This is a genomic window from Mucilaginibacter sp. SG564, assembly GCF_013149275.1.
Lineage (GTDB): Bacteria > Bacteroidota > Bacteroidia > Sphingobacteriales > Sphingobacteriaceae > Mucilaginibacter.
This window is the reverse complement of sequence record NZ_JABGNA010000012.1, coordinates 57,672-115,342: the sequence shown is the minus strand read 5'-3', so window position 1 is coordinate 115,342 and position 57,671 is coordinate 57,672. Positions and strand designations below refer to the sequence as shown.

Here is a 57,671-nt window from a genome sequence, read left to right as displayed (position 1 = left end):
CAGCTTCGCGATAGCGCCATCAATAATGCTGTTGATATCTTCGGATAGCTTCAAAAAGTAAACGGCCGGCAGATAAAGCGCAGTGATAAATGCGGTGCGCACCATGGTATCAACATAATAATTACCGACGTGAAGCGGAAGTATCCAAACCGATAAATAATAAGCCAGTATGCCGGTTGCCAGCGCCAGTACGCACTGAATAGTGAATGGCTGCATACCAAATTTGATCCAGATAAATATATACCTGAACAGGTTAAAAACAAAATAAGTTATGGCCGAAGCTATGGCCGATCCGGTAATACCATAACGTGGGATCAGCAGCAGGTTGGCCACAATAATAAGTACCACCAATAGGAGGTTAAACAGCGCCTCATATCTGAAATATTTTGATGTGGCCATAATCACCCCATTGATACCTGTTGATGCCTCTATCAAAAAACCCATACTTACAAAAAATATGGCGTATTTTCCTGCACTGTATATGTGCGGTGAAATCCCCAAAATATTATCGATACTGGCCCACATCAGTATAAACAGGAATAAGGAGGCGATAAGTTGTGTTACACAGCTTTTTTCATACACGGTACGGATATTTTTAAGATCGTTGCTTTTCCATGATTCAGATACAATGGTATAAGCAATGCTGTACAGTGAACGTGTAGGTAAGGAGATAATGAGGCCAAAGTTAAAGGCCAGTGAATATATAGCAGTTGAGCTGAGGCCGAGTTTTTTAAAAATGAGGTAATTGTCTACATTCTGAATAATAACAGGGGCCATTCCTGTTAGTATGGTAAAAAAGCAAATGCCGATGAGCTTATTAACCATATCGCGGGTTAAAAATGCCATGTCTGGCTTAAGCGAAAATTGGCCATCGCGTATGATCCGGGCTACGATAAAAAAGGTGGGTATCAGGTTGGCCACCAGCCACAGCCACATAAAATTCTCAAAACTGATAAGCCTAAAATAGATGAGTATAATAGGTACCAGTATAAATACCCTTTTGGTAAACTCACGCAGTATAAGACCTGTAGTCATGTTATAAAGCATGCGGGCGTACAGGTCAAACACATTAAAAAATAACGTAAAAACAGTAAGCGGCACCAGGTACCAGTAATATACACTAAAGAGGGGCGATGATTTGGCCGAACTGCCATCTGTACTATGGCTCACGATCTGGTCTTTAAACAACCAGGCTATCAGTACAAATAAAATGGTACCCACTAATGACACCATAGAGGCCAGGAACAGGTAGCCGTGATGTTTTTTTTCATCACTGCGGAAGTAAGGAAAATACCGGGCAGTACCGTTAAATCCCAGTATGGAGAATTGCGCAAACACCAAAGGGGCCGATGTCAACATGGCTATCAAACCATATTCGGCCGGACTTAAGGAATGGGGCATCAGGTAATTGATAGATAGAAAACCGATAAGCACCCCCAAATAGGAATATATGGTGCCTTTAATGGTTTGTTTTTTTATGATGCCCATTCAGTTAGTTGGCCGTGTTACGGGTTAAAATGATAATTTTGAAATGCAAATGGCAAATATAAAATATAAAGTGTGTGTGTTAACGCTTACCTACGCAAATAGGTGGCAATTTTTGGAGCAGGTACTAAAACGCGTGCTGTCATTTGCCCCGGTAACACAGGTAGTGGTAGTGAATAATGCCGCGCTTTATAATGTAGAAGAATGTGCCGACGGATTGAACGATAACCGTGTAAAGGTTTTAAACAATGCCGAAAACCTGGGCTCAGCAGGCGGTTATAAACAAGCTTTGGAATACGCTTACCAGCAAACAGATGCCGATATGGTTTGGCTGCTGGATGATGATAATCTGCCGGGTGAAAACTCGCTGGATATTCTGCTCCAAAACTGGGAACAAACAGCAGAAGCCAACGATAAAAAGGCCTTATATTGCCTGCGCGAAGACAGGCCACCCCATGTAAAAATAGCACGCGGCGAGGACCCGGGCAGATATTACCTGGTGCCTGATAATTTTATGGGCTTCAGCATATTCAACATCTTTAAAAATCGTTTATCTAAAGCACGTGATAAGTTTTCGGGCGTATCGGCGTATTTGTCAAAGGCTGCCATGCCTTATGTGCCTTACGGCGGCTTGTTGATGCACCGTGCCATGATCGGACTGATCGGTTTTCCCTACGAACAGTTTTATCTGTATGTAGATGATTCGGAGTATACCTACCGCATCACCAAAAACGGCGGAACCATATGGCTGATCCCGGAATGTAAAGTGTTGGATATCGACCAGTCGCAAGGCTTAACCTATCAGCCCAAAGCCTTCCATTCGCATTTGCTCGATCAGTGGAGTTTCCGCACCTATTACGCCGTCAGGAATCGGATGTATTTCTACGCGCGTAACGCGGTGGATTCGGCTTTGATTTTTTCGATTAACAAAAACTTGTACCTGTTTTATCTGTGGATCATCAGTATCCTGAGTTCCAAACAGCAGGAGTACCGGAAATTCTTAACCGCCGTGAATGATGGGCTGAAGGGAAAAATGGGTAAGGCCGGGCCTGGGAAATGGTGATTTTGAGAAGAGGGGAGTTGAAAATCAAGCTTCAGTGAGAAATCGCATGAAGCATAAACGACTCACCCGGTCTACGCTTCGCTATACCACCCTCTCTCCGGCTTTGCCGTAAAGAGGATAAGGAAAAGATTTGTCATGCTGAACGTAGTGAAGCATCTATTATTGAACTTTTCCATTATAAAATAGATCCTTCGTTCCTCAGGATGACAAAAACTAAGAGAAGAGTCCCTCTATGCGCAAAGCGGAGAGAGGGGTGACGAGCGCAGCGATGTCGGGGTGAGTTGAAAAATTTTACCTGCTTAAAAACATAAACATTAAAGTGATAGTTTTACATTCGTAAACTCATGCAGGAATCAATTATTGGCGGAAACTATAAAACCGCGTACGATCAGTTTTATCAAAAGCACGACGAGGCCTGGCGTATGCTCAGCGCCAAATACAAGGCGCAGCATATCATCGATGTTTGCCGCGGACTCAATTTTACCAAAGTGCTGGAAGTAGGTGCGGGCGATGGCAGTATCCTCAAAATACTGTCGGATAATAACTTCGCGGCGGAGTACCATGCTGTCGAAATATCGGGTAGCGGGGTAGAGTATATTCAGTCGCGCGGTATTAAAGGCCTGGCATCGGCACAGGTATTTGATGGTTATAAGCTGCCTTTTGATGATGATAGCTTTGACCTGATCATCCTGTCGCACGTACTGGAACATGTGGAGCACGAGCGCCTGTTGCTGAGCGAGTTAAAACGGGTAGGCAAACAATGTGTTATTGAAGTGCCGCGCGATTATAAAACCGGGGTGGATGCCCGCATTAAACATTTTTTGGCTTATGGCCACATCAATGTGTATACGCCAACATCGCTGCGCTACCTGCTGCGCACCGAAGGTTTTGAGATCGAGAAGGATCTGACATCGATGATCGAGCCCGAAGTAACCCGCTTTAACGCTTACGTAAATCAGAAAAAAGCGAAAAGCTTTGTGAAAAATCTGAAAATAGCCGCTGAGTTTACCGTAAAACAAAGCCTTGGAAAAATTTTCGGAAAAAAAATAACCGAACAATTTGCCAACGCTTATACCGTTTTGTGTAAGAAAGCCAGCGATCAACCAGAATTGTTTTAATAGTATCAAGTTTTAGTATCAAGTAATTAGTATCAAGTATCAAGACTTTTTAAAACCATGAGCTCCGTTTTGCGAAGCTGTCTTGATACTTGATACTCGCTACTTGATACCCAGCGAATACCCAACCCAAAAATAACTATGCAACAGCTTGCCCCTATAGCGCTATTTGTATACAACCGGCCCGATCATACACGCCGTACCCTGATCCATTTGCAAAAAAATGTACTGGCAGAGGAATCGAGGTTATACATTTTTTGTGATGCCGCCAAAACCGATGCCGACCGCGATAAGGTGGAGCAGGTAAGGCAAATAGCCCGCGAAACTACCGGCTTTAAATCGGTAAGGGTTATTGAGCGCGATCATAACCTGGGTTTGGCCGAATCCATTATCAGCGGGGTAACGCAGTTAGTGTATGAGTATGGCAAGGTAATTGTTTTTGAGGACGACTTGCTGTCATCGCCCTATACATTGGAATATTTTAACGAGGCCTTAACCTATTATGCCAGCCAGGAAAAGGTGATGCATATCGGTGCCTACATGTACAACCTCAAGGATAAGGATCTGCCCGAGTCATTTTTTTATCGGGCGGCCAGCAGCTGGGGCTGGGCAACCTGGGCACGCGCCTGGAATCATTTTGAACCGGATATTGATAAGCTGATAGCCCAGTTTGATACGCTCAGCATCATCCGTTTTTCGATAGAAGGTAAGATGAACTTCTGGCGGCAGATACAGGAATTTAAAGCCGGTAAAAACAATTCCTGGGCCATTCGCTGGTATGCCTCTATCTTTTTAAAAGGTGGTCTTACGCTTAACCCGGCGCGCTCACTCATCAACAACATCGGGCACGATGGCACCGGCGTACACTCTAACCGCGAGAACATGTACGATGTGCACATCTCGCAGCAGCCCGTTAAAAAATTCCCCGATGTAATTGAGGAAAACGAAAAAGCCTACCAGGCCATCAAACATTTCCTTGCCCACCGCAAAGGCAACCTGTTTAAACGCATGGTAAGGTTTGTGAAACAAAAGGTAGGGTAGATAACAATACAAATTTGTCATCTCGAACGAGGTACGAGGAGAGATCTTATACGCAGAATAAGCTAATTGCAAAAGATTTCTCCTCGTGCCTCGTTCGAAATGACATAAAGGAATTGCCTCTCCCCAATTTTTACCCCATCAAAAAAATCAGTATATTTGTATATACCACGGCCCGGTTATCCGATCAAAAAGGATAACCGGGCTGTTTTGTTAAAGGAAAAATAGCGTTAAAAATCGACTGTTTTTTGCATGGTTATTTGACAATCAATAAATTAATACTTTTTAAAGTTTTAAAAACACGTTAAAACTGCTTTGAGATTTGTTAAAAAGTGTTAAAATGAGGGTTTTAAATAAATTTTTGGCTGTTTTTACCCCGTTTTTGAGCAAAAAAGTGTTAAAATTTGAGGTTTAAAAAGTTTTTACGAGAGTGATCAGGACAAAAATGTTAAAATGTCATCACGCAAAAATTGGGTAAAAACAAAACGAGTTTTTAGCACCAGCCGGTATTTGGGTTCGGCCCGAATAAATGTATTTTTGGAACATGTTAAAAGTAGTGCATCTGAATACCTATGATGGCAATGGCGGTGCGGGCCGGGCCTGTATGCGGCTAAACCGGGCACTGCTCAGTCAAAACGTCGATTCAAAGGTCATCGTGCACTATAAGTTTGGGAAAAATCCGCAGATAGGCACTTTTAACAAAAATCCGGTACAGAAAGCCTATGCCGCAGCTACTATTATCCTGGAGCGAATTCTGGCCAAAAGGTATCTGAAACCATTATCGCGCACCCCATTTTCATTTACCTGGTTTGGGCGGTCGGTTATCCGCTACTCTGAGGTGAAAAACGCCGATATTATACACTTGCATTGGATAAATCACGGTTTCCTGGATCCGAAGCACATAGCCCAGATAGCCAAACTAAATAAGCCTGTGGTGTGGACCTTTCATGACAGTAATGCCTTTACCGGCGGCTGTCATGTACGCTATGCCTGTGATCATTATATGCGGGAATGCGGTAATTGTCCGCTGCTGATCCATGAAGGCGAAAACGACATTTCGCACAAAATATGGCAGCAAAAACGCAAAGCTTATGATGTGCTCGATTTTGCCGTAGCCGCTCCAAGTACCTGGATGCAGGCATCGGTAAAAAACAGCAGCCTGATGCTGGAGAAGGCGGTAAATCATATCCCCAATACCCTCGAAACCGATATTTTTAAACCCGCAGATAAAAGGCGGGCCAAACAGAAAGTGGGATTGTCCACAGATAAATTTATTTTCCTGAGTGGTTTTATGCCATCGCGAAAGGATCTGCACAAAGGTACCCAATACCTGCTGGATAGCCTGGAACTACTGAAACAGCATTTAGGCGCAAATGCCGACCAGGTAGAACTGGTGATATTTGGCAATCGGGGAACAGAAGGCGTGCCCGATTTTCCGTTCAAGACCAGCTTTTTGGGTACGATCAATAACGATGAAATGCTTGCCCAATGTTATGTCGCGGCAGACGCTTTCCTGATACCATCGTTGGAAGATAATTTGCCCTACACGGTAATGGAGAGCCTGGCCTGCGGAACGCCCGTTATAGCCTTTACAACCGGTGGCATATCAGATATGGTGCAGCACGAATATAACGGCTACCTGGCTACTTATAAATCGGCAGAGAGCTTTACGGATGGCATGGAGTGGATCATCAAACATCCTGACCATGAACTGCTACAGCAGCAGGCAAGGCAAACTATTATGGATAAGTTTTCGGAGGAAGTTATCGCCCAAAAGCATATCCGCCTTTACCAAAGCTTGTTGCAAAAGGAGGATGCTGATGTTTGAACCTAAGCTGAGCGTAATTACCATTGTGTATAATAATGTGCGAGATATTGAGCGCACGATGCTTTCGGTTATAAGCCAAACTTATACCAATATCGAATATATTATTGTGGATGGCTTGTCAACCGATGGCACGCTGGATATGATCAGTAAATACCACGACCGTATCAGTAAACTCATCAGCGAAAAAGACAAAGGTATTTATGATGCTATGAACAAGGGCCTGGCCATGGCTACTGGCGATTACGTTATTTTCATGAACTCAGGCGACGAGTTTTATGACCCTGATACCGTAACCGCCGTATTCGCATCAGCTGAAGATGCCGACATTTACTATGGCGAAACAGAAATGATGGACGATAGCGGGCAAAGTTTGGGGCAGCGCAGGCATCAGGCCCCTGCGGTTTTTACCTGGCGTAGTTTTAAATATGGCATGAGCATTAGTCACCAGGCTATTTATATCAGGCGTAGTTTAGCCGATCCCTATGATAACCGCTATAAGCTCAGTGCCGATATAGACTGGATCATCCGCGCAGCCAAAAAGGCTAAAAAAATAGTGAACGTGAACAGGTATGTAGCCAAATACCTGGTAGGGGGGATGTCCAAAAAGAAGCATCGCCAAAGTCTAAAGGAGCGTTTTGACATTATGAAACGGTATTACGGATTGATCCCTACCGTTTTCAATCATTTTGTAATAGCCTTTAATCTGGGCTGGTATTGGCTCAAAAACAAGCGTACAAATGACTAACCCGCTTTTTTAATGCATAAAAAAAGCGATGGATATTAAACCCATCGCCCTTCATTAATATAGTTAAGCCTTATGCTTTTTTGGCGGCAGGCTTAACTGCAGGTTTCTTTTTGGCTTCGGTGTAAATAGCACCACCAAGAGCCAATACCAACAAAATAGATCCAGCTAAAGAGATATTTTCGCCGGCATAGTAAGATGTTGGGTGGAATATGAATTCGATCTTGTGGTTACCAACTGGTATCTGCGCGGCACGTAAAAGATAGTCAGCACGGAAGTATGGTTTTTCAACACCATCAATCAGCATTTTCCAGCCTTTGTCATAATATATTTCAGAGAAAACTGCTATTTGTGAGGCAGTTGAACCACTTTCGTATATTAAATGCTCTGGTTTATAGCTTACCAGTTTAATAGTTGCCGAAGGAACATTTCCTAATGATTTTTCGTCTATTAAGCTTTTGTATTGTTTATCAACAATAGCTTCGTCTTTAGGGGAAAAGCTACTAATTGCCTGCATTTCCTGGTCTGCATTTTCAGCGTATTTGATGCTCTTAACGAACCATGCATTGCCACATGCGGTTTGGTTAGCCTGCATGGTTGCATTACCTGTTTTAGGATCAGTATTAATAATGTATTTGGTGTTTAGCATATCCAAAACATCCTGATTTACGCTTTTGGTAAATTGATTTTGAATCAGCTCATCAAAACGTCTTAATCTGGCTGAATGGAATCCCCCTACTGTTTTATAAAAATAAGAGGAATGCGAATCATGGAAAGGATCTCCATAGCTCATATCAAATACCCTGAAATTGGGATCAGGATCTTTCATGATAAATTGGTCAACTTCACGAGGTGTATATTGCTGTTCCAGATCAGATTTTGCTACAAAATTACTGTCTTTTAAGTAACGCTTATCAACACCCCACATATCAAACAATACAATAGCGGCCAAGGCCAAAGCAGCCATATTTGTTTTTATTTTTTGTTTGATCAGCAGCCATATCAGGCCGGCAGTTAATAGTACAAAGATCAGTGAGCGTATAGCATCGGCACGCTCCAAGCTTGTCCTGTCATCAACAAAATCACTTGCAATGGAATTAGCTAATGAGGTATTGCCTTTAAATATCTGGGTTAGATTATTAACAAAAGCTAAATGATCGTCTGCCTTAAAGCTTAATATGACATCGGGTATGGCTATCATAATCAGTAGTAGCCCTCCGGTTATATATAAAGCTATCTTGCCACGTTTCAAAATAAAAGCTTTATCAGTATTAGTTATAACCTCGTTGATGGCCAGTAACGCGAGTATTGGGAAACAAAGTGATGCTATAACCAAAGTAGACTCAACTGCCCTGAACTTGTTGTACATCGGCACATAGTTGAAGAAAAAGTCAGAAATGAAAGGAAGATTCTTACCAAATGACAAAAACATGCTTAGCAAAACAGCACTTAGCAGCCACCATTTTATCCTGTTTTTAACGATCAGTAAGCCTAAGATAAACAAGAAACACACAGCGGCGCCAAAATACCAGGGGCCAAATGTGCTTGGTTTATTGCCATAGTATAACTGTTGTGAGGCAAAACCACGGGCTTGTTCAGGATCAACTCCGTTGTCGGTAAGCGCTTTCACTACCTTGGAGTCATCAGCCGCAACAGTACTGCTACCACCACCATAGGCATTGGGTATTAAAAAGGTAAGGCATTCGCCTACACTTTGACTCCAGGTATACGCATAGTCTTTATCCAGACCGTGATTTGGCCCGGTTGTTCCTTTCTGCGTTAAATTGGCTTTACCTCTTATGGTATACTGACTATATTCATAAGTAGTCCATAAAGTGCTCGCATTTACAGCAATTGCCAGTACGATGCCAATCACTAAATAACCAATAGATTTTAAAAATGGCTGGAGTTTTTTATCTTTTATAGCATGATAAAGCTCAATGCCCAACAATATAGCAATGGTTAAGAGCAGGTAATACGTCATCTGAACGTGATTGCTCCTGATTTCCATCGCAAGAAAAAATGCTGTAATGGAAGCTCCTAACAAGTGTTTTCCTCTTAATGTTAAAATTATACCAGCAAGTATGGGTGCGAAAAAGGCAATAGCATAAGCCTGATTGGAATGCCCGGCAGTAATATAAATGAAGTTATAAGACGAAAAAGCAAAAGCGATAGCACCTGCCGCTGCCAACCATGGTGAAAGCCGTAAAACACTGAATAACAGATAAGCCCCTAAAAGATATAGCAAAACAGTATCAACAGGGTTAGGAAAAACGGCCTTTAAAACATCGATCACATGCGATGTGATGTTGAATGGGAAGGATGCCCATATCTGGTAAGCTGGCATACCGCCAAACATTTGATTTGTCCATAATGGGGCATGTCCGGTTGCTGCCTTAACATCATTGATCTCTTTTTGCATAGATTGCGCCTGAGATACATCGCTCTGAAACAATACTTTGCCCTGTATTATAGGACTAAAGAAATAAGCATAGGAGATTACTAAAAGAATTGCTACAATAATGAAGTGAACACTATTACGCTTAAACCAGTTGTTCATTTAAGTTTTTTGAAATGGATAATATATATTCCTCAAAAATAGAAATTTGAATGACAATTGAGTTACATAATTCGGAATTCGAATATTCGATTTCGGATTTGGGAAAATTTGATGATTTTGGATATTAAAAAGCAGGGTTTGATACTATTTCAAACTAAATTCGAGCATCCGAATGGCAAAGCCCTCTTGAACGCCTTGTAAAAGCAAATCAAAGTGAAAAATTCCGGAAACAGGAATTAGCAATTAAGCTCCCGACTGCGAAGCAGGAAAAATAGTAACACCATGCCTGCAAGGCTTACCACATAAGCAATCACCTGGGCTTTGCTGTAGTCTTCGCGGTTTTTGCGTATGCTGAAAAAGTTATAGAGGGCAAGCGCTCCTAACACCACCCAAAAAAATGTGCCAATCTTAGCACAGGCGGCAAAAAGCTGCAAAGCAACTGTAAACACAATATAATTGGCCACAATAAGTATAACAGCTTCGGGGGTGTTGTTATGGTTTGGGCGTCTTTTGTATACTTCTTCTGGCAGCATATTGATTATTTCACTTCTTCGTAATCAATAAACTCGCCTTCAGAATCGGGCACAGTACTCTTTTTTCCTTGTGGAATATAATCAACCCTAATGGCTCCATCCGGGCGTTTTGATGATTGACGTTGTTGCTGCTGAGCCTGTTGTTGGGCCTTATTCACCACGCTTTCAAAAAGCACAGGAAGCAGGTATCGTACTAAACTGCGTATGATATATAGTATACAAATTGATATGAGTAGAAAACGAATTAAAAGCATCACATTAATTTTTAGCTTACAAATATAAGTTATATAACGTAAAAAATGTTTTAATATGATGTTGGATAGATGTGCAAATGTGCGGCTTACAAATGTGCAGATGAAAAATCTACATCCTCATGATATTCATTTGCACATCCGCACATCTGAAATCTGCACATCTAAAACTTCTCTTCCATCATTTTTTCCAGGGCAAACATCTCATCGCGTAACTTTGCGGCCAGTAAAAAGTCCATATCCTTGGCGGCGGCGAGCATATCTTTTTTAGTGTTGTCGATCGATTTTTTCAGATCGGCTTTGGTCATGTATTGAACTATCGGATCGGCAGCCAGTGATATGGCATCGGCTTCTACATAGGCTTTTTGCACACCTCCCTGGAAGTCGACCACTGAAGTTTGTTCCATGATCTCCTCGCGCGATTTGCCGACTGTTGTTGGTGTTATGCCACGTTCGGTATTATAGGCGATCTGAATGTCCCGACGGCGATTAGTCTCGTCCATGGTAATCTGCATGGAGTCAGTGATCTTATCGGCATACATGATCACCCGGCCACGGTCGTTACGCGCAGCGCGGCCAATAGTTTGTATCAGTGAGCGCTCCGAGCGCAGGAAACCTTCCTTATCAGCATCCAAAATAGCTACCAGCGATACCTCAGGCAAGTCCAGCCCCTCACGCAGCAGGTTGATGCCGATCAATACATCAAATTCGCCCAGTCGCAAACCCCTTAATATCTCTACCCTTTGCAAGGTTTTTACTTCGGAATGGATGTAGCGGCATTTGATACCCAGTCGGTCCATATATTTTGCCAGTTCCTCGGCCATACGTTTGGTAAGGGTAGTCACCAGCACACGGTCGCCTGCTTTGATGGTTTTATCCACTTCGTCCAGCAGGTCATCTACCTGGTTAATTACCGGGCGAACATCGATAACAGGGTCAAGCAAACCGGTAGGGCGTATCACCTGCTCCACCACTACACCGCCCGATTTTTCCAGTTCAAAATCGCCGGGAGTAGCGCTCACATAAATGGTTTGCGGAGCCAGTTTTTCAAACTCCTGGAAGTTGAGCGGACGGTTATCCAAAGCAGCCGGCAACCTGAAGCCATAATCGACCAATGATATTTTGCGCGACCTGTCGCCGCCATACATGGCCCTGATCTGCGGAACGGTTACGTGGCTCTCGTCAATCACCATCAGGTAATCGTCGGGGAAATAATCCAGCAGACAGAAGGGGCGTGCGCCGGGTTGCCGGCCATCAAAAAAGCGCGAGTAATTTTCGATACCCGAGCAGTAGCCCAACTCGCGTATCATTTCCAGATCGTAATTTACCCTTTCTTCCAGACGTTTGGCTTCCAGGAAACGACCATCATCGATAAACTGCTTTTTGCGGGTTTCCAGTTCTTCCTGTATGGCCCAGATGGATTGGGTAAAACGCTCGCGCGGGGCAACGTACAGGTTAGCCGGGTACACGATCATGTGGGTCATTTTTTCGACGGTTTTCCCGGTGGTCACATCAAATGTACTTAGCTCCTCGATGTCATCGCCAAAAAAAGAAATGCGGTATGCATAATCCAGGTAAGCAGGGAAAATATCAACCGTATCGCCCTTTACCCGGAAAGTACCACGTTTAAAATCGGCGGTAGTGCGGGCGTAAAGTATCTCGACCAGCCTGTGCAAAAAGGCGTTACGGCTAATGCGTGTACCTACCGCGAACTTGAAAACCGAGTCGGCAAAGTCGTCAGGATTACCCATACCGTAGATGCAGGATATGGATGATACCACGATTACATCCCTGCGGCCCGACATTAAGGCCGAAGTGGTACGCAAACGCAATTTTTCGATCTCTTCGTTTATTTGCAGGTCTTTTTCAATATAGGTGTTGGTAGTAGGTATGAATGCCTCGGGCTGATAATAGTCATAGTACGACACAAAATAGTTCACCGCGTTTTCCGGGAAAAACTGTTTAAACTCGCCGTACAGCTGTGCGGCCAGCGTTTTATTGTGGCTCAGGATCAGCGTAGGCTTTTGTGTTTGCTGTATCACATTGGCGATAGAGAACGTTTTGCCCGATCCGGTAACACCCAGCAGGGTTTGGAACGGATCGCCATTGTTTACCCCTTCAACCAGTTGCCTGATGGCCTCGGGCTGGTCGCCGGTGGGGAAGTATTGTGAGGTTAAATTAAAATCCATGTTGTTATGTAAAAATACAAATATTCCTGCAATAGGTTTTGCAATTCAAAATAAGTACGGGATAATGACAACCTTATGTCAGTAGTTTTTGGCGCGTCAAAAAAAATCGCGATGGTCCGGATCAATTTTTCTTTTTTCTGTGTTGCTGGCGAAAACGAAACTTACAAAATTCAAACTGCCTATTCTGCCCGGGGACTTTTTAAACCCCTTATTTTAACAATTTTCTGCTCAAAATGATAGTGAAATGGGTCTAAAATGCTTGAAAATTTATTCAAAACCATCGATTTTAACACTTTTTAACAAATTTTTGATGGGTTTTGAAAAGTTTAAAAAGTATTAATTTTCTGATTGTCAAATAACTGTAGTAAAAACGAGCGATTTTTAGAGCGTTTTATCTCTTTAACCAAACAGCCCTGCTTACAATTTTCAAAGTAAGCAGGGCTGGCCTGTAGTATTATTAAAGATACGAAAAATATGGCAATAAAAAAAGGTGTCATTGCGAGGAACGAAGCAGAAGCCCCCTCTAAACGGCGGAGCCCTCATGTAATAATCTCCCCCAAAAGGGGAGACTTCAAAAAAGTATTTTAAAGCCCTCTCCTTTGGAGAGGGTTGGGTGAGGCTTCTGCTTAGTGCCTCGCAATAACGCCAGTAGATATTTTATTCAAATTAATTCGTCAACCTACCAATCCGCTTTGCCCGTTCAAACATGCTCAGGCGTTTCATTTGCTCTTCCACTTCGGCTATGGCCAGCAGCAGGTTGTTTTGCGTGGCGGTGAGCTCTGTTAAGGCGGCTATCATTACATCCCAAACGGGTTTCATTTGCTCGATCAGTTCCTGGCCTTTGGGAGTGAGCTGGATGAGGCGTTTCCTTTCATCGGTCTTGTCTTTTTTGGAACGGATCAGTTTTACTTTTTCCAGTTCCTTCAACAAGCTAATGGTAGAAGGGTGGGTGTAGCCAATTTCGTTGGCGATTTCCACCACGCTTAAAACCGATCGCAGGTGCAGGGTATAGATCACCGGGAACCATTTGGGTTCAAAATCAATCCCGTTGGCTTTATATATCAGCACCCCATCCTTCCGCAATTGGTCGCTAAGGCGCTGCAGTCTTGTTGCAATGGCTAAAATGCCCGATTCATCTATCACATTCATGTATAAACCTGTGCTTAGTTTGTCAAATGTAACTGATAAAAAACAGTATCGGCGCTCATTACCGGAAATGCTTTAGGCAGATCTGTTTTGGGCAGCCTGGTAAAACCATTGCGTTCATAAAAGCGGTGAGCTGCTTTGAGTACCTCAACAGTACCCAGGTAAATATCATTGATCTGGTTTTGGCGGCAATAATCAATCAGGGTATCCAGTAACGATTGGGCTAAACCCAGTTCCTTGCCCCGGTATTCTTTACGTACAAACATTTTACGGATGGCGCCTGCATGCTTGTCGAACGCGATGAGCCCGATAGTACCTACCAGTTGCTCCTGGTGTTTGGCTCCCCAGAAACCGCCGCCGGTTTGATGATAGTTTTTTTCGATATCCAACAGGTCGGGCTGATCATTCAGCGTAACGGGTACGTTAAATTCAATTTGCTGTATAGGCAGGATAATATCAATGATCTGTTCGCAATGATCATTATTTAATGGGGTAATGGTGCTAAGTGTATTCATAACAATAAATTTATATGTAAAACTACGTAGTTAACTACATATATTCATAATCGAATTGTAAATTTTTAGTATCAAGTAGTTAGTATCGAGTATCACGACATCTAAAACTTAAAACTTATATTTACGTTATTAAAAAAATCTTGATTCTTGGCTCTTGATTCCTGACTCTAATATAAAAGCATGATCTTTATCCTCAATAAAACCAACACCATTGCCAACCAATTTTTGGCCGAACTGCGTGATGCCGGCATACAGCAGGATAAAGCGCGCTTTAGGTATAACCAGGAAAAACTGGGCCAGATACTGGCATATGAGCTCAGTAAAACACTCTCTTATGAAGCTAAGGAAGTGCAGACCTCATTGGGGACGGCCACGGTGGGCGTACCTGTTGATCAGCCGGTGCTGGGGACTATTCTGCGTGCCGGTTTGCCCTTTCACCAGGGTTTTATAAATTATTTTGATCAATCGGCGTCGGCTTTTATTACAGCGTATCGCAAGGTAAAACGTACCGGCGATTTTGTGATCCAGGTTGATCATATCTCCACCCCAAACCTCGATGGTAAAATATTTATCCTCTGCGATACCATGCTGGCCACCGGACAAAGCATCGTGGTGGTATGCAAGGAACTGATGGCCCAGTATAAAATAAAAGAGCTGCATATAGCCGCAGTGATTGCCAGCACCGAAGGCGTAGCGCATGTAAGGGCCAACCTGCCCAAAGCCAAATTATGGTTATGCGCCGTTGATGATGAAATGACCAGCAAAGCCTACATCGTCCCCGGCCTGGGCGATGCCGGGGATTTGGCTTTTGGGGAGAAAGCATAATTGATTTCGGATTTGAGATGTTCGATTTTTAACTATCGTTTGTTTTTAAATGTGTTAAAGAAGGCTCCGCCGTTTCGGATTTAGGAAGGGAATAGTTTAATTTTGTCACCAACATATAAAAGCGCGTCATTGCCACGCTGCGCTCGCAATGACGTGAGGGGCAAAACATCCAAATGAACAAATACAAACACATCTTCTTTGACCTCGACCATACCATCTGGGATTTTGATAAAAACGCCGAAGAAACCCTGAATGAACTTTTTATACTGCATCGTTTACAGGAGATAGGCTTATCATCGGCCGATCTGTTCATCGAAACGTATACCCGTAATAACCACGAGCTTTGGGCGCAATACCACGTAGGTGCCATCACCAGGGATGAGCTGCGCGAAGCCCGGTTTAAAAGAACATTCATCCAGCTTGGCCTGCACCCCGACCTGATCCCCGCCGATTTTGAAGACGCGTATGTACGGCTTTGTCCTACCAAAACCAACCTGTTCCCGCACGCGCATGAAACGTTGCGGTATCTGCAGGGTAAATACACGCTGCACCTCATCTCCAATGGATTTAAAGAATCGCAAAAGCTAAAGATAGCCGGTACCAACCTGGGGCAATATTTTCAACATATCATTGTATCCGAAGATGTGGGTGTTAATAAACCCGATAAGGCCATATTTGAATACGCCGTTAACCTGGCGGGTACCAACAGGCAGGAGAGCGTGATGATAGGCGACAGTTTGGAAGCCGATGTTTACGGGGCTTTGAATTATGGCATGGATGCCATCTTCTTTAATCCTTTCAGCGCTCCCAAACCCGATGATGTGCCTGTGCAAATTACTCATTTAAAAGAACTGATTACTCTTTTATAAAATAGTTATAAATGGTGTCATTTCGACGAATATGAGCGGCAGGGGGTAGAAAGGCATGAGGAGAAATAACGGCATACCGCAGAAGATTTCTCCTCGCCCCATTGCTCAATCCACCCTCTGCTCGTCGAAATGACACGTGGTTTTTGTTTTGAGTGGACAGCTTTCTGCATTATTTATTATTTAAAAGAGCTAACTTTATTGTTATGAGCATTGCCAAGGAGCTTAGAACCATTGAAACTGCGCTGGATAATTACCGCGAACGGCTGGATACCATCCCCGATGAATTGTTTGCCGAAACGCCGGCAGGTGGTGGCTGGTCCTCGGCCGAGGTGTACAGCCACGTAATGCAGTCAACCCTTCGCTCATCAATAGCTATTGAACGTTGCGCCCACAGTAATTGCCCGCCTACTAAAAAAGGCCTGAGTTTACAGGGGCATTTTGTGTTGCTTTTTGGATGTTTTCCACCCGTAAAGATCAAAATGCTGGATATTATGAACGTAGAAAAGATCAGCAAAGAGGATGCCCGCAACCTGATCATCAAATGCCGAAAACGGATAGAGGATATTGCCCCCATCATTGCAAAAGCCTCGCCCGATGTACGTTACGGGCATCCGCGTTTAGGCATGCTCAACGCCAAACAATGGATCAAATTTACCCGGATACATTTACTGCACCATTTAAAACAGTTGGATCAGATCAAAAGGAAAGTGGCTAGCCTCACCTAATAACAGGTGTAAAACCATGTTGAAGAGCCGGCTCACCCGGTCTACGCTTCGCTGGACCACCCTCTCTTCGCCTGCGGCGGAAAGAGGGTCAAGAAAAAAGAAACGAAAAATCCCTCTATGCGCGAAGCGGAGAGAGGGGTGACGAGCGCAGCGATGTCGGGGTGAGTTTATACACGGATGAGGCCCCAAAAAATAAATTTCACCCTCACGTGAAACCTTTTACATTTAACAGAGTCTTAACAGTAAGATAATTTGGTTTACCGACATTTGCTAAAATCATTATATGATGAATTTTGAGTATGCGTATCTGGTTGTTATAAGCTTATTGCTCCTGGTGGGGGCCTTTTATATCAGCCCTTATGAACTGAATGTTAATGAAGACGAAGACGACGAGTAATCGTTTGTTAATCAATTCAATTATAAATATTAACCGGCAGCACCTGCCGGATGAGCAATTAACCCCTCTATTTTAATGTCAAAACGCGAAGTTGATATCGTAGTAATATCTGACGTGCATCTGGGTACATACGGTTGTCATGCCAAAGAATTACTAAAGTATTTAAAAAGCATCAAGCCTAAAATGCTTATCCTTAACGGCGATATTATTGATATATGGCAGTTTAGCAAATCGTACTGGCCCGAGGCCCACATGAAAGTGGTACGCCGCATACTCAAGTTTGTTACCGATGGCATCCCCGTTCATTACCTTACCGGTAATCACGACGAAATGCTGCGTAAATTCACCGATTTTAACCTGGGATCGTTCCAACTGCTGAACAAGATCGTACTCAATATCGATGGTAAAAAAGCCTGGATATTTCATGGCGATATATTCGACGTAACCATGCAGCACTCCAAATGGCTGGCCAAACTGGGTGCAGTAGGGTATGATAGTCTTATCCTGATCAATAGCTTTGTGAATTGGTTTTTAACCGCTTTGGGGCGTCAAAAAATGAGCTTTTCGCAAAAAGTAAAGGCTAGTTTTAAAGAGGCTGTAAAATTTATCAACCAGTTTGAACAAACCGCGGCCGACCTGGCTGTGGATAAAAACTACCAATATGTTATTTGCGGGCATATTCACCATGCCGAGATCAGGACTATTGAAAATACTGATAAAACTGGTTCGGTACTTTACCTCAACTCGGGCGATTGGGTAGAGAGCCTGACCTCGCTGGAGTATTATAACGGCGATTGGAAAATATTTAAGTATAACCCCGACGACTTTAAAACCGAGGTGGAAGATGATGATAAAACCGATGCCGAAGACCTTGACGCCAAACTGGATGTAAAAAGCTTACTGGAACGTTTTAAACAGGAACCGCACTGAGGTTTTAGATTTTAGTATCAAGTAGTTAGTATCAAGTATCAAGACCTTGCTTTTAAACCCATGATAAGCTTTATTATCAATGTTAAACATACGATCTTGATATTTGACATTAAAAATTGCTAAATCTTGATACTTGATACTCACTACTTGATACTAATCACTAAATTACCCCCCGTTATAAAAATATGATGTTTGAAGCTGTAACAGAAATGGAGTATTTGCCATCTCAGTTAAGGTTAAAACGCGCTTACTACAAATGAAGATACTTTTTGGCATACAGGGAACCGGTAACGGGCATATTAGCCGGGCCCGCGAAATTGTGCCTTTACTACAGCAATATGGCGAGGTTGACCTGCTTATAAGCGGTACCGAAGCCGAGGTTTCCTTATCGCAGCCCCTTAAATATCGTTTTCACGGTTTTAGCTTTGTATTTGGAAAAAAAGGAGGTGTTGATAATTGGGCGACCTTTAAGATCATGAACCTGCCACAGCTTTGGCGCGATATGCACAGCTTGCCACTGGATCAGTACGATTTGATCATAAATGATTTTGAACCCGTGAGTGCCTGGGCATGCCGCCTGCAAAAAGTGCCGTCGGTGTCATTAAGTCACCAGTGTTCCTTTGTTTCGCCCAAAACACCCCGGCCCAAAAAATGGAATTATGCCGAGTGGTTGTTTAAATATTATTCGCCCACCACGCACCATGTAGGCTTTCACTTTGAACGATATGATGATTTTATCCATACCCCGGTGATCAGGAGCGAGATCCGCGAAATGGAAACCGCCAACCTGCGGCACTATACCGTTTACCTGCCAGCTTATGATGATAAAACCCTGCTGAAATATCTGAGCCAGACCGAAGCTCAATGGCAGATATTTTCGAAACGGCAAAAAACGCCCTACCGCTCTGGCAATGTGGAGATCTTCCCGGTAAATAACGAAGCCTTTAATAAAAGCCTGGCCAATTGCGAAGGTCTGCTTACCGGCGGAGGTTTTGAGGGTCCGGCCGAGGCGCTGTTCCTGAAAAAGAAAGTGTTGATGATACCGATGAAAGGGCAGTACGAGCAGCAATGCAATGCCCTGTCGGCATCAAAACTGGGTGTGCCGGTGGTTAGCGAGATCAATGAGAACTTTACTGGTCATCTGAATAACTGGATCCGGGACGATAAAAAAATTATCGTCGATTTCCCGAATGAGACCGCCCAGATTGTCGATGACCTGGTGAAGCGATACGCGAGGAAATAGATTTGTGGACTATAGGACTTTTGGACTATGGGATTTGGGAGCAAGGAAGAAAGATATTTGAAAAGGACAAAAATCCCATAGTCTCATAATCCCCAAATCTTAAAGTCTAAAAATTCTGATGTAGAATTAGAATTTAGCGTTTAGAATTTAGAATTTAGCGCTTTGAATTTCACCCCATATGATCAATCTTTTCAGAACCTTTAATCCGTTCAACGCCTTATGGCTGGTTATCATATTGTTTTTAACGCGGGTGGGTTATTTATTTCATGTTCCGGATAAGCTGGAGTTTATTTTTGTAGAACCCTTTGCGCGCCTTTTGGTACCGGTAGCGTATGAATACGCGCTGTCGCCGGTGTTAAATATTTTTTTGGCGGCGGTACTGGTTTTTATGCAGGCACTGCTATTAAATTACCTCATCAACTTCCATAATTTACTGGGCAAGCCTACATTTTTGCCCGCATTAATGTATGTTACCCTTTCGGGCCTGTTTGCCCCTTTCCTGATACTGAGCGCCCCGCTGATCTGTAATTTTCTGCTGATTTGGATGCTGTTTAAGCTATTCAGCCTGTACAAAGGCGAGGATGCCAAGTCTACCGTGTATGATCTGGGGATGATTGTAGCCTTGGGATCGCTCATCTATTTCCCGTTCATTTACTTGTTTTTATCTATCTGGATAGCGCTGGTATTATTTAAACCCTTCAATTGGCGCGAGTGGGTAGCTGGGATATTAGGCTACGCAACGGTATTTTTCTTTCTGGCTGTTTTTTATTATCTGAATGATCGTATTAAAAAGTTTGGCAATATCTGGCTGCCTCTGGGTTCCAAGTTTCCCGATCATATCAGCATTAACTCCTATAATTACTTGTTGCTCATCCCGGTGATCCTGATCCTGGTGCTTTGCTTTTTTAAATTGCGGCAAAATTTCTTTAAAAGTTACGTGCAAACGCGTAGGTCTTTTCAGTTGTTATTCATTATTTTTCTGATTACTGCCTTTTCTTTTTATGTAAACGCGGCTTTCCATTTGAATCACTTTTTATTGTGTGTGGCTCCTGTTGCTGTGTTTTTTGCCTACTATTTCTTGTATTCCACACGCAGGTGGTTTTATGAAAGCCTGTTCTTATTGCTGTTAATCAGCCTCATCTGGTTTCAATTTGATCATCATTTGGGCTTAGTTTAACAAATTTTAACTTTTACATTCGTTCAAATTTCAACGGTTATATTAGTTTTGTACCATGAAGTTTGGAGTAGTTATATTTCCCGGGTCTAATTGTGATGAAGACATCATATATGTATTAGAAAAAATAATGGGTCAGCAGGTGGTTAGGTTGTGGCATAAAGACCATGATCTGCAAGGTGTTGACTTTGTTGTTTTACCAGGCGGTTTTTCTTTTGGCGATTATCTTCGTTCCGGCGCGATATCCCGTTTTTCACCTATCATGCAGGAGGTTATACAGTTTGCTGCAAAAGGTGGCTATGTAATGGGTATTTGCAACGGTTTCCAGATATTGACCGAAGCCGGCCTGCTTGATGGCGCTTTATTACACAATGAAAACCGCAAGTTTATTTGCCGTAACATCTATTTAAAACCGCAAACAACCCAGTCATTGCTTACCGCGCAGCTGGTACAGGATCAGGCTTATAAAATACCTATCGCTCATGGCGAGGGTAATTATTTTGCCAGTGCCGATGTAGTGAAAGCGCTGAATGATAACGATCAGGTATTGTTTAGGTATTGCGATGAGGCCGGTAACATTGTGCCCGATGCCAATCCTAACGGATCATTGGAAAACATCGCCGGTATTTGCAACGCCAACAGGAATGTATTTGGATTAATGCCACACCCTGAACGTGCTGCCGACAGTTTGCTGGCCAACGAAGATGGACTGGCTATTTTTGAATCTATATTATCGTTAATTAAGGCCTGATGACCAATTTGGTTATCGATATTGGTAATACATATACAAAGATCGCGGTTTTTAAGCTGAATGAGCTGTTAGCAGTAATGCAGTTTGAAACGGTTGATCCTGCTACGCTGGATAACTTTTTGAATAATTACCAGATACACAGGGCTATAGTATCATCTGTAAAAAAACACGTTGAGCCATGGCAAACCGGTTTAGAGGCAAAAATGCCGGTAACCTATTTCAACGCGTTAATAAACAGCGGTATACAGAACCATTATTTAACCCCTGAAACGCTTGGTACCGATCGTTTAGCAGCTGTTATAGGAGCAAGCCATACCTATCCGGCCCTCAACAGCTTGGTAATTACCGGCGGAACCGCTATAACCTATGATTATGTAGATGCTGCCGGAAATTATTTTGGTGGCAGTATATCGCCGGGGCTAAATATGCGTTATAAGGCTTTAAATTATTATACAGCCGGTTTGCCATTGATCAGTACCGATGCCGCTTTTAATGCAACTTATGGCGGCAGCACCGAAACAGCAATACGCTCAGGTGTGCAAAACGGGATAAAATATGAGCTATTGGGATTTATTGAAAGCTATAAGGCCAATAACCCCCAACTAAATATTGTGCTAAGTGGGGGCGACAGTATTTTTTTTGATACTCTATTGAAAAATAGCATCTTTGCCCCCTATATTAAAATTGAACCTTATTTGGTTTTAAAAGGATTAAACGCAGCTATACAAAAGCATAATGATTAAATATACCAGGTTTTTTATAACACTTTTATTAGCTGTTAGTTCATTTGCAGCATTTGCACAATCAACGGCTACCACCAGCTCTCCATACTCCAGGTATGGTATAGGCGATATCGATCCGCAGTTAATGCCCCAGAATATAGGCATGGGCGGTATTGGTGTGGCTACTAACAGGATAAGTATGTTTAACAATATCAATATAGTAAACCCGGCTTCGTATGGCGCCATAAACCTTACTACTATTGATATAGGTATATACAGCAACTTTTTAACTTTAAGCCAAACAGGATCGGCCAGTCAAAAAAATAGTAATTTCAGATTAAGTCACGTGGCTTTTGCTATACCGGTAACCAAACGCTCGGCTCTGAGCTTTGGTTTGGTGCCCTACAGCGAGCGCGGTTATAACTATAAAACTACCGTTAAAGGAAACGGCGCTATACCTGCCGATACTAACCTCACCAATTATACCTACAGTGGCGATGGCGGTTTATCCAAAGCATATTTGGGTTATGGCTTTGGCATAGGTAAGCACTTATTGATCGGTGCCAACGTATCGTACATTTTTGGTACCTTGAAAGATATCAGCACTACAGAAATAAATTCCAACATTAACGGAACAATAGTACCGCTTCCGGGTACAATAAATTCAAAAATTGAATCGAGTAATTCCATAGCCGGGTTAAATTATGATTATGGTGTTCAATACTCCGTTGACTTTTCTGATAGCAAGCACCTTACGTTCGGATATTCTGGCTCATTAAACTCCAAGCTCAATTCTACCAGTAGCTTTATTGTAAGCCAGTATTTTAACGATGCCAGTGGTAACGAAGATATTCCGCTGGATAGCGTGATCAACAAGCAGAGTTCTAAAACAAAAATAAAATTGCCGCTAACTAACCGTTTCGGTATATCGTTTCAAAGCGATGGCAAGTTCCTTGTAGGAGCCGATTACACCATGAGCAAATGGTCTCAACTTTCCATAGGCGGTGTAAATCAGGGCTTACAGGATAGCCGTACGTTTAACATCGGTGGCCAGTATACGCCAAACATAGCCACCATACGTAACTATCTGGCTTCAGTTGATTACCGTTTAGGTGCCATATATGATGAAACCTATATGGTGGTTAACAATACCAGGATCAAAAGATACGCCCTAACTGCGGGTATAGGTATGCCTCTGCGACCAAACAACGGTAGCTTTTACAAGATCAACCTTTCTGCCGAAGTGGGCAGAAGAGGTTCATTGGTAAATGGCCTGGTGCGTGAAAACTATGTCAATATCCATTTGGGCTTTACCCTGAATGATAAATGGTTCCAGAAATATAAATTTGATTAATCTTAGTAATAAGTTTGTGTCAAGTAGCTAGTATCAAGTATCATGACTTTTAAAAAGCGCATTTTTAGTTCACAAAGAATCTTGATACCTGATACTGGTTACTTGATACTAAAAAAAAGCTATTTGATACTCATTGCACTTTTCCTGTCGTCCTGTGTAAATGACCTTAACAAGGTTAAAGAGATTGCATCAAACGAGGTTGGCACTATTGTGGAACCTACTACGGGTGTCGATCTTATCATGAGCGACTCGGCTAAAGTGACCATACACCTCACTGCTCCTTTAATATTACAATACAATCCCGAAACTCCCAAAACAGCTTATAAAGTAGCACCTAAGGGGATCAAGATCATTCATTATGATAAGCTGACCCAAAAGGAGGATGGTACCATTATTGCCGATACCGGCATATTACACGCGGGCGATAAGCTGTATGAGTTCCGGAAAAATGTAGTGGCTACCAATGCTCAGGGCGATGTTTACAAATCGGATGAGCTGTTTTGGAATTCGGCCACTAAAAAAGTATACTCCCACAAAATTGTGCAGGTTTACATGAAAAGCGGCAATGTGATGAACGGGGATAACTTTGAAAGCGATGACACCTTTTTACATCCGGTACTTAGCCACAGCAAGGGTGTGTTTCATGTAGACGAAAACGCGGCGCAGTAGCAGAATAATTCAAAAGTCAAAAGTCAAAAAACTTCCCAAAACAAAGCTTTTTAGGTTTGAATTTTAACTTTTTACTTTTGAATTATTTTGTGTTATAGAATTTTACTAAAAATTGTATCTTGCGCCCTCTTTTGAGCAATAGAAACCGTTATGAGTTGGCCTTGTGGAAAATAGATTAACGTATGATAGTTTCATTTTGTTTAAAGAATAAATTATTATAAAGAAATAATTATAAAAAGTATATGGGTATAATGGGTTATTTGCGCGACCGGATGGGGAAAATTGTTGCCATCCTTATTGGTCTAGCGCTCCTTGCTTTTATTGTAAGCGAGGTGGTAAGGTCAGGCGGCTCTTTTTTCAGAGACGATAATAACGAATTAGCTGTGGTGAACGGCGAAAAAGTGCCTTACGATGAATTTAATAAAAAACTGGAGCAAAATACCGCTCAGTTTAAACAGGCTGGGCAAGCTATCTCTCCGCAGATTACCAGCTATATACAGGAAACTACCTGGAATCAGTACCTGAGCCAGATACTGATGAACAAAGAAGTTGAAAAATTGGGCATTGTAGTAGGTTCCGACGAAAGTACATCTATGGTTAATGGCAATACGCCCGATCAGCAGATAGCGCGTCAGTTCTCTGATCCGCAAACCGGCCAGTTTGACCGTAATAAGTTAAACCAGTTCCTGAGCTACCTGCAATCGGCTAAAGCCGATCCAAACCAAAAACAAGCCTGGGCAGATTTCTTGACCCAATTGATCGAAGCTAAGAAAGCTACCAAATACATGGCTTTGGTTACTAATGGCCTGTATGTAAACTCGCTGGATGCTAAAGACGATTATGAAGCTAAAAACAAACTGGTAAACTTTAAGTATGCCACATTGGATTATGCCTCTATCCCAGATGCTAAAGTTACTTTAACAGACGACGACTATAACACCTACTATAACGCGCATAAAGGTGAATTCAAAAACCAACAAGATGTACGTTCATTTGAATATGTAAGCTTTAACGCGTCACCTTCAAAAGAAGATAGTGCTGCTGTAAAGGCGCAGGTTGATAAATTGGCCGATGCTTTTAAGACCAGCACCAACGATTCGCTTTTTGTACAGATCAACTCTGAAACAAAAACGCCTGTGAGCTTCCAGAAAAAAGGTGGCTTAGAGCCTAAACTGGATACCGTGATGTTTAACGCGGCCAAAGGTTTTGTATATGGTCCTTACATATCAAACGGCAGCTACAAACTGGCTAAGTTAACCGACGAGAAAACAACTTTTGATTCAGTAAGAACCCGTCATATATTAATTAACCCTGCTGCCGAAGGGGGTGTTGAAAAGGCTATCGCTAAAGCAGATTCTATCAAGAAACTGATCCAGGGTGGTAAATCATTCACAGAACTGGCTTCAACTTTTTCAACTGATAAAGGCAGCGCAGTAAAAGGCGGCGAGATACCGGCATTTGATGTTAATGGTAATATGGGCGGCGGTGGCCAGATCACTCCGGAGTATACCAATGCCGCGTTTAAAGCAGGCAAAGGCGATCTGGTTGTGGTTACCTCACAATTTGGTGTTCACCTGATCCAGATTGAAGATCAGAAAGGATCTGTAAAAGTGGTAAAAGTAGCCATTGTTGATAAACCAATAACCGCAAGCAGCAAAACGCAAACAGTAGCCTATAGCCACGCGCAACAATTTTTAGGTAACCTTACCAAAGACAACTTTGATGCTGAAGTGAAAAAAGAGGGCTTAAAGAAAAGCGTAGCTGAAGACTTTACAGGTGTTGCCGCAAGCTTACCAGGCCTGGATAATGCACGTGAAGTAGTAAGATGGGCATACAAAGCCGAAAAAGGCGATATCACTGATAAGGTGTTTACTATAGGTGATCAGTACATCGTTACCCGCCTAACCGAAATTAAACCTAAGGGTATCCTATCTTTAGAGGCTGTTAAGAAGCAAATAGAACCAGCCGTACGTAATGAAGTAAAAGCTAAAGAACTGGCTGCTAAATTCCAGGGCGCTACCACCATCGACCAGGCTGCTCAAAAAGCAGGTGTTAAGGTTGTGCCTGTTCAAAACGTAGTTTTTGCAAACCCAATCATCCCGGGCGCGTCATTAGAGTATAAAGTGATCGGTTCTATTTTTGGTTCAAAATTAAACACGCTCTCTAAACCAATTAACGGACAGCAAGGTGTTTACGTATACGTTGTAGATAGTTTCACCAACCCTCCGGCACTTACCAATAATGTAAGAGAAAAACAACAAGTAGCCCAGGCGCTAATGCAACGTGCGGCAGGCCAGGTACTGGATGCACTAAAAGATAATGCAATTGTAAAAGATAACAGGGCTAAACTGTTATAATAGAATTTTAAAGTAATTTTGTATCCGGGATCAGCCACAGTGCTGTTCCCGGATTTTTTTTGCTTGGTTCACTTGTTCATCGGTTCATTAGTCTTAGCAAAGTGCTTTTGCAAGCTTATCCATCCTGTACCAATGAACTAATGAACCAGTGAACAAATGAACAAAAATCACTAATCAATAATTGCATCATGGATATACAGGAAAATATAGTGAATAAAGTAGCGCAGAGTGGCCTGGTTACTTTGGATCCCGCTGCTTTTTATCCCGACGGCGAGCGTGTTATTTATGATATTAAAGATAACCTGTTCCACGGTTTGATGCTGCGCGAAAAAGATTTCAGGGAATTTATCAAAGAGCACGACTGGACACAATATACCGGCAAAAATGTGGGTATCACCTGTACTGCCGATGCCATTGTACCTGCATGGGCATATATGCTGTTAGCTAACCGCATGGCCCCGTACGCAAGGGAGATCGTTTTTGGCGACGCGGCTGTTCTGGAAACCGTATTGTTTGAAAAAGAAATAGCCAAAGCCGATTTTGAGCAGTATCGTGATCAGCGTATTGTATTAAAAGGCTGCGGCGATACCGAAGTGCCGGTTTCTGCCTATGTGGAACTAACTAAAAAATTAACTCCCATAGTAAAAAGCCTCATGTTTGGCGAGCCCTGCTCAACTGTACCTATTTATAAGCGAAAAGATTAAATTTTTAGTTTCAAGTAGTTAGTATCAAGTATCAAGATTTTTTGAGGTCAGTAAAAAACCTTTTTTTAAGTCTTGATACTTGATACTAGCTACTTGATACTTTTCCTCCAGCACAATAAAAAAGCGATTAAACCATTAATAGTAAAGCTTTGTCATATCTTCGGTCCGCTATTTGTCGTGGATGATATAAAAAGCAATTAGTGCTAATGAAGAAATCCCTTTTTTATACCTGCTTACTCCTTTTGTTGAGTAGCCATGTTTTTTCTCAAGAACTGACAAAAATCAGCGAACCGGTTTTTAAGGTAGGCGAAAAGCTGAGCTATAAGATGAAGTACGGCGTATTTACCGCTGCCGAAGCCGATATCAGGGTAGAGGCCAGTGATAAAAAGCTTGATGGCCCTGCCTTTCATTTAATTGCTGAGGGTAAAACAGCGGGCTCTTTTGACTTTTTTTACAAGGTTCGTAATAAGTACGAGTCATATGTTGATCAAAATACCCTGATGCCTTATTTTTATACCGAGAACCGGCGTGAGGGCAAATGGAAACATACCGATAATGTAACCTTTGATCATAAAGATAATAAGGTAACGGCCGATAAAGGGGTATTTGCGTTTAAAGGACAAACATTTGATTTTGTATCGGCCTATTATTTTGCCCGCACTATTGATGTTTCCAAAATGAAAGTGGGGGAGAAGTTTGAGCTGCAGTATTTTCTGGAAGATGGTTTTCACTCCATGGGTATCACCTATGTGGGTACCGAGGTGGTGAGTTGTTCGATGGGAAAGTTTAACTGTCTTAAATTTAATCCGACAATCATTCCTGGCCGTATTTTCAGAAAGGATAGTAAGTTGTACCTTTGGATAACAAATGATGGCAACAGGATACCCGTAAAAGCGCATGTGGAAGTTATACTGGGCAGTGTAACCATGGATTTGCAGGCGGCAAGTGGTTTAAAGTATCCGTTAAACCCTATAAAAAGTAAATAGAAGAATATGATTGAGGTTGGTAATGTATTGGTACATGAGGACGTGGTGAAGGAGAATTTTGTTTGTAACCTTAACAAATGCAAAGGCGCCTGTTGCCTTGAAGGTGATTCGGGAGCGCCGTTAAATGCCGATGAGCTTGATATTTTAAAAGAGATATATCCTAAAGTAAAACCCTACCTTACCGAAAAGGGGATCAGAACTATTGAAAAGGTAGGCACTTATGTAAAAGATTTTGAAGGCGACTATACCACACCTTGTGTTGATGTAAATAGAGAATGCGCATATGTAATATGGGAAAATGGCATCACCAAATGTGGTATCGAGAAAGCTTATGAAGAAGGTGCCGTTAGCTGGAAAAAACCTATCTCGTGTCATTTATATCCTATCCGCATTACAGCATATCCCGAATTTGATGTACTGAATTATGATCGCTGGAACATTTGCAGCCCTGCATGTTCATTCGGCGATGAACTTAAAGTACGTGTACACGAATTCTTGAAAGATCCCCTGATCCGTAAATACGGAAAAGAATGGTACCAGGAACTGGAAAATGAAGTATCGGGTATATAAGAGTCAGGATTATTAGAATCAAGAATCAGAACAGACTTTTGGTTTAATAATTAAAGATAAAATCAAAAGTAATTATTCGTCTCAACTCTTGGCTCTTGGTTCTCGATTCTTTTTCTCTTAATTCTCATTGTTTTTGGATAATATTGTAACTTATAAATCTATATCCAATAAACACCAAATGAAAACAGCTTTAATAACGGGAATAACCGGGCAGGACGGAGCGTACCTGGCTGAATTCTTATTGAAAAAGGGCTATACTGTACATGGTGTTAAACGGCGGTCGTCATTATTTAATACCGACCGTATTGATCATCTTTATCATGACCCGCACGAGCCCAATGTGAAGTTTAAACTCCATTACGGCGACCTGACCGACTCCACCAACCTCATCAGGCTGGTACAGGAAGTGCAGCCCGATGAAATATATAATCTGGCCGCTCAGAGCCATGTAAAGGTAAGTTTTGATACGCCTGAATACACTGCTAACGCCGATGGTATTGGTACCCTGCGTATCCTGGAAGCCGTACGGCTATTGGGGCTTACACAAAAAACACGGATATACCAGGCGTCCACGTCTGAGCTTTATGGATTGGTACAGGCGGTTCCTCAAAGTGAAACTACGCCATTTTACCCGCGGTCGCCATATGCGGTCGCCAAGCTATACGGTTACTGGATCATCGTAAATTATCGTGAAGCCTATAACATGTATGCCTGTAACGGCATCCTGTTTAATCATGAAAGCCCTATCCGGGGCGAAACTTTTGTTACCCGTAAAATTACCCGTGCCGCGGCAAAAATTGCCTTGGGCCTGCAGGATTGCCTGTATGTGGGTAACCTTTCGGCCCAGCGCGACTGGGGCCACGCTAAAGATTATATCGAAGCCATGTGGCTGATGCTGCAACAGGAAAAGGCCGAGGATTTTGTAATAGCAACCGGCGTTACAACCACTGTGCGTGATTTTATAAAAATGGCTTTCAATGAATTAGGCATCGAGGTGGAATTTAGCGGCAAGGATGAACATGAGCGTGGCGTGATTATTGATATTGATGAGCAAAAAATAACAGAACTGGGTTTAAATAAGGATGTCCTGAAGTTTGGGCAAACCATAGTGAAAGTTGATGCCAAATATTTTAGACCAACGGAGGTTGAACTGTTAATAGGTGATGCCACCAAGGCTTTTGAAAAATTGGGTTGGAAACCTAAATATGATCTTCAGGCCCTGGTTACAGACATGGTATTATCAGACCTGCACCTGGTTAAAAAGGACGACTATCTGAAAAAAGGCGGATTTAAAACGCTTAATTATTTTGAATAAAATTTATCAATTCTGCATGAAGAAAATATTTACCGGCATTATACTATTATTTTTAATAAGCGGGATTGTAAAGGCACAATCTGTATATCAGCCCTACTCGTATCAGTTTTATCAGAAACTGGATGCGGATGTTTATTCTACTAAAACCCGTGTACATAGTTCCATAAAGCCATTTTTTGTTGATGACTCATTGATCAGGTATCATTATGATTCTTTGATGAATTTGAACGGGCTTAAAGGGAAATTCTTTACCGAGCATCAGATTGATGTGAAGGGGAAGGGCTATACTTTTTACACCGATCTTTTACCCGATTTTAATCTGAGCCGGGATTTTTCCAATAAAAAGAATACCAACTTCGGGTCATTGGGCTTACAGGTGGGTGGTACGGTAGGTGATAAATTATCCTATAACGTTAGCGCCTATGAAAACAGGGCTGTATTACCCGATTACCTGGCCACTTATACCAACCAGGTGGGCATAGCTCCCGGACAGGCTTATGCAGGCATTTATGGTAATGAATACCGTTGGTCGTACATTACCGCATTGGTATCCTACACGCCCAACAAATATCTGAATATAACCGGCGGACGGGATAAAACTTTTATTGGCGATGGGTATCGCTCAGAGCTGTTATCTGATTATGCCTCGCCTTATCCCTTCCTGAAACTAACCGCTACTCTTGGTAACGTAAAGTATATGGTGATGTGGGCCTATTTCAATGATCCGCTATCTGTTAAAGTAGATAATGGCGATCGTAAAAAATATGGTGTATTCCATTACCTGGACTGGAATGTAAGCAACCGGCTTTCATTAGGCTTTTTTGATGCTATCATATGGCCTGCTAAGGACGATTTGGGGCACGCCCGCGGGTTTGATTTTACTTACATCAACCCGGTGATATTTTTAAGGCCCCTTGAGGCAACAAACGGCTCACCGGATAATGCTTTGCTCGGGTTTACAGGTAAATATAAACTGACAGATGGTATTACAGCTTACGGTCAGTTTGCGCTTGACGAATTTGAGGCCAAAAACTTTTTCTCCAGCAATGGCAGTTCACGTAATAAATATGGCTGGCAGCTTGGTTTTAGAGGTGCAAACCTGTTTAACGTAAGCGGGCTGAATTACCTGTTAGAAACCAATAATGTAAAGCCATACACCTACTCAGAACGAAGCTCTATAGTTAATTATTCTGAAAACGGCGAACCTTTGGCTCATCCATGGGGGGCAAACTTCCGGGAAGTGGTGGGTTTGTTGAATTACTCGTACAAAAGATTTGATTTTTCCGGTGAGGTTGATTATGGTCATTATGGCCTGGATACGGATAATCTGAATTTCGGTAAAGATATCTTTCAGCAATATGTTGATCCGGCGCGGGCTTTTGGCAATTATACCGGTCAGGGCCTGACAACCAATATGGTTTATTTTGAAGGGAAGGTAGCCTATCTGCTAAACCCTAAATATAACCTGCGTTTTGAATTAGGCGGAATTTACCGTTCTGAAAAGAACAGCCAGTTTCATGATAAAACAGGGATGATCACTTTTGGTATCCGCAGCTCATTCCGGGCTATTTACAATGATCTGGCGAGTTATAAAACCCATTAATGGTGAGTAGTGAGCGGTGAATAGTTAGTTGAGGTGTAATAAAAAAACACTCACCATTCACCGCTCGCCATTCACGATGCTATCGTATGCGTATTATGCTTGGCGCCTAAGCTTCTTACCTGTGCCATGATATGTTGTGCATCATAACCACATTCGGCCCAAAGTTCGGGTTGTTCACCGTGTTCGATGATCTTATCAGGTATGCCCAGGCGTTTCACCAGTGTATTTTGGTAGCTGTTATCTGCCATAAATTCCAGTATCGCGCTTCCCATGCCACCTTCCAGGCAGCCGTCCTCAACCGTAATTACTTTGCTAAACTTTTTAAATACTTCGTGAAGCAATGCTTCGTCGAGCGGTTTTACAAAGCGTAGGTCATAATGAGCAGGGTAATAACCTTCGGTATTCAATTGCGCTGTGGCTTTTACTACTTCGTTACCAATGGCGCCTATGGATAGAATAGCTACCTCGTCACCATCGCAAATTTTACGGCCCTTACCAACCGGTATAGCCTTGAAAGGACGCTGCCAATCAACCATCACACCGTTACCACGTGGATATCTGATCACAAACGGACCCATATTTTCCTGTTGAGCAGTATACATGAGATTACGCAGCTCTTCTTCGTTCATCGGGGCCGATACTGTCATGTTGGGTATGCAGCGCATAAAGGCCAGGTCATAAGCGCCATGATGGGTTGGCCCATCGGCACCAACAAGGCCAGCTCTGTCCAAACAGAAAATTACATTGAGGTTTTGAATGGCCACGTCATGCACTACCTGGTCATACGCTCTTTGCATAAAGCTGGAGTAGATATTACAAAATGGTACCAAACCCTGGGTAGCTAATCCTGCCGAAAATGTTACCGCGTGCTGTTCGGCTATGCCTACGTCAAAAGCGCGTGTTGGCATGGCTTTCATCATGAGGTTAAGCGAGCACCCCGAAGGCATGGCCGGGGTAATACCCATAATTTTAGGATTTTGCTCGGCCAGCTCAATAATACTGTGTCCAAAAACATCCTGATATTTAGGAGGCTGTGGTTTATCGTACTTGGTTTTTTTGATCTCGCCGGTTATCTTATCAAATAAGCCGGGAGCATGCCACTTGGTCTGGTCTTTTTCGGCCAGGGCATAGCCTTTACCTTTGGTGGTAATGCAATGCAATAGCTTAGGACCTGGTATATCGCGCAGGTCTTTCAATACTTTTACCAGGTGGTTTACATCATGACCGTCAATTGGGCCAAAATATCTGAATTTAAGGGCTTCAAAAAAGTTACTGCGTTTTAACAGCGTGCCCTTAATGCTTTTTTCTATCTTCTGCGCTATTTTAAAGGCATCGGGACCTATGGCTGATAACTTGGCCAGCACATGCGCAATATCGTCCCTGAAGCGGTTATATGGCTTTGAAGTGGTGATATCTGTAAGGTATTCCTTCAGCGCGCCCACATTGGGATCTATCGACATGTTATTGTCGTTCAGGATCACCAATAGGTTTGAATTTTCGATACCGGCGTGGTTAAGCGCCTCAAAGGCCATCCCCGCGGTCATGGCGCCATCGCCGATAACGGCTACGTGTTGCCTGTCGGTCTCGCCTTTATAGTGCGAGGCTACCGCCATACCCAGCGCTACCGAAATAGAGGTAGAGGAGTGCCCCACACCAAAGGTATCGTATTCACTTTCTGAACGTTTAGGAAAACCGCTCAGGCCTTTATATACGCGGTTGGTATGAAACTCATCGCGGCGGCCGGTAAGTATTTTATGGCCGTAAGCCTGGTGGCCTACATCCCAAACTAATTGATCGTAGGGGGTGTTCAGTACGTATTGAAGGGCTACTGTTAACTCAACAACACCTAAACTGGCAGCAAAGTGGCCGCCATTTACCGATACCACATCAATAATATACTGGCGCAGTTCCTGGCAAACCTGTTCAAGTTCCGTCTCGTTAAGTTGCTTTAAATCAGATGGATAATTTATTGTTTTTAATAAATCCCCGGCTGGTACCTGCATTGACATTTGTTAGAATATTTAACTTACAAAGTAAGCTAATTTATTTATAAAAACAGGTTATCTAATTGTATTTATTGTTTGGGAAATAGAGAGTCAAGAAAATAAGAGTCAAGAGTCAAGACCTACTCTTTTGTGATTTCAAAGTCTTGAGTCTTGATTTCTTGGCTCTTGGTTCTATGAAAAAATCTTATTTTTGCAACAGATATATGACCGACGACAGCTTTGCTATAAAATTACCCCAGTTTGAAGGTCCGTTTGATCTGCTGCTTTTCTTTATCGAAAGAGATGAACTGGATATCCATGATATCCCCATAGCTCGTATTGCCGACGACTTTTTAAATTATATACACCAGATGACCAGCCTTAACATGGAGCTGGCCAGCGAATTTATTTTTGTGGCGGCTACGCTGATGCGTATCAAGGCAAAGATGTTATTACCACGCTATGAAGCTGATGATGCCGGCGACGAAGCCGATACGAAGGAAAACCTGATCAGGAAACTGATTGAATATAAAAAATTCAAGGAGCTGTGCGATGAAATACGCCCATATGAAGAGGAGCGTTTTAAACAGGAAAAGCGTGGTAATATCAAGCACGACCTGGAGCAGGTAGAAAAAGTTACCCATCCGGGCGAAGAACTATCGGAACTAAGTTTATACAAACTGATGATGGTGCATGAGCGACTGATGCGCAATTATCTTAACCGCAGCGAGGAGGTAAAACATACCGTTGTTCAATATCCTTACACTATCGAAAAGCAGAAGAAAGCGGTTGCCGATTTGCTCAAAATTAATAAAATGCTTGATTTTAAGGCTATTGCCGGGCATTCAGAAAATAAAGTACATTTTGTTTACAACTTTTTGGCCGTATTAGAAATGCTGCAGCAGGAGCTGATAGATATTCAGATCGGTTTAGGATATAATAATTTCTGGATAACGGCGAGAGGTGGTGAGCTCAAAGCAGAAAGCTAAAGGCCTGGAGCTTTTTTAGCTGATTTAATATTCAGCAGTTCAATGATTAATCCAAAAAAGCTTTAAGCTTTTGGCCTTAGGCTTTAGGCTTTTTGCTAACTTAGCGCCCGTTATAAATACAGTGCCGTTTTAATTATATATAATGAAAAGAGACAAATTAATTTTTAAGTTATTGGATGAAGAGCAGCAACGCCAGGAAGAAGGTATTGAGCTGATAGCATCTGAGAATTTTGTGAGCCGTCAGGTTATGGAAGCCGCAGGTTCTGTGGCTACTAATAAATATGCCGAAGGTTTACCGGGCAAGCGTTATTATGGCGGCTGCCAGGTGGTTGACGAAATTGAAACCATCGCTATTGAAAGAGCCAAGCAACTGTTCAATGCCGAGTGGGCAAACGTTCAGCCGCATTCTGGCGCTCAGGCTAATGCTGCCGTGATGCTGGCCGTTCTTCAGCCGGGCGACAAAATATTAGGATTTGATCTGTCACATGGTGGCCACTTAACCCATGGCTCACCGGTTAACTTTTCGGGTAAATTATATGAGCCGCACTTTTACGGCGTGGTTAAAGAAACCGGTTTGGTTGATTATAAACAACTGGAAAAAGTTGCACTTAAAGAAAAACCAAAACTGATCATCTGCGGTGCTTCGGCTTACTCGCGCGATTGGGACTATGAGTTTATACGTAAAGTGGCCGATAAAGTAGGTGCTTTGGTACTGGCTGATATATCGCACCCGGCCGGTCTTATAGCCAGGGGATTATTAACCGATCCGCTGCCGCACTGCCATATTGTTACTACTACAACACACAAAACATTACGCGGACCGCGTGGTGGTTTGATCCTGTTGGGTAAGGATTTTGAAAATCCATTTGGCATAAAAACACCAAAAGGCGAAGTAAAGATGATGTCATCATTGCTGGATATGGCTGTTTTCCCAGGTACACAGGGTGGTCCGCTGGAGCATATCATCGCTGCTAAAGCCATAGCCTTTGGCGAAGCTTTAAGCGAAGGCTACATGAAATACATTTTGCAGGTTAAAAAGAATGCCGCCGCAATGGCCGAAGCTTTTGTTAAGCGTGGTTATGAAATTATATCTGGCGGTACCGATAATCACTTGATGCTGATTGATTTGCGTAATAAAAACATCACCGGTAAAGCAGCCGAGAATGCTTTGGTAGCTGCCGATATCACTGTGAACAAAAATATGGTTCCTTATGATGATAAGTCGCCGTTTGTTACTTCGGGCATACGCGTAGGTACTTCGGCTATTACCACCCGTGGTATGAAAGAGAAGCAAATGGAGCACATTGTTGAACTGATAGACGCGGTAATTGCCGATCCGGAAAATGAAGCCTCTATCAAAAAAATACGTAAAAAGGTTCACAAGCTGATGCACGATTATCCTTTGTACCGAGAAAACAACGAGGAATAAGCCATAACCGAAAGGTAGTAAAATATAACGCCGGCATAGGAGAAATACCTGTGCCGGCGTTTTTTGTGAGTATGAGGTTCATGTGATATAGGCTGATGAAAAAATATTTATCTTAGCAAAAGCATTGAGGATATGCCTTGAACCGTGTGATTTAAGGATAAATGTACATAGTGTGCCAAACAAGGGTTCTGTTTTTTGGTTTACTATAACGTTTAAGCAAACAAGTACTTATTTGAACAATAACAGCGACAATTTGGAAGCAGGGCTCAAAATAAATGTTTTAGTAGTTGATGATAATCAGATAAACCGGTTATTGATCAACAAGATACTGAAGAGGTGGGGCGCTAATGCCGATTTTGCCGAAAATGGTGTTGAAGCTATACATAAAATAGAAAACAACCGGAATTATAATGTGGTATTAATGGATATCCACATGCCCCAGATGAGCGGCCTCGAGGCTACCAAGATCATACGGGCTATGCCCGATCTTTATTTTCAGCAGTTACCTATCATTGCTTTAACAGCGTCGATGCAGCGGAGCGAGATGAGTGAGATGGATAATGCCGGGATGAACGATTATATATTAAAACCATTTGACCCTAAATCTCTTTATGATAAACTAAGCCGGTACCAGCATCAATAAAGATGCTTTTATACTCTTTGTTTATTTAATAAAAACTTCTTATCGGTAGGGAAATCCCTAAAGATCAGTTCATAAGCAATTTTTACCCAAATGATAATGCATGGCCAGGCTTTCATGGCCAGGTTGCTCATCCATTCGCGGGCAGGCCGTGGAAAAGCGTCGCTGGGGCCGAGGCCGGTGATTACCAGCAATAACACCAGCATAACAATATGGAAAGTAGTAAAAGGCTTATCCTGCATCATGATGTAAATTACTGCGCCTGCTGTAGCTATAATATAAGTAGGGTGCTCAGATCCGGTGCTGAACAGTACAACCATCAGCAAGGCAGAACATAGTACCTGCAGTTGAAATTTCAACGAATTATATTGTTTAAACCGCAGTAACGGGATTGCGAAAATAATGCCCCCCGCTATTAGAAAGGGTGTATTAGGGATGCTGGCATTTTGAGTTAAACGACGTGCTACGCCCATAATACACCAATCGATACTGCCAGTTAAACTTACATTCATGGAGTTTTTAAGGTTTAACTCATGAAACCAGTCATGATAGGATTGAATAATATAATGAGGGCTGGAGATGAGCATAGGTAAGGCAAACAAAACACCGGCCCATACCACTGAGCTTACCATAAACTTTAATTTATTACCGGAGAAAAGAAAGAATGCCAGGCCAACCACCGGGTAAAACTTAATTAAAGTGCCTGCAATGATGAAAAGGGTAGCCCATTCGTCCTTGCCTTTTTTTACCAGCATAAAGCTGATGATGATAAACGCAGCTATAAGGGCATTGATCTGCATATAGTGCGAAGTATTCGAAAACTCAATAACACACAATAAAAGAATGGCTGTTTTTATGCGGTTGTTAAAGGGCAGCAGATGTACCGCCAGCAAAAAGGCAAGCGCATTGACTATTTGCCAAAGGAAAAAGCCTACCGCTTCTGAAGGGAGGGCGAAGGGCGCAACCAATATGGTAAATGTGGGGCCATATAAAAACACATCAGAGTATTCGGCCGGGTATAATAAATATAAATTTAAGCCTGCCTTTGCGTGGTAATAAGCGTTGCGAAATATGAGATAATTATTATCAATATGCCTGAAGTATTTGAATTGCCAGCAATAAACGGCAACTGCTATATATAACACCCAAACCCATTGATAGCCGGTTAAATAAAGAAACCTTTTTGTCATTGCAGATAACTGTGATAATTGTAATCGACAAAAGTATTGATAAAAAAGATATTGGGTTCAATTTGTTTTATTGCGCATAGGCAATGGTGGCAATGCTTAAAGTGAGCCCGGGTATTTTTAACAGCTCCATACCGCAGGCCTCCAGAGTTGAGCCGGTGGTTACAATATCATCAACAAGTAAAACATGTTTGTTGACTAATTTTTCGGGATGTTTGATCATAAATACATCCTGCATATTCTCAAAACGGGCAAAGCGCGATTTATGGGTTTGTGTTGCTGTTGCTACCGTACGTTGTAAATTATTATCTTCCACAACAGCAGGCAGCTTTTCCGCAAGTCCTTCGGCAAAATGGGTACTTTGATTATAACCGCGTTCCCGCAGCCGTTTTTTGTGCAGGGGGACAGGGATAATCAGATCAACAGTATTAAAAATAGGATTTTGAGCTAATTGGCTACCGGCAATGTTTCCTAATAAGTTACCTATCTGTTGCATGCCTTTATATTTAAAATGATGCATCAGGTTTTGCACTTTGCCGCCTTTAGTAAAATAATACAAGGCGTAGGCGGCTTCAACTTTTAGTTTGCCATAAAACTGCTGGGCAACAATGTTATCGGCTTGTAAGTGAAAATGGGTATAGGGTAAATTGTAACGGCAGTCCGAACAAATAATGTATTCGTTGGCAACAAGACTGGCCTGGCAGGCAGGGCATAATTCGGGAAAAAGCAGGGAAACAAAATCGGCCAGGTAGCCACGCAGCAATTTCATGCCGTTAATTTAAGACAGAAATCTTAAACTTCGGCAACCTTACCTTTTTCTTTGATGGCTAATTGTCCGCAAGCCGCATCAATATCTTTACCCCGGCTACGGCGGAGGTGCGTGTTGATGCCTTGTTTTTGCAGGTAAGCGGCAAATGCTTCTACCTTATCTTCACCGGCATTAATATAGCTGGCAAAAGCAATGGGATTATATTCAATGATATTTACCTTACAAGGCAGGTGCTTGCAAAATTTAGCCAGCTCCATGGCGTCCTGTATCCCGTCGTTAACACCATCAAAGATAATGTATTCGTAGGTTACCGGGTTTTTGGTTTTGGCGTAGTAATATTTTAAAGCTTCGGCCAGGGCCTTTAGTGAGTTTTGCTCATTAATTGGCATTATGGTGTTGCGCTTTTCGTCATTAGCAGCATGTAAGGACAGGGCAAGATTAAATTTTACCTGATCGTCGCCCAGCTTTTTGATCATTTTGGCAATACCGGCTGTAGAAACGGTGATCCTTTTGGCGGCCATGTTCAATCCGTCTTCGGCAGTGATGCGCTCAACAGATTTCATCATATTGGCGTAATTCAGCAAAGGTTCGCCCATACCCATGTATACGATGTTGGATAAAGGCACACCATAATTTTCACGGGCTTGTTTATCTATCAGCACTACCTGGTCGTAAATTTCATCAGGATTAAGGTTTCTTTTACGCTCCATGTACCCCGTAGCGCAAAACTTACAGGTAAGGCTGCAGCCCACCTGCGACGATACACAGGCTGTCATCCGGCCAGGAGTGGGAATTAAAACCCCCTCAATTAGATGAGTATCGTGTAAAATAAAAGAATTTTTTATAGTTTTATCAGCACTAACCTGTGATGAATTTATTTTAACGTTGTTAATAACAAAGTTTTCGTTGAGTTTAGTGCGCAGTTCTTTTGAAATATTGCTCATCTCGTTGAAAGAGACGCACGATTTTTTCCAAAGCCATTCATAAATTTGTTTAGCCCTGAAACTTTTTTCCCCCATACGGATAAAATGCTCCTGCAAGGCTTCCAAACCGAGGCTTCGGATGTCTATTTTATCTTTTGCATTATTCACAATGCAAAAGTACTTAAATTTAAAAAAATCTGTCTTATTTTAAAGTCATTCTTTTAAATGATAAAAAAACATAACTAAAAGTTAATTATAGTTAATTTTGTGTGGAGTGTTTTAAAGAAAAACGTTTTGAGATAGATAACAAGTGATATATTAATGAAAAGTTTTAGAGCCGATTACGTTTTTCCAATTTTTGCCGATCCTATTAAGAATGGAATTGTTACTGTTGACGACCAGGGCAAGATCATTTCTGTTACCGACCATAATAATCCTCCGGATGGCCCCATTGAACAACTGAGCGGCGTTATTTCTCCGGGGTTTATAAATACACACTGCCATGTTGAGCTTTCGCATCTTAAGGATAAAATAACACCCGGGAAAGGGTTGATAAATTTTATAAAAGATATTCAGGCATCCCGCAAAGCGGATGATAAACAAATAGCAGAGGCTATTCAAAAAGCAGATGAAGAGATGTATGCGAATGGTATTGTTGCCGTAGGCGATATTGCCAATAGCAATAGCAGCATCCCGGTTAAAGTTGCCAGCAAGTTGTATTACCATACGTTTGTGGAAACTTTTGGCTTCTTGCCGCAAAACGCCCAGGCTATTTTTGATAAAGCGATGGAACTTATGCGGGAGTTTAAGCCGCAACCCTGTTCCATTACCCCTCATGCGCCATATTCGGTATCCAAAGAGCTCTTTAAACTGATCCGGAAACATAGCGACGCCGAACCCAATCTCATTAGCATCCACAACCAGGAGTGTGAGGACGAGAATAAATTTTATCGTTACAAATTGGGCGGCTTTCTGGAGCTTTATGAACATTTTGGTATTGATATCAGCCATTTTAAGCCACAGGCACGTAACTCCTTACAATCTATTATCCCGTTGTTGACTAACAGGCAGCAGGTTTTGCTGGTACATAATACCTGTACCAATTTAAAAGACATCTACTTTATAAAACGGTTCGATCGTAAAATAAATTGGTGTTTTTGTCCTAAAGCCAATCTGTATATTGAAAACCACCTTCCAAAAATCCCACTTTTTATTGATCAGGGCTTTAACATTACGCTGGGTACCGATAGCCTGGCATCAAACGATAGCTTGTGCATACTGAGCGAAATGCGTACCATACAGAAAAAGTTCCCAAGTATCAGCACCGCTAAATTACTGGAATGGGCTACTATAAATGGTGCATCGTTTTTAGGTATTGACGACGAAAAGGGAACGCTTGAACCAGGCAAAACTCCCGGACTAAACCTGATAACTGGTTTGGATGGATTAAAGATCACCCCAGAAAGTAAGGTTAAGCGTTTAGTTTAATAAGTTGATTAGGTTGATTGAGTTGTAATAAGTTAATTTGTACCAAGTTTTATCACACCAAATTTAATCAACATAATCTACCTCAATCAACCAATAAAACTCAATGATCAGACATCTCGATATAACCGTTAAAGGAAAAGTTCAGGGCGTTTTTTACCGCAAATCAACCAAAGCCGTAGCCGACCAGTTAGGGGTAAGGGGCTTTGTTAAAAATGAACCGAACGGCGATGTTTTTATAGCTGCCGAAGCCGATGATACCCTGCTCGAAATGTTTATGGAATGGTGCAACGAAGGCCCCGAAGACGCGGAAGTAACTTCTGTAGAAAGCCATGAGGGCGAATTAAAAAACTATCGTAATTTTGAGGTTGTAAAAAGGGCCCTGTAATTTGCCGGGTTTTATTTGTTAATTACCATCCCAAACATCAACATTGTCAACCGCTAAAAAATTTGCCGGGCAAACGGCTATATACGGTGTAACTACTATAGTGCAGCGTTTATTAGGCGCATTGCTTACCCCGCTTTATACAAAAGCATACAATCCTAATGTATATAGTATTTTCAGTACCATGTTTAGCTATGCCTCTGTTTTGCAGGCGGTGCTGTCTTTTGGTATGGAAACTACTTTTTTCAGGTATCTAAATAAATTCCCGGATAATAAAAGGCAGGTCTATAACAACAGCTTTTGGGCCGTATTTATGGTAACGGTAGTGTTTTTAATATTAACCGTTCCATTTACCCATACCATAGCAGGTTTAATTAAAATTGGTAAAGGCACTTCACAGCAGGAGTTTGAACTATACATTCGTTATTTTTTGGGCATTTTGGTGATCGATGCCTGGTGTGCTATCCCGTTCGCCAAACTCCGTGCAGACAGCCGGCCAATAAAATACGGGAGCATTAAACTAATCAATATTATAGTTACGGTATCGCTCAACCTCGTTTTTATCTGGATAATTCCGTACATCATTAAGCACCAAATGCCTGGGGCTGATTGGTGTAAGCAATGGTTTACTATGGGTTGGGTAGGCTACATATTTGTATCAAACCTGGTGGCCAGCTTTATAACCTTATTGCTGTTACTGCCCGAGTTGCTGAAGCTGCAACTAAGTTTTGATGGTGTTATGTTTAAAAATATGCTTACCTACAGTTGGCCGGTAATGATAGCAGGTTTATCATACATCGTTAACGAAAATTTTGATAAAATTTTACTGGGAAAACTGCTGCCCGATAGTATCAGTGAGCGCGAGGTTGGTATTTATTCGGGCTGCGCGCGTATATCCGTTTTTCTAAGCCTTTTTAACCAGGCCTTTCGCATGGGAGCCGAGCCCTTCTTTTTTAGTCATGCCAAGAATAAAAATGCCGGTCAAACCTACTCGCGCATCATGGATTATTTTGTAATAACCATGTGCCTTATGTTTGTAGGTGTTGTGGCCAATATTCAGATACTAAAACACTACGTAAATAACCACGACTATTGGGTTGGTTTACCAGTTGTGCCGCCTTTGTTGCTGGGTTATGTAAGCCTGGGTATTTATACCAATTTGTCTATCTGGTATAAATTGTCCGATCAAACGAAGTATGGCCTGTACATATCCGGGATAGGGGCTATAGTAACCATTGTGCTCAACGTAATTTTTATTCCAAAATACAGCTACATGGCATCGGCCTGGATCTCGCTGATAGCTTATGCCAGTATGATGATCATGTCATACATATGGGGTCAAAAACACTATCCCATCCCTTACAATCTTAAAAAGAATGTCATATATATCGTATCATCAATAATACTTGTGTATTTGTCGTTCAGCACATTTAAACGTAATATATTTGTAGGTAATATATTGTTGTTCCTGTTTGCGGGGGCTGCATTTTTTGCAGAGCGTAAACAATTAAAGGCCATATTTAGTAAACGATGACCATCAGGATAATTAATAAGTCGAAGAATAGTTTACCGGCATATGAAACGGCCCATGCCGCCGGTATGGATCTGCGTGCCGATATTGAAGAACTAGTACGGTTAAATCCTATGGAACGTAAACTCATTCCTACCGGTTTGTTTATAGAACTTCCTGTTGGGTTTGAGGCGCAGATACGACCGCGCAGTGGTTTGGCGTTTAAGCATGGTATAGGCATTGTTAATTCACCCGGTACTATTGATGCCGATTATCGTGGCGAGATCAAAGTGTTACTGATCAATTTTTCGGCAGAAGTATTTGAGATCAACGCGGGCGACCGTATTGCCCAAATGGTAGTTGCCCGGCACGAAACTGTGAATTGGGATGAGGTAGAAGTATTAAATGAAACCAGCCGCGGCGAAGGTGGTTTTGGCCATACGGCTGTTAAATAGAAGCAAGAAATTAGAGACAGAATAAGCGGACAGGCTATGAAAGAGTTGGAATTAAGATATAACAAGAATAAGGTAAGAGCAGGCCTCAATTGCATGGTGGCAGTCTTGATTCTTGGTTCTTGTTTCCAGGCTCTACCGGTAAGCGCTCAAAAGTCTGTTCCGGCTAAACAGCTATCGCAGGCTGATAGTATGATGGTTAAGCAACTGTTTTTCTCGGCTATTCGCGAAAAAACCATCGAGAACTCCAAACGTGCCGGCGAAATGTTTGAACGCATATTGCAGGCCGATCCGGGAAATGACGCCTCGATGTTTGAGCTGGCTAACTTGAAACGACAGCAAAATGATTATGCGGGGGCAAGGCCTTTATTAGAGAAGGCGGTTGCAATTAATCCGGATAATGAATGGTATTGGGTAGCCCTCGCTGACGGTTATGAAAAAACCAACGCCATCGATAAGCTCGAAAATGTATTTAATCAGCTCATCAGGATCAATCCGGATAAACCCGATTATTATTTTGATAAAGCTAACGCATATCTCATTTTAAAAAGATACGATGATGCCCTTAAGGTGTATGATCAGCTGGAAAAACTCAATGGCCCCAGTGATGATATTTTAGCAAGCAGGCAAAAAATTTATTTAAAACAAGGCAAGATCGATCAGGCGGCCGCCGAGTTGGAGAGGGCGATTGCAGATAATCCGGGTCAGATGCGTTATTACCTGCTGCTGGCCGAGATCTATAACTCAAACGGATTAAATGATAAGGCCCTTAAAGTTTTGCTCCAGGCCGAAAAGCAAGATAATAATAACGGAATGGTGCATTTGGCCCTGGCTGATGTTTACCGCGACAAAAAAAATAATGATGCCTGTTTTAACGAACTGACACTGGCGTTTGCGAACCCAGATGTAAGTATCGATCAGAAAATAAATATCATTAGCGGATATTTCCCCAAATTTCCTGAACCCAATGCTAAAGCCAGCGCACTTGAACTCAGCCGGCTTTTAACGGTAGCGCATCCTGCCGATGCCAAGGCCTATGCTATTTATGGGGATATGTTGTTACAAAGCACCAAATTAAAAGAAGCCAAATCCGCGTATAAGAAATCGATCCAACTGAATGAACAGGTATATGTTGTTCATGAACAGCTGGTACGGGTTGAATTGAGTGAAAATGATATAGATGCCACTATCAAAGATGGCGAAAACGCTCTTTCGTTATTCCCGAACCAGGGTTGGATGAATTATATGGTGGGTGTAGCCTGGGCGCAGAAGAAAGAATTTAAAAAAGCGCTTAATTATGCCACCAACGCAACTTCATTAGAAATTCAGGATAAGGATTTACTTTCGCTGAGCTTTTCGTTATTGGGCGATTGCTATCATAGTCTTAAAGATAACAAAAGCTCGGACGAGGCTTATGATAAAGCCTTAAGCTATAATCCGGATAATGCGTACACATTAAACAATTATGCCTACTATTTATCGTTAAGAAGTGAGCAACTGGATAAAGCAGCGCAAATGTCGGCTCGGTCCAATGAGCTTCAGCCCAATACCGCATCGTTTGAAGATACATATGCCTGGGTGCTTTTTAAGCAAAAGAAATATGCCGATGCAAAGGTGTGGATGTTGAAGGCGCTTGCGCATGATAAAACGAATAGTGCCGCCCAATATGAGCATTATGGCGATATTTTGTTTTACCTTGGTAATGTGGATGAGGCCGTAGAAAACTGGAAAAAAGCTAAAAGTAACGGTGGTCAATCGCCGCTATTAGACCGTAAAATAAATGAGAAAAAATATAGCGAGTAAATTATTAATAGCATGTTGCCTGCTGATTATGGTGAGCTGTAAGGCCCGTAAACAGGTTTTGGTAGCCCGCAAAGCCGATTCATCGGCAAAGCCTGTTGATAATAAGTTAAGCAGCCAGCTAAGTGCCATAAGAGCTAAACAGGTAAACTTTAACACCTTTTCTGGTAAAGCCAAAACCAAGCTCAATATTAATGGTAATAGTAATGATGTTACCCTTAACATTCGCATTGAGCGCGATAAAAGAATATGGGTTTCCATTACCGCCATTTTAGGTGTTGAAGCAGCCAGGGCTTTGATCACGCCTGATAGTATACTGCTCATCAATCGTTTACAGGGAGTGTATCTGCGCAAACCTTTTAGTTACGTATATAAATATGCCAGCAGCCAGGTTAATTATAAAACGCTGGAGTCATTGTTGATAGGTAATGCCGTACCTGAACTGCTCAATGAAAAAGCCGACCTGACCAATGCTGATGGAAACACTACGCTGAGCGGTAGCTTGCAGGACCTGTTATATAAGCTGGTTTTAGGTGCCGATTTAAAAGTTACCCAAACAAATTTGTCTAATCAAAGCGAAGGACAGTCATTGCAGGTTGTTAATAATAGCTTTATCCAGGCAACTAATAGGGTAATGCCATCACAAATAGATATCGCATCGGTAGTAAAAGATAAAAAAATACAGGTTAATTTGCATTATACAAAGGCCGACTTTGACGTACAGCAGGAATATCCATTCAATATTCCTGACAATTACGAGCCGGCCAAATAATTAATTATGTTTGTTTGATGAAATTTTTAAAAGCAGTATTTTTTATAATAGCGGTATTTATAGTAATTGATGTGCATGCGCAAAGCAGCCAGGATTTAAAACGCCGACGTGATAAACTGTCTGATGAACTGGAACAACTGAATAAAGATTACCAGGAAACCTCAAAAAATAAAAAAGCTACTTTAAAGCAGTTGAGTTTATTAAAAGCGCAAATAAGCCTGAGGGAAGAGAAAATAAATATCATCAACTCGGAGGTAAGAAATTTAGATAATCAAATCTCTGAGAGCAATAATACCGTACATAGCTTACAAAACCAGCTCGACCAGCTAAAAAAGGAATATGCAGCCATGGTGCTTTTTGCCTATCGCAATCAAAGTGCCTACAATAAGCTTATGTTTATTTTCGCTTCGCGAGATTTTAACCAGGCCTATAAACGATTAAAATATTTACAACAGTTTGGAACCTACCGCGAGCGTCAGGCGGGTTACATACAGGGAACCCAGAAAGAGCTGCATGTAAAAATAAATGAGCTGGATAAGAATAAGCAGGAGAAAAGTAACCTGCTGGCCGATCAGCAAAAAGAAAAAGAAACGCTTGGTAAAGAAAAAAATAACCAGGTAAAAGTAGTGAGCGACCTGTCGCAGCACGAAGGGCAGTTGAAACAGCAACAACGGGAGGTTCAGGCAAAAATAGCCAAAACCAACAGGGAAATTGCTGCAACTATCCGCAGGGAAATTGAAGAAGCCCGGCGCAAGGCCGAGGCTGAAGCCAGAGAGGCCGCCAGAATAGCGGCGGCTAAAGCGAAGGCCGAAAACAAGCCAGCTCCTGTAACCCCGGCTAAACCAGTGACAAGGAGCGAGTCGAGTGTGCTGAACGCGACACCTGAGGCAGCTAAATTGTCAAATGACTTTTTAGGTAACCGCGGTCGTTTACCATGGCCTGTTGCCAATGGGGTAATAACCCAGGGTTTTGGCATGTACACCACGCCGGAGGGTATTAAGAGCGAGAGTACTGGTATTGATATCAGAACCAACCCGGGAAGTTCGGTAAGGGCGGTATTTGATGGTACCGTGGTAAGGGTTGTTGACGTAAGCGGAACCTATTTGGTGATGATAGTACACGGGGAATATTTTACAGTGTATGCCAATTTACGGTCGGTTAGTGTGGCCAGGGGGCAAAAAGTGAGTACCAAGCAAACATTAGGAACGGTGGCAACAGATTCGTCGACCGGGGAAACGGAGGTTCACTTTGAGGTTTATAAAGTGAAGGATCCAACCAATCCTAAAACGTGGCTTGCACCTAACTAATTAGTTATGAACTTTATGAAAATTTAATTGTATATATTTGTAACCTTAATTTAAATGCTATGCTAAGTTCAGTTTTTTTATTTTTAAATATTGGTACGAGCGAAATGGTACTGATACTTTTTGCAGCATTAATGCTTTTTGGAGGTGATAAGCTACCTGAGCTGGCACGCGGTTTAGGCAAAGGCATCCGTGATTTTAAAGATGCATCTGAGGATGTAAAACGCGAGATCAATAACCAGATCAACAACTACGAAGACAAGAAAACCGAAACCAAGGTGCAAGATACGCCCGCCGTTGAAGAAAATACTACAGAACACACAACCGCAGAGGTTGTTGAGGAGACAACACATCCTATACATGGTTCTGTACCCAATACAATCCCTATCTCGGATACTTACGTACATACACATGAAGAGGAGCCGGCAGCGGAAACGCACAACATCGATCTGACTAAGAAAACAACAACAGATCCTGTTAAAACAGAACACGAATAACACAAGTCATAATAATATTTACATAACATAAAACTTAAAAATCATGGGTGGATTAGGCGCACCAGAAATCATTCTGATCATCATTGCAATACTTTTATTGTTTGGCGGTAAAAAAATACCTGAACTAATGAGAGGTTTAGGAAAAGGCGTTAAAGAATTTAAAGACGCACAAAACGGCGAAAGCAATACAAGCACTACCGAAGAGAAACCAAAAGCTTAGTATTTAGGTATCAAGTAGCGAGTATCAAAATTTGAAGGCTTTAATGTAGCTGTCTTGATACTTGATGCTGGCTACTTGATACTTTAGTTTATTGCATATGAACTTATCTGTTGAATTATTTCGTATTTCAACAGATAAGTTTTTTATTTTAGCCCCATGGCTAAATTTTATTCCTCTTTAAGTGAAATAAGGAGTGGGCTGCAACGTGCGGAAATTACCGTTGAAGGACTGGTAAAAAACTATCTTGATCAAATTAAAAAAAATGCTCATTTGAATGCCTTCAACGAGGTGTTTGAAGAAGAAGCATTGATCAATGCAAAAAACATTGACGACCGTATAAAAAACGGCACTGCCGGCAAACTGGCCGGAATGGTTATCGCCATAAAAGATAACATCTGCTATAAGGGGCACCAGGTAAGTGCCTCATCCAAAATATTAAAAGATTTCACCTCCATTTATTCATCAACGATTGTTGAACGTTTACTGGCCGAAGACGTGATTATTATTGGCCGCTGCAATTGCGATGAGTTTGCCATGGGCGGAGCTAATGAAACCTCTTATTTCGGTCCGGTAAAAAATATGGCCGACGAGACCAGGGTTTCGGGTGGTTCATCAGGGGGCTCGGCGGTTGCCGTACAGGCCAATATGTGCCATGCGGCTATCGGTACAGACACCGGCGGCTCTGTAAGGCAACCAGCTTCATTTTGTGGTGTTATCGGTTTAAAACCTACTTATGGCCGTATTTCCAGGCATGGTATCATCGCTTTCGCTTCGTCATTTGACCAGGTTGGCCCAATTACCAGGTCGGTAGAGGATGCTGCTCTGTTATTGGAGGTTATGGCCGGTCCTGATGATTACGATAGTACACTGGCTCAACAAGAAGTACCCGCGTTTTCTGAACATATCGAAAAAACAGGCAAAAAGAAGATCGCCTATTTGCAGGAAGCTATCTCCAGTCCCGGTGTTGATAACGAGGTAAAGGATGTACTGGTAAAATATATTGATAAACTGCGTGCAGAAGGGCATACGGTAACACCTATCGCTTTTGAGCAACTGGATTATCTGGTACCGGCCTACTATATTTTAGCCATGGCCGAAGCTTCATCAAATCTGGCCAGGTACGATGGGGTGCATTATGGTTATCGCAGTCCTGCAGCTGATGATCTGCAATCAACCTATAAACGTTCCCGGTCTGAAGGTTTTGGTAAAGAAGTAAAACGTCGCATTATGCTGGGCACGTTTGTATTGAGCGCCGGATATTATGACGCCTATTATGCCAAAGCCCAGAAAGTGCGCCGACTGATCAGGGAAAAAACCGACGAGATCCTCAAGGAGTATGATTTTATACTGGTACCCACAGCTCCGGAACCTGCGTTTGCTATAGGTAAAGAAGAAAAAGATCCGGTAGTAACGTATCTTTCGGATATTTTTACCGTACAGGCATCCTTAGCTGGTGTACCCGCTATTTCGCTGCCTGTTGGCAATAATAGCAAAGGTTTGCCGTTAGGTTTACAATTACTTGCTAAGCATTTTAACGAACAGGAACTGTTGAATTTTTCAAAATATTTCCTTGAACTTTAAAAAATTTAATAATTTAGTAAGATATCCCTCGTTGATTATAGTCTTTGGTTAAATTAAATCCCTAAAGAATGAAGAAACTATTTACGCTTACTATCTGCTTTTTACTACTGCAAATTGTTTACGCAAACGCTTCTTCAAGATCAACATTTCAATGGCCAAATATCGCACAGGATACCATCCTTCGGAAAGCCGTTGCCCAGCCTGCGGGCCCGGCACCATTAAGGGGTATTTATGAACGCCGTTTAGATTCCATCAGCAAAGACATCCCGCTGGAATATAATGAGTACGTACAGAGCTATATCGATCTGTACATGCAAAACCGCGATGAGATGGGGCAGGTGATCGGTCTTTCCAAATATTATTTTCCTATCTACGAAAAAGCATTCCACGATGCTGGTATACCCGAAGAGATAAAATTCCTGTCGATAGTTGAATCAAAGCTTGATCCTAACGCGGTATCAAGAGTAGGGGCAACCGGGCCATGGCAGTTTATGTTTACCACAGCCAAATTATATGGTTTAAATATGGATAGCTATGTTGACGAACGTCGCGACCCAATACAAGCCACTTATGCCGCCGCAGCTTATTTAAAAGACGCCTACCAGGAATTTGGCGATTGGCTTTTGGCTATCGCATCATACAATTGCGGCAAAAGCAATGTAGAGCGCGCGGTTGAAAAAGCAGGTGCCAATGATTTTTGGAGCGCCCGTCAATATCTGCCTGCCGAAACCCGTGGTTATGTGCCTGCTTTTATAGCGGTAAATTATATAATGCATTATTTTAATAAACATAACATTGTTCCACAAGGCTGTAACTTTTCGTTGAAGACTGATACGGTTATGGTTAAAAAATATGTGGCCCTGAGCAGCATATCGCAAGCCCTTAAGGTAAACATCAATGAGTTGGCTATATTAAACCCGGCTTACAGAAGATTAATAGTTAACGGTTCACCAAAGTTGCCGCGAAGATTGATATTGCCGCAGGTAGCAAAGGAAAACTATGCCGTTTTATATAATGTATTGAATGGCGGTGATGCAGCAGCTCCGGAACCAAAAGTGAGCTATGCTTCTTATACCGAAAATAAGCCTGAACGTAAAATGCCATCCCGCCACCGGGTTCGAAAAGGCGAAACTTTGGCCTCCATTGCCGATAAATTTGGAGTTGAAGTGCAGGATCTGAAAGTTTGGAACCATCTGAAAAGTAATCGTGCCCCTGTTGGTGTGAGCATCAAAGTAAGTAACGGAGATGATGACTCGACCAGCGCGGCAGTAAGTCCTCACACCAAAAGAGTTTTATAATTGCAGGGACTTAGACACGGAAAGCTATACCGATAAGTGAAATTGACAGTGAAAAAATATTAAATACCTGAATATGAGGGGCCCGGTTTTGATGCATTTCAAAGCCGGGCTTTTTTATTCGGGTTACCATAAAAAGAATTGTAATTTTGAGCGCTTGAATTTTGAGAAAATGAACAAGAACAACCGTAAACAGGACGCCTTAAACTACCACTCACAAGGTCGTCCAGGGAAAATACAGGTAGTACCTACCAAACCAACCAATTCACAACGCGACCTTACCATGGCGTATTCGCCGGGTGTTGCAGAGCCTTGTCTTCGCATAGCAGAAAATGTAGAGGATGTATATAAATATACAGCCAAAGGTAACCTGGTGGCGGTTATCAGTAACGGTACTGCGGTATTGGGCCTGGGTAATATTGGCCCGGAGGCCAGCAAACCAGTAATGGAAGGGAAGGGACTGTTGTTCAAGATCTATGCTGATATTGATGTGTTTGACCTTGAGGTAAATGCTAAAAGTGTAGATGAGTTTGTAACTATTGTAAAAGCGCTTGAACCTACCTTTGGTGGCGTTAACCTGGAAGATATATCGGCTCCAACCTGTTTCGAGATCGAGCGCAGGTTGAAAGCCGAAATGAATATCCCGGTAATGCACGACGATCAGCATGGCACAGCCATTATATCCGGTGCGGCTTTAATGAATGCCTGCGAAATACAAGGTAAAAAGCTCGACAAGATAAAAATGGTAGTTAACGGTGCAGGTGCCGCCGCGGTATCGTGTACCAAGATGTACCTTTCGCTGGGCGTAAAAAAGGAAAATCTGGTGATGTTTGACATCAATGGTTTGTTAACACCGGAGCGTACTGATCTGGATGATATCAGGCTGGAGTTTGCCACCACGCGTACAGATATCAAAACATTGGCCGATGCCATGAAAAATGCCGACGTTTTTGTTGGCCTTTCTGCGCCAAACGTGGTTGACGCGGATATGTTGAAATCAATGGCCAAAAAGCCAATCGTATTTGCAATGGCCAACCCGGTGCCCGAAGTTGATTATGATCTGGCGGTACAAACCCGCGATGATATCATCATGGCCACTGGTCGTTCTGATTATCCTAACCAGGTAAATAACGTATTGGGTTTCCCCTATATTTTCAGGGGCGCGCTTGATGTGCGGGCAACTGCCATTAACGAGGCCATGAAAATAGCCGCCACACACGCTATTGCCGAAATGGCTAAAAAGCCGGTTCCGGAAGCTGTAAACCTGGCCTATAATACTACCAATCTTAAATTCGGACGGGATTATATCATCCCTAAACCGATGGATCAAAGACTTATTGTGGAAGTATCGGCCGCCGTTGCTAAGGCAGCCATGGAATCTGGAGTCGCCCGTAAAGCGATAACAGATTGGGAAGCTTATTATGAAGAATTGCGATCAAGATTAGGCACCAATGATAAATTGCTGCGTAACCTCACCAATAAAGCCAAGCAAAACCCAAAGCGTGTAGTTTTTGCCGAGGCTGATAATTACAAAATACTAAGATCGGCTCAGATAGTAAAAGAGGAAGGCATAGCCACCCCGATATTACTGGGTAACGAAGATAAGATCAGGCGTATCATGCGCGAGAATGACCTTGACCTGGATGATGTTCAGATCATCGATCCTCGTGTGAAATGTGAAAACATGGAAGAGTATGCCGAGTTTCTGTATAAAAAACGCCAGCGCAGAGGAGTAACCTTATTTGAAGCCCGCAAAATGCTGAGCGACCGTAACTATTACGGTGCCTGCATGGTGCAGTTTGGCAGAGCCGATGCCCTTATCTCGGGTTTAACCAAAAATTATGTTCCAACCATTAAACCGGCTCTGCAAATTATCGGTACCGAAGAAGGAGTGAACCGTGTGGCAGGTATGTACATGATGATCACTCAAAAAGGGCCTGTATTTTTTGGCGATACCACCGTTAACGAAAACCCATCTGTACAAGAGCTGGTAGATATTACCGTGTTGATCGAAAAATCTGTTAAACAATTTAACATCAGTCCGCGGGTAGCTGTATTATCGTACTCTAACTTTGGCTCAAATGACGGTCCCATTCCCGAAAAAACAAGAGAAACCGTGAAATTGCTGCACAAGCAATATCCGGATATGGTAGTTGATGGTGATATGCAGGCCAACTTTGCCCTCAACTCCGATTTGTTGGCAGATAACTTCCCATTTTCAACCCTAAACGGAAAACCAGCTAATACTTTGATATTCCCTAATCTGGAATCGGGTAACATTGCTTACAAGTTATTGCAGGAAATTGGTGGTGCCGAGGCTGTAGGACCTATATTATTGGGATTGAAAAAACCGGTGCACGTGTTGCAACTGGGTAGTTCGGTTCGTGAAATTGTAAATATGATCACCATAGCGGTTGTTGATGCCCAGGAAAAGGCCGAAGCCAGCAAACCAAAAGGTATTTTAAATAAACTTAAAGGAAGTAAATAATAGTATCAAGTAGCTAGTATCAAGATTTTTTGCAAGGTTTATTTATAAAGCTAATTTAGCTGTCTTGATACTAGCTACTTGATACTAAAAAACAAATAATATTATGTACGATTATATTAGTGGTAAACTGGTATTCAAAAGTCCTTCGCACGTTGTTATAGACGCCGGCGGTATTGGCTATCACATTAATATATCGTTAAATACATATTCAAAGGTCGGAGAAGTAGAAAATTGTAAACTATTTATCTGGCAGTACGTAAAAGAGGATGCGCTCACATTATATGGTTTTGCAGATGACGGTGAGCGTCGCTTGTTCTTACACCTGGTATCCATATCCGGCATAGGGCCAAATACGGGGCGTATGATGTTATCATCAATTACCCCTGCCGAAATACAGGCAGCTATTGTTAGCGGCAATGTTGCTTTAATACAACGTATCAAAGGCATAGGTCCCAAATCGGCACAACGCATTATATTGGAGCTGCAGGATAAGTTGCGAAAAGAAGGACCTGACACTTTAACTGTTGTGCCTGTGAGCAAGACAGTTAAAGACGAGGCGCTTTCTGCACTTGTTATGCTGGGCTTTGCGCGTAATGCTGCCGAAAAGGTATTGGATCAGGAGATCAATAAAAATAATGGAGATTTAACTGTTGAACAGCTTATAAAGTTTGCATTAAAAACTCTATAATTACGTACAAATTCTAACTTGACCTTTGATAAAAATATTTACTTATAATATTATTATAAGTGTGTTGTTTATTTTGGCATTTAGTGGGGTGGGGAGTGTGTATGCACAACAACGCGTTACGAGTGCTAAAAGAGATACGGCACTCGCGGGCACTCCCGTTAACCTAACCGAACCTAGAAACCTCAGGCTCAGGGATGGTATTTTTGATCCCGATCCTCCCAATCTCATCCGAACAGTTGAATACGACCCTGCAACAAACCGATATATATTATATGAAAGAGTTGGTAACTTATTATATCGCCCGCCGCAGTATTTAACATTTGCCCAATATTTAAAGTTAAAAAGCCGATCCAATCAACGTATATATTATCAGCAGCTTGCCGATAATTATGCCTATGCTTCGCAACAGCCTGGTTTTATACCATCAATAAAAGTGCGCAGCCGTACTTTTGAACAGATTTTTGGTGGTCAAACTATCGATATCAGGCCACAGGGATCGGCAGAAATGATCCTGGCTGGCCAATTAAATCAAAACCAGAACCCGCTGTTTACCACCAGGCAGCGCAACCAGTTTAATTTTAATTTCGATCAGAAGATACAGCTGAACGTAACCGGAAATATTGGTGATAAGTTAAAAATAACTACCAATTATAATACTGACGCGCAGTTTCAGTTTGATAACCAGATAAAGCTGGATTACACCGGATCGCCAGACGAGATTATTCAGAAAGTGGAGGCAGGTACGGTAAGTATGCCTTTGAATACCACGCTTATTACGGGCAGCCAGGCTTTGTTTGGTATTAAAACCAAACTGAAATTTGGGCGCCTGGATGTAACGAGTATTTTGTCGCAACAGCGATCGCAATCCAAAACTATTACCATAACAAACGGGTCGCAGCAAGGGGAGTTCCGGGTTACACCTGCCGATTATGAAGCCAATAAACACTTCTTTTTATCACAGTATTTTCGTGATAATTATGATAAAGCGCTGTCGCGGATACCTATTATCAGTTCCAATGTCAATATTACCAAAATTGAGGTTTGGACAACCAATCGTACCAACGTAACCACCGATTCAAGGGATATATTGGCCTTCCTTGATCTGGGCGAAAATAACCCTTATAATAAAACACGGATACAAGGTGGCGGAAGCGTTTATCCGGCGGGGTTTAAAGGTCCGGGTTTTGCACAACAATCAAACTCTCTGCTTAACAATTTACCGGCAGATGTGCGCCAAACTAACTCGAACACCATAGCCAATTATTTTCAAAGTAGTGGAGCCACGGATAACTATTCCAAGCTTACTTACGCCCGTAAGCTTACCGATAAGGAGTATACCCTGCACCCTCAACTGGGATATATATCGCTCAATTACCCTTTAAATAATGATGAGGTACTGGCGGTTGCTTATCAGTATACGGTTAATGGACAGCAATACCAGGTGGGTGAGTTTAGCAGTGATGTGGCCGTTGATCCCAACACACCAAAAGTGTTATTTGTAAAGTTATTGAAAGGCGAATTGCTGAAAACCAATTTACCTACCTGGAAATTGATGATGAAGAACATTTATTCATTAGGCGCTTTTCAGGTTAGCCCCACCGATTTTAAACTTACGGTAACCCGGCTTGATGACAAATCAGGTATCGAAAAAACGGTGATGGAGGAAGGCCAGAACACTAAAGGAAAGCTCTGGCTGCAGATAACAGACCTCGATAATCTCAACCAGCAAAATAATACGCAGCCTGATGGCTATTTCGACTTTTTGGAGGGGATCACCATCGATTCGCAAAACGGCCGCATCATGTTCCCAGTGCTGGAACCCTTTGGCTCTGATCTGAATAAAAAGTTTTTGCCGGGGGAATCTGATCTGGCTAAACGATATGTATACCAGCCCCTGTATGATTCCACCAAAACCATAGCACAGCAATATTTTCCTAATTTAAACCGATATGTGATCAAGGGTACCTATACCTCTACGGGGGGCTCCGAGTATCAGCTCAACGCGGTGAATATTCCACAGGGATCGGTCAACGTTACTGCCGGTTCTTTAAAACTGCAAGAGGGTAATGATTACACGGTTGATTATAATTCCGGCCGTATCCGGATATTGAATCAGGCGCTGTTATCGTCGGGGCAACCGATCACGGTTAAACTGGAAAATAACGAACTGTTTGGCGTACAGCAAAAATCATTGTATGGATCGAGGTTTGATTATCACGTTAATGATAAACTGAACCTGGGAGGTACCATTATGCACCTTACCGAGCAACCGCTGAACCAGAATGAAGTTGCCGGGCAAGAGTCGATCTCCAATACTATATGGGGTTTTGATGCTAACTATAGTTCGGAATCACGATTGCTAACACGGCTGGTTGATAAGATCCCCTTTATCCATACCAAGGTACCGTCGTCTATCAATTTCTCGGGTGAGTTTGCGCAATTACTACCCGGCAGTCCCGGCGCCCTGAATTTTGCCGGCTCAAAAAACGGTACTTCCTACCTGGACGATTTTGAAAATAGCCAATCGGTAATTGACGTAAAAAGTGCCAACACCTGGCAAATATCAGGCACGCCGCAACTTTTTGATGAATCGAAATTATCAAACGATTTAAGCTACGGCTATAACCGGGCCAGGCTTGCATTTTATAACATCGATCCTATATTTTATACCAATACGGGTAGTATTCCGATATCAAAGTCGGAGCTTTCAAACCATTACGTAAGGCAGATCATTGAGCAAGAGGTGTTCCCGTACAAACAACCGGCTACCGGGCAACAATTAGCTATTTCTACACTTAACCTGGCTTTTTACCCAACCGTACGCGGGCCTTATAACTATACTACAACTGGCATTAATAGTGACGGTACGCTGCAAAATCCAAAATCGCGCTGGGGAGGTATGTTCCGGAAAATGGAAACCAATGATTTTGAATCATTAAACGTATCATACATTGAGTTTTGGGTGATGGACCCCTTTGTATACAAACCAAACTCGGCAGGTGGCGACCTGTATTTTAACCTGGGCAGCTTATCTGAAGATATATTAAAAGACGGACGTAAAAGTTTAGAGAATGCCTTACCTGTAAACGGCGATTTGTCGCAGGTTGATGAAACGAACTGGGGGCGTGTAACCAAACTGCAACCGGTAATAAACGCTTTTGATAACAATCCTGATTCGCGCAGGCTGCAGGACGTGGGTTTAGATGGTTTGAGCGATGCCGATGAAAAAAGGAAATTTGCACCCGTTGTACAGCAGTTGACAGGCCGGTTAAGTGCGCAGGCAGCCAATAATTTTTCTGCCGACCCATCTTCTGATGATTATCAATACTACCAGGGGCGTGATCTTGACCAGTCCAGGGCGGGTATTTTGGATCGCTATAGTAAATACAACGGTACCGACGGCAACTCCAAAACTGCCGAACAATCACAGGCCGAACTCGGGATCCAGAACTCAGCTTCCACCTCACTGCCCGATGGTGAAGATATTAACCGCGATAATAATATGAGTATTGAAGATTCCTACTTTCAATACAAAGTATCCATCCGCCCCGGGGATATGGTAGTTGGCCAAAATTATATTAACGATAAACTTACCGCATCGGTAAAACTGGCC

At 42.3% G+C, this 57,671-nt stretch carries 49 protein-coding genes (2 of these 49 cut by a window edge); 38 read left to right on the top strand and 11 right to left on the bottom strand.

The window, feature by feature from the left end:
- Positions 1-1,488, bottom strand: the 5' portion of a protein-coding gene (locus FHW89_RS23670; RefSeq protein ID WP_172337533.1) for a lipopolysaccharide biosynthesis protein. It extends 12 nt beyond the left edge of the window; only the first 1,488 of its 1,500 coding nucleotides appear in the window; the start codon lies at positions 1,486-1,488; its stop codon lies off the left edge, out of view.
- A gap of 49 nt (positions 1,489-1,537) precedes the next feature.
- On the opposite strand from FHW89_RS23670, the gene FHW89_RS23665 reads away from it, so the two are divergent.
- From FHW89_RS23665 to FHW89_RS23645, 5 genes are all read left to right on the top strand, one after another.
- Complete coding sequence (locus FHW89_RS23665; RefSeq protein WP_172337532.1) at positions 1,538-2,548, top strand: glycosyltransferase; 1,011 nt, start codon at positions 1,538-1,540, stop codon at positions 2,546-2,548.
- Positions 2,549-2,892: 344 nt separating this feature from the next.
- On the top strand, positions 2,893-3,666 hold the full coding sequence (locus FHW89_RS23660; RefSeq protein WP_172337531.1) for a class I SAM-dependent methyltransferase: 774 nt from the start codon (positions 2,893-2,895) through the stop codon (positions 3,664-3,666).
- 138 nt (positions 3,667-3,804) lie between these two features.
- Positions 3,805-4,704 carry a glycosyltransferase gene (locus tag FHW89_RS23655; protein ID WP_172337530.1) on the top strand — a complete coding sequence of 300 codons (900 nt, stop codon included), beginning with the start codon at positions 3,805-3,807 and terminating at the stop codon, positions 4,702-4,704.
- Between the two features lie 541 nt (positions 4,705-5,245).
- Positions 5,246-6,529, top strand: coding sequence for a glycosyltransferase (locus FHW89_RS23650; RefSeq protein ID WP_172337529.1), 1,284 nt, complete (start codon positions 5,246-5,248; stop codon positions 6,527-6,529).
- On the top strand, positions 6,522-7,274 hold the full coding sequence (locus FHW89_RS23645; protein WP_172337528.1) for a glycosyltransferase family 2 protein: 753 nt from the start codon (positions 6,522-6,524) through the stop codon (positions 7,272-7,274). The genes FHW89_RS23650 and FHW89_RS23645 overlap by 8 nt, the downstream gene beginning before the upstream one ends.
- 70 nt (positions 7,275-7,344) lie before the next feature.
- On the opposite strand, the gene FHW89_RS23640 is transcribed toward FHW89_RS23645, so the two are convergent.
- The 6 genes from FHW89_RS23640 to FHW89_RS23615 all read right to left on the bottom strand — a co-directional run bounded on the left by FHW89_RS23640 (position 7,345) and on the right by FHW89_RS23615 (position 14,465).
- On the bottom strand, positions 7,345-9,831 hold the full coding sequence (locus FHW89_RS23640) for a hypothetical protein (RefSeq protein WP_172337527.1): 2,487 nt from the start codon (positions 9,829-9,831) through the stop codon (positions 7,345-7,347).
- A 236-nt stretch (positions 9,832-10,067) separates the two neighbouring features.
- The gene (locus tag FHW89_RS23635; protein ID WP_172337526.1) at positions 10,068-10,364 is read right to left on the bottom strand and encodes a hypothetical protein; all 297 of its coding nucleotides are present in this window, start codon (positions 10,362-10,364) and stop codon (positions 10,068-10,070) included.
- 5 nt (positions 10,365-10,369) lie between these two features.
- Positions 10,370-10,618, bottom strand: coding sequence for a DUF4834 domain-containing protein (locus FHW89_RS23630; protein ID WP_172337525.1), 249 nt, complete (start codon positions 10,616-10,618; stop codon positions 10,370-10,372).
- Between the two features lie 161 nt (positions 10,619-10,779).
- Positions 10,780-12,804 carry an excinuclease ABC subunit UvrB gene (gene uvrB, locus FHW89_RS23625; protein WP_172337524.1) on the bottom strand — a complete coding sequence of 675 codons (2,025 nt, stop codon included), beginning with the start codon at positions 12,802-12,804 and terminating at the stop codon, positions 10,780-10,782.
- A gap of 666 nt (positions 12,805-13,470) precedes the next feature.
- Positions 13,471-13,953 carry a MarR family winged helix-turn-helix transcriptional regulator gene (locus FHW89_RS23620; RefSeq protein ID WP_172337523.1) on the bottom strand — a complete coding sequence of 161 codons (483 nt, stop codon included), beginning with the start codon at positions 13,951-13,953 and terminating at the stop codon, positions 13,471-13,473.
- A gap of 14 nt (positions 13,954-13,967) precedes the next feature.
- On the bottom strand, positions 13,968-14,465 hold the full coding sequence (locus tag FHW89_RS23615) for a GNAT family N-acetyltransferase (RefSeq protein ID WP_172337522.1): 498 nt from the start codon (positions 14,463-14,465) through the stop codon (positions 13,968-13,970).
- A 180-nt stretch (positions 14,466-14,645) separates the two neighbouring features.
- Here FHW89_RS23615 and upp point away from each other — a divergent pair, with 180 nt between their 5' ends.
- From upp to FHW89_RS23535, 16 genes are all read left to right on the top strand, one after another.
- On the top strand, positions 14,646-15,290 hold the full coding sequence (gene upp, locus FHW89_RS23610; protein ID WP_172337521.1) for a uracil phosphoribosyltransferase: 645 nt from the start codon (positions 14,646-14,648) through the stop codon (positions 15,288-15,290).
- A 173-nt stretch (positions 15,291-15,463) separates the two neighbouring features.
- A complete protein-coding gene (locus tag FHW89_RS23605; RefSeq protein ID WP_172337520.1) occupies positions 15,464-16,159 on the top strand; it encodes a YjjG family noncanonical pyrimidine nucleotidase in 696 nt (231 codons plus the stop codon).
- A 203-nt stretch (positions 16,160-16,362) separates the two neighbouring features.
- Positions 16,363-16,884 carry a DinB family protein gene (locus FHW89_RS23600; protein WP_172337519.1) on the top strand — a complete coding sequence of 174 codons (522 nt, stop codon included), beginning with the start codon at positions 16,363-16,365 and terminating at the stop codon, positions 16,882-16,884.
- A 472-nt stretch (positions 16,885-17,356) separates the two neighbouring features.
- On the top strand, positions 17,357-18,211 hold the full coding sequence (locus FHW89_RS23595; RefSeq protein ID WP_172337518.1) for a UDP-2,3-diacylglucosamine diphosphatase: 855 nt from the start codon (positions 17,357-17,359) through the stop codon (positions 18,209-18,211).
- 256 nt (positions 18,212-18,467) lie between these two features.
- Positions 18,468-19,454: a glycosyltransferase family protein gene (locus FHW89_RS23590; protein WP_172337517.1), complete on the top strand. Its 987-nt coding sequence runs from the start codon at positions 18,468-18,470 to the stop codon at positions 19,452-19,454.
- A gap of 178 nt (positions 19,455-19,632) precedes the next feature.
- Positions 19,633-20,631, top strand: a complete 999-nt coding sequence (locus tag FHW89_RS23585) for a DUF6427 family protein (RefSeq protein WP_172337516.1) — start codon at positions 19,633-19,635, stop codon at positions 20,629-20,631.
- A gap of 55 nt (positions 20,632-20,686) precedes the next feature.
- Positions 20,687-21,379, top strand: coding sequence for a phosphoribosylformylglycinamidine synthase subunit PurQ (gene purQ / locus FHW89_RS23580; protein ID WP_172337515.1), 693 nt, complete (start codon positions 20,687-20,689; stop codon positions 21,377-21,379).
- Complete coding sequence (locus FHW89_RS23575; RefSeq protein ID WP_172337514.1) at positions 21,379-22,122, top strand: type III pantothenate kinase; 744 nt, start codon at positions 21,379-21,381, stop codon at positions 22,120-22,122. Before purQ ends, FHW89_RS23575 begins: the two co-directional genes overlap by 1 nt.
- On the top strand, positions 22,115-23,455 hold the full coding sequence (locus FHW89_RS23570; RefSeq protein WP_172337513.1) for a hypothetical protein: 1,341 nt from the start codon (positions 22,115-22,117) through the stop codon (positions 23,453-23,455). The genes FHW89_RS23575 and FHW89_RS23570 overlap by 8 nt, the downstream gene beginning before the upstream one ends.
- 123 nt (positions 23,456-23,578) lie before the next feature.
- Positions 23,579-24,124 carry an LPS export ABC transporter periplasmic protein LptC gene (gene lptC, locus FHW89_RS23565; protein ID WP_172337512.1) on the top strand — a complete coding sequence of 182 codons (546 nt, stop codon included), beginning with the start codon at positions 23,579-23,581 and terminating at the stop codon, positions 24,122-24,124.
- Positions 24,125-24,366: 242 nt separating this feature from the next.
- Complete coding sequence (locus FHW89_RS23560; RefSeq protein ID WP_172337511.1) at positions 24,367-26,481, top strand: peptidylprolyl isomerase; 2,115 nt, start codon at positions 24,367-24,369, stop codon at positions 26,479-26,481.
- Between the two features lie 188 nt (positions 26,482-26,669).
- The gene (locus tag FHW89_RS23555) at positions 26,670-27,185 is read left to right on the top strand and encodes a DUF2480 family protein (protein ID WP_172337510.1); all 516 of its coding nucleotides are present in this window, start codon (positions 26,670-26,672) and stop codon (positions 27,183-27,185) included.
- A 206-nt stretch (positions 27,186-27,391) separates the two neighbouring features.
- On the top strand, positions 27,392-28,171 hold the full coding sequence (locus tag FHW89_RS23550; RefSeq protein WP_172337509.1) for a DUF3108 domain-containing protein: 780 nt from the start codon (positions 27,392-27,394) through the stop codon (positions 28,169-28,171).
- A 6-nt stretch (positions 28,172-28,177) separates the two neighbouring features.
- Complete coding sequence (locus FHW89_RS23545) at positions 28,178-28,741, top strand: DUF3109 family protein (protein ID WP_172337508.1); 564 nt, start codon at positions 28,178-28,180, stop codon at positions 28,739-28,741.
- Positions 28,742-28,919: 178 nt separating this feature from the next.
- Positions 28,920-30,056: a GDP-mannose 4,6-dehydratase gene (gmd, locus tag FHW89_RS23540; protein ID WP_172337507.1), complete on the top strand. Its 1,137-nt coding sequence runs from the start codon at positions 28,920-28,922 to the stop codon at positions 30,054-30,056.
- Between the two features lie 16 nt (positions 30,057-30,072).
- Positions 30,073-31,659, top strand: a complete 1,587-nt coding sequence (locus FHW89_RS23535; RefSeq protein WP_172337506.1) for a gliding motility protein RemB — start codon at positions 30,073-30,075, stop codon at positions 31,657-31,659.
- A 71-nt stretch (positions 31,660-31,730) separates the two neighbouring features.
- Here the strand turns inward: FHW89_RS23535 and dxs are convergent, their stop codons facing one another.
- On the bottom strand, positions 31,731-33,662 hold the full coding sequence (gene dxs, locus FHW89_RS23530) for a 1-deoxy-D-xylulose-5-phosphate synthase (protein ID WP_172337593.1): 1,932 nt from the start codon (positions 33,660-33,662) through the stop codon (positions 31,731-31,733).
- A 206-nt stretch (positions 33,663-33,868) separates the two neighbouring features.
- Between dxs and FHW89_RS23525 the strand changes: the two genes are divergently transcribed.
- The 3 genes from FHW89_RS23525 to FHW89_RS23515 all read left to right on the top strand — a co-directional run bounded on the left by FHW89_RS23525 (position 33,869) and on the right by FHW89_RS23515 (position 36,705).
- Positions 33,869-34,633, top strand: coding sequence for a ScpA family protein (locus FHW89_RS23525; RefSeq protein WP_172337505.1), 765 nt, complete (start codon positions 33,869-33,871; stop codon positions 34,631-34,633).
- Positions 34,634-34,775: 142 nt separating this feature from the next.
- Positions 34,776-36,062: a serine hydroxymethyltransferase gene (glyA, locus tag FHW89_RS23520; RefSeq protein ID WP_172337504.1), complete on the top strand. Its 1,287-nt coding sequence runs from the start codon at positions 34,776-34,778 to the stop codon at positions 36,060-36,062.
- Between the two features lie 232 nt (positions 36,063-36,294).
- On the top strand, positions 36,295-36,705 hold the full coding sequence (locus FHW89_RS23515; protein ID WP_172337503.1) for a response regulator: 411 nt from the start codon (positions 36,295-36,297) through the stop codon (positions 36,703-36,705).
- Positions 36,706-36,713: 8 nt separating this feature from the next.
- Here FHW89_RS23515 and FHW89_RS23510 read toward each other — a convergent pair whose 3' ends face one another.
- The 3 genes from FHW89_RS23510 to rlmN form a co-directional block, all read right to left on the bottom strand.
- Positions 36,714-37,892, bottom strand: coding sequence for a glycosyltransferase family 87 protein (locus FHW89_RS23510; RefSeq protein ID WP_172337502.1), 1,179 nt, complete (start codon positions 37,890-37,892; stop codon positions 36,714-36,716).
- A 67-nt stretch (positions 37,893-37,959) separates the two neighbouring features.
- A complete protein-coding gene (locus tag FHW89_RS23505; protein WP_172337501.1) occupies positions 37,960-38,658 on the bottom strand; it encodes a ComF family protein in 699 nt (232 codons plus the stop codon).
- 23 nt (positions 38,659-38,681) lie between these two features.
- The gene (gene rlmN, locus FHW89_RS23500) at positions 38,682-39,749 is read right to left on the bottom strand and encodes a 23S rRNA (adenine(2503)-C(2))-methyltransferase RlmN (protein ID WP_172337500.1); all 1,068 of its coding nucleotides are present in this window, start codon (positions 39,747-39,749) and stop codon (positions 38,682-38,684) included.
- A 153-nt stretch (positions 39,750-39,902) separates the two neighbouring features.
- Between rlmN and FHW89_RS23495 the strand changes: the two genes are divergently transcribed.
- From FHW89_RS23495 to sprA, 14 genes are all read left to right on the top strand, one after another.
- Complete coding sequence (locus tag FHW89_RS23495; protein WP_172337499.1) at positions 39,903-41,069, top strand: amidohydrolase family protein; 1,167 nt, start codon at positions 39,903-39,905, stop codon at positions 41,067-41,069.
- Positions 41,070-41,172: 103 nt separating this feature from the next.
- Entirely contained in the window at positions 41,173-41,454 is a 282-nt protein-coding gene (locus FHW89_RS23490; protein ID WP_216650681.1) for an acylphosphatase, read from the top strand.
- Between the two features lie 43 nt (positions 41,455-41,497).
- Positions 41,498-42,985 carry a lipopolysaccharide biosynthesis protein gene (locus FHW89_RS23485; protein ID WP_172337498.1) on the top strand — a complete coding sequence of 496 codons (1,488 nt, stop codon included), beginning with the start codon at positions 41,498-41,500 and terminating at the stop codon, positions 42,983-42,985.
- Positions 42,982-43,416 carry a dUTP diphosphatase gene (gene dut, locus FHW89_RS23480; protein WP_172337497.1) on the top strand — a complete coding sequence of 145 codons (435 nt, stop codon included), beginning with the start codon at positions 42,982-42,984 and terminating at the stop codon, positions 43,414-43,416. Before FHW89_RS23485 ends, dut begins: the two co-directional genes overlap by 4 nt.
- A gap of 36 nt (positions 43,417-43,452) precedes the next feature.
- A complete protein-coding gene (locus FHW89_RS23475; RefSeq protein WP_172337496.1) occupies positions 43,453-45,216 on the top strand; it encodes a tetratricopeptide repeat protein in 1,764 nt (587 codons plus the stop codon).
- On the top strand, positions 45,194-45,985 hold the full coding sequence (locus FHW89_RS23470; protein ID WP_172337495.1) for a DUF4292 domain-containing protein: 792 nt from the start codon (positions 45,194-45,196) through the stop codon (positions 45,983-45,985). Before FHW89_RS23475 ends, FHW89_RS23470 begins: the two co-directional genes overlap by 23 nt.
- A 17-nt stretch (positions 45,986-46,002) precedes the next feature.
- A complete protein-coding gene (locus FHW89_RS23465) occupies positions 46,003-47,292 on the top strand; it encodes a murein hydrolase activator EnvC (protein ID WP_172337494.1) in 1,290 nt (429 codons plus the stop codon).
- Between the two features lie 59 nt (positions 47,293-47,351).
- Positions 47,352-47,786, top strand: coding sequence for a twin-arginine translocase TatA/TatE family subunit (locus FHW89_RS23460; protein ID WP_172337493.1), 435 nt, complete (start codon positions 47,352-47,354; stop codon positions 47,784-47,786).
- Positions 47,787-47,829: 43 nt separating this feature from the next.
- Positions 47,830-48,006 (top strand): twin-arginine translocase TatA/TatE family subunit, encoded by a 177-nt coding sequence (locus FHW89_RS23455; protein ID WP_172337492.1) that lies wholly within the window; start codon positions 47,830-47,832, stop codon positions 48,004-48,006.
- 156 nt (positions 48,007-48,162) lie between these two features.
- Positions 48,163-49,587 carry an Asp-tRNA(Asn)/Glu-tRNA(Gln) amidotransferase subunit GatA gene (gatA, locus tag FHW89_RS23450; protein WP_172337491.1) on the top strand — a complete coding sequence of 475 codons (1,425 nt, stop codon included), beginning with the start codon at positions 48,163-48,165 and terminating at the stop codon, positions 49,585-49,587.
- Between the two features lie 68 nt (positions 49,588-49,655).
- Entirely contained in the window at positions 49,656-50,885 is a 1,230-nt protein-coding gene (locus FHW89_RS23445; protein ID WP_172337490.1) for a lytic transglycosylase domain-containing protein, read from the top strand.
- A gap of 169 nt (positions 50,886-51,054) precedes the next feature.
- Entirely contained in the window at positions 51,055-53,370 is a 2,316-nt protein-coding gene (locus tag FHW89_RS23440; protein WP_172337489.1) for an NADP-dependent malic enzyme, read from the top strand.
- Positions 53,371-53,473: 103 nt separating this feature from the next.
- Positions 53,474-54,058: a Holliday junction branch migration protein RuvA gene (gene ruvA, locus FHW89_RS23435; RefSeq protein WP_172337488.1), complete on the top strand. Its 585-nt coding sequence runs from the start codon at positions 53,474-53,476 to the stop codon at positions 54,056-54,058.
- 25 nt (positions 54,059-54,083) lie between these two features.
- Positions 54,084-57,671: the 5' portion of a cell surface protein SprA gene (gene sprA / locus FHW89_RS23430; protein ID WP_172337487.1), read on the top strand. 3,438 nt of this gene lie beyond the right edge of the window; only the first 3,588 of its 7,026 coding nucleotides appear in the window; it begins with the start codon at positions 54,084-54,086; the stop codon falls past the right edge of the window.

Bases quoted from the DNA above. Each gene is read 5' to 3' on its own strand.
- uvrB (WP_172337524.1), bottom strand. From the start codon at position 12,804: ATGGATTTTAATTTAACCTCACAATACTTCCCCACCGGCGACCAGCCC.
- FHW89_RS23510 (WP_172337502.1), bottom strand. From the start codon at position 37,892: ATGACAAAAAGGTTTCTTTATTTAACCGGCTATCAATGGGTTTGGGTG.
- FHW89_RS23575 (WP_172337514.1), top strand. From the start codon at position 21,379: ATGACCAATTTGGTTATCGATATTGGTAATACATATACAAAGATCGCG.
- FHW89_RS23665 (WP_172337532.1), top strand. From the start codon at position 1,538: ATGGCAAATATAAAATATAAAGTGTGTGTGTTAACGCTTACCTACGCA.
- FHW89_RS23555 (WP_172337510.1), top strand. From the start codon at position 26,670: ATGGATATACAGGAAAATATAGTGAATAAAGTAGCGCAGAGTGGCCTG.
- FHW89_RS23600 (WP_172337519.1), top strand. From the start codon at position 16,363: ATGAGCATTGCCAAGGAGCTTAGAACCATTGAAACTGCGCTGGATAAT.
- gatA (WP_172337491.1), top strand. From the start codon at position 48,163: ATGGCTAAATTTTATTCCTCTTTAAGTGAAATAAGGAGTGGGCTGCAA.
- FHW89_RS23440 (WP_172337489.1), top strand. From the start codon at position 51,055: ATGAACAAGAACAACCGTAAACAGGACGCCTTAAACTACCACTCACAA.
- FHW89_RS23640 (WP_172337527.1), bottom strand. From the start codon at position 9,831: ATGAACAACTGGTTTAAGCGTAATAGTGTTCACTTCATTATTGTAGCA.
- FHW89_RS23645 (WP_172337528.1), top strand. From the start codon at position 6,522: ATGTTTGAACCTAAGCTGAGCGTAATTACCATTGTGTATAATAATGTG.
- FHW89_RS23490 (WP_216650681.1), top strand. From the start codon at position 41,173: ATGATCAGACATCTCGATATAACCGTTAAAGGAAAAGTTCAGGGCGTT.
- upp (WP_172337521.1), top strand. From the start codon at position 14,646: ATGATCTTTATCCTCAATAAAACCAACACCATTGCCAACCAATTTTTG.
- FHW89_RS23630 (WP_172337525.1), bottom strand. From the start codon at position 10,618: ATGCTTTTAATTCGTTTTCTACTCATATCAATTTGTATACTATATATC.
- FHW89_RS23660 (WP_172337531.1), top strand. From the start codon at position 2,893: ATGCAGGAATCAATTATTGGCGGAAACTATAAAACCGCGTACGATCAG.
- FHW89_RS23445 (WP_172337490.1), top strand. From the start codon at position 49,656: ATGAAGAAACTATTTACGCTTACTATCTGCTTTTTACTACTGCAAATT.
- purQ (WP_172337515.1), top strand. From the start codon at position 20,687: ATGAAGTTTGGAGTAGTTATATTTCCCGGGTCTAATTGTGATGAAGAC.
- FHW89_RS23585 (WP_172337516.1), top strand. From the start codon at position 19,633: ATGATCAATCTTTTCAGAACCTTTAATCCGTTCAACGCCTTATGGCTG.
- FHW89_RS23570 (WP_172337513.1), top strand. From the start codon at position 22,115: ATGATTAAATATACCAGGTTTTTTATAACACTTTTATTAGCTGTTAGT.
- FHW89_RS23550 (WP_172337509.1), top strand. From the start codon at position 27,392: ATGAAGAAATCCCTTTTTTATACCTGCTTACTCCTTTTGTTGAGTAGC.
- ruvA (WP_172337488.1), top strand. From the start codon at position 53,474: ATGTACGATTATATTAGTGGTAAACTGGTATTCAAAAGTCCTTCGCAC.
- FHW89_RS23475 (WP_172337496.1), top strand. From the start codon at position 43,453: ATGAAAGAGTTGGAATTAAGATATAACAAGAATAAGGTAAGAGCAGGC.
- FHW89_RS23560 (WP_172337511.1), top strand. From the start codon at position 24,367: ATGGGTATAATGGGTTATTTGCGCGACCGGATGGGGAAAATTGTTGCC.
- FHW89_RS23545 (WP_172337508.1), top strand. From the start codon at position 28,178: ATGATTGAGGTTGGTAATGTATTGGTACATGAGGACGTGGTGAAGGAG.
- FHW89_RS23505 (WP_172337501.1), bottom strand. From the start codon at position 38,658: ATGAAATTGCTGCGTGGCTACCTGGCCGATTTTGTTTCCCTGCTTTTT.
- FHW89_RS23605 (WP_172337520.1), top strand. From the start codon at position 15,464: ATGAACAAATACAAACACATCTTCTTTGACCTCGACCATACCATCTGG.
- FHW89_RS23595 (WP_172337518.1), top strand. From the start codon at position 17,357: ATGTCAAAACGCGAAGTTGATATCGTAGTAATATCTGACGTGCATCTG.
- gmd (WP_172337507.1), top strand. From the start codon at position 28,920: ATGAAAACAGCTTTAATAACGGGAATAACCGGGCAGGACGGAGCGTAC.
- FHW89_RS23470 (WP_172337495.1), top strand. From the start codon at position 45,194: ATGAGAAAAAATATAGCGAGTAAATTATTAATAGCATGTTGCCTGCTG.
- FHW89_RS23590 (WP_172337517.1), top strand. From the start codon at position 18,468: ATGAAGATACTTTTTGGCATACAGGGAACCGGTAACGGGCATATTAGC.
- FHW89_RS23615 (WP_172337522.1), bottom strand. From the start codon at position 14,465: ATGAATACACTTAGCACCATTACCCCATTAAATAATGATCATTGCGAA.
- FHW89_RS23620 (WP_172337523.1), bottom strand. From the start codon at position 13,953: ATGAATGTGATAGATGAATCGGGCATTTTAGCCATTGCAACAAGACTG.
- FHW89_RS23535 (WP_172337506.1), top strand. From the start codon at position 30,073: ATGAAGAAAATATTTACCGGCATTATACTATTATTTTTAATAAGCGGG.
- FHW89_RS23455 (WP_172337492.1), top strand. From the start codon at position 47,830: ATGGGTGGATTAGGCGCACCAGAAATCATTCTGATCATCATTGCAATA.
- dut (WP_172337497.1), top strand. From the start codon at position 42,982: ATGACCATCAGGATAATTAATAAGTCGAAGAATAGTTTACCGGCATAT.
- FHW89_RS23495 (WP_172337499.1), top strand. From the start codon at position 39,903: ATGAAAAGTTTTAGAGCCGATTACGTTTTTCCAATTTTTGCCGATCCT.
- dxs (WP_172337593.1), bottom strand. From the start codon at position 33,662: ATGCAGGTACCAGCCGGGGATTTATTAAAAACAATAAATTATCCATCT.
- FHW89_RS23650 (WP_172337529.1), top strand. From the start codon at position 5,246: ATGTTAAAAGTAGTGCATCTGAATACCTATGATGGCAATGGCGGTGCG.
- FHW89_RS23655 (WP_172337530.1), top strand. From the start codon at position 3,805: ATGCAACAGCTTGCCCCTATAGCGCTATTTGTATACAACCGGCCCGAT.
- FHW89_RS23525 (WP_172337505.1), top strand. From the start codon at position 33,869: ATGACCGACGACAGCTTTGCTATAAAATTACCCCAGTTTGAAGGTCCG.
- FHW89_RS23635 (WP_172337526.1), bottom strand. From the start codon at position 10,364: ATGCTGCCAGAAGAAGTATACAAAAGACGCCCAAACCATAACAACACC.
- FHW89_RS23460 (WP_172337493.1), top strand. From the start codon at position 47,352: ATGCTAAGTTCAGTTTTTTTATTTTTAAATATTGGTACGAGCGAAATG.
- glyA (WP_172337504.1), top strand. From the start codon at position 34,776: ATGAAAAGAGACAAATTAATTTTTAAGTTATTGGATGAAGAGCAGCAA.
- FHW89_RS23465 (WP_172337494.1), top strand. From the start codon at position 46,003: ATGAAATTTTTAAAAGCAGTATTTTTTATAATAGCGGTATTTATAGTA.